Raw genomic sequence first — 57,671 nt, 5'->3', positions numbered from 1 at the left:
CAACAAAAAGCAAACGAAGACATTTATAATTTAATGCTAGGTCAACAAGATAAAGTCGATGAAGCAAGAGCTAAAGAGAAAATAAGAGTATCTAAAGAATTACATGATGGTGTTTTGGGTAGACTCTTTGGGACACGTCTCAGTTTAGATAGTATGAATTTTAAAGATGGCAAGGAAGCCATGATGACTAGAGCAAATTATATTGGTCAGCTTAAAACTATTGAAGAAGATATCCGTAAAATATCCCATGAGTTAAATACCGACTTTATTTCAGGTACTGGTTTTATGGATATTGTTTCGGAACTTGTTGAGAATCAAACCCAAGCATATGGTTTAAAAAATGATTTTGATTATACAGACGATATTAGCTGGGATTTAGTTTCTAATAAGACTAAGATAAATATTTATAGGATTATCCAAGAATCCATGCAAAACATCTATAAGCACGCCAATGCTAAAGCTATAAAGATTAGTATTTCATTAGAAAAAGGCGTAATTTGCTTAGACATCATTGATGATGGAGATGGTTTTGATACTTCTAAAAGTAAAAAAGGTATTGGTTTAAAAAATATGACTTCTCGTGTAGAGGATATTGACGGAAAAATCACTTTTACTTCTCAATCTGGTGATGGCACAAAAGTTAATGTTAAGATTCCCTATACAAACCAATCAACATGAAACATATTAACATACTAATGGTAGATGATCACCCAATTATTATTGAGGGCTACCAAAATGTATTAATGGCTACGAAAGCTGATGATCAAACCTTGCTAATTGATACGGCTAATAATTGTGACACAGCACAGTTAATGATTAATCGTGCTTCAAAAGGTACACATTATGATGTCTGCTTTTTTGATATCAGTCTACCTGCATCAGAAGATGGCAAGTATGCTTCTGGAGAAGATTTAGCTCTTTTAGCTAAACAAGTATTGCCAGATGCTAAAATTATTATTCTAACAATGTTTAATGAGTCTTTTAGGATTCATAATATTATAAAGGAAATAAATCCTGATGGATTTTTAATTAAAAGTGATCTCACTTCAATGGAATTGGCAGATGCCTTTCAACAAATTCTGAGATTTCCACCTTATTACAGTAGTACAGTAAGTAATTATGTAAAAAAGACCATTACAAGCGAAATTTACGTAGACGATATAAATCGAAAAATTTTGCACTTATTGTCTCAAGGGATAAAAACAAAAAGCTTAAATGAATATATTCCGCTTTCGACTAGTGCTATAGAAAAACGAAAAAAACAGCTCAAATTATTGTTTTCTGTAACCGACGGAAAGGACGAATCCTTACTCCAAGAGGCACGAGAAAAAGGATATTTGTAGAAAAACGCAAAATAATTACCTTTTTAAGCCTATTGAAAAATGCTTGTATCTACTGTTAATTCTAGTAACTACGGTTTTTCCGCATCAAGTTTGCGGTTTTTCCGCAGTAAAAGATGAATTGTGTAACCTACATTTACGGTAAGTCAACAAGAATTAATTAATCCCTCTTTAAGTAATTGTTGAGTTAATAGCAAGAAAAATAAAACCTAGTAACATCTAATGTTACTAGGTTTTTTTCCTTGCTTAAAACTGTAATAGGCATTAATACCAACTTGCATTATGTTCAGATAGTTTTACAATAAAGAAGCCTAAGAATACTACAGCAACTATAAATTTTAAAAAAGTTGAAGCTATAAATCCTAAGAACGATCCAAAGGCAGCTTTAAGAGCTTTTTCCATATCGTTTCTATGTATCATCTCACCAATAAGCGCTCCTATAAAAGGACCAATAATTATTCCGAATGGAATAGGTGAGAGCAATCCAATAATTAAACCGAGTGTTGTTCCTATCATTCCGGCTCTGCTTCCTCCAAAACGTTTTGTACCTAAAGCAGGAATGATATAGTCTAATATATATATAAAGACAGCCACTAAAAGTGTAGCTATTAAAAAGGTCTGACTCATTTCTACACCATCAGTAAAGTGTAAAACTAAAAGACCAGCCCAACCGGTAAGTGGTCCAGGTAAAACAGGTAAAAAGCTACCGATGATTCCTAATAGCATTAAAAGTAGTGCAACAAGCACCAAAAAAAATTCCATATAAATAATTTAAATTCATTTATATGACGCAATAAGCAGACCAAAGTTACATTTTGTAAACTAAGAAATTAGTTTAAACTAAATATTTAGTTATATTAGCATAATGATTTGAGAAAAATCATTATGCGTATCCTGAATTCATTTCAGGATTTCAAACTAGTTTTACTAATAAGAATCTTATTAATCATACATTAGGTATTAATGAGTTTCTGAATCAAGTTCAGAATAAAATGAAGCAATTAACAAAAGCAGAAGAAGAGATAATGCAAGCCTTATGGCAGCTAAAAAAAGCAAACGTTAAATCAGTGATAGAACTTTTGCCAGAGCCTAAACCTGCATACAATACTGTTTCAACAATTGTAAGGATTTTAGAATCTAAAGGTTTTGTAGATTACGAAAAACAAGGTAAAGGTCATATCTATTTTCCAATTGTAGAAAAAGCATCCTATAGCAATCAATCTATAAATAAATTAGTAGATAATTATTTTCAAGGCTCATTTAAAAGTATGGTCTCGTTTTTTGTTCAGAAAAATGATGTAGATGCCAAAGATATTGAAACTTTGTTAAACGAGATTAACAAAAAGAACTAATCATGCTGTATACCATCATTCAGATTATTGCGATTCAGGCTTTGTTTTTACTGGTTTACGATTTGTTTTTAAAACGTGAAACTTTCTTTAATTATAATAGAGCGTATTTACTCATAACCTCAGTATTGTCTTTGGTTTTACCATTTATTAAGTTTTCAGAGTTAAAAACAATCACTACTAAAGATTTAGTCATTCAATTACCAGAAGTGTTTATTGGAACTAAAGTTCCAACAGCGAATGAAATATTCATCGCAGAACAAGCTGGTATTATTATAGAACAACCACAAATGCCATTTTGGCAAAGTATTGCCTTAATTGGTATTACTGTGGCATTGTTTATTTTTTTATTGAAAATTACAAAACTGTATTGGTTAAAACATCAAAATCCAAAACGTTGGAAAGGAAATGTGCTAATTGTAGAACTTATAAAAAGTAGTGCCGCATTCTCATTTTTCAATACTATTTTTCTAGGTGAACAGATCTCAGAAGCTGAAAAGCCTGTTATTTATAAACATGAGTTAGTTCATATTAAAGAACTCCACACTTTAGATTTACTTTTTTTTGAAATCCTCAGAATCATTTTTTGGTTTAATCCATTAGTGTACATCTATCAGAATAGAATAAAAGAACTACATGAGTATATCGCAGATGCTAAAGCAGTTAAACAAAATGGAAAAGCGAGTTATTATGAGAGTTTACTCAATCAGGTATTTGATGTTAATAATGTCTCTTTTACCAATACGTTTTTCAAAAAATCATTAATCAAAAAGCGAATCGCTATGTTACAAAAATCAAAATCAAAACAACTTCATCTTATAAAATATGCACTTTTAATTCCTATGATTTTAGGGATGTTGATTTATACATCTACTGAAGTTAGAGCACAGCAAAAAGTGAAACAAGAAAGTGTTGTTGACCAAGAGTTAACAGATGAAGAATTAATTAAAAAATACTACGATGAGTTTGTATCTATGAAAAAAAATGGGGCTACATTTTTTGAAATTGCTGAAGCTTCAGGTATGAGCAAATTAGACAGCGAAAAGTACATTACACCTCGTAAAGAATATTTGAAATTTAAAGCCTATATGCAGTACATAGCAGATGGAATAATTGAAAGAAAATCAGAGAAAGGAACATTAACACAAGCTGATTTTGATACAGCCAAGCTAATGCGATTAGGAAGACATGATTCTTATAAAGACTATAAAGCATGGAAGTTTAGTGATGAAGGAAAAAAGCATTGGGAATCTATTACAAGAGACGGAATACTTAGACTATTTGTTAAAGAAATAGGGAATCATTCTGTGGAAGAAAAAATACGTTTAGATGGTTTATTAAAACAATTAGAATCAGACAATAATTTTGAAAAAATCATTTTAACAGATGGAAAATCTAGATTTATTATTGATTCTTATAAAAGCCCTAATTCAGATCAAAAAGTAATTGAATCTATCGAAGTCCCATTCTCAATAATTGATGAAGTCCCAACATTGGTTGAATGCAAAGACTTAACAACTAATAAAGAGCGTAAGAATTGCATGAATCAATTTGTAAACAGACATGTCAATAAAAACTTTAATACAAGTATTGCTGATAGTTTAAATCCAGGAAGAAAACGCATTTTTGTAGCGTTTAAAATTGATACAGAAGGTAAAATAAAAGATATAAAAGCTAGAGGTCCTAATGTAGAACTAGAAGAAGAAGCGATACGTGTTATTAAAACCTTACCTCAATTTATACCTGGCAGACAAAAAGGAGAATTGGTAACCGTGCCTTATTCTTTGCCAATTGTGTTTCAAGTAGCTGATGACAATAGAGACCAAGTAACCAAAACACATAAAGAATTAGTAGTTCAAAGAGATCGTATTCTGCAAAATTCTAATGAGAAAAATCCAGTAGTAATACAATTAAATAAGCAGATTGATGATTTAAAGAAAGAAAAATTTGTTAGAGATGAAGTAGAAAAATTAACCAAATATCTAAAGGATGAAATCGATAGAACAGAAAGTACTTGGAATGACAGTACAACTACAAGTCGTACTAAAAAGTATAAAGCCTTTTTAAAACAAATTCAAAAGGATTCAACTAATCTAAAGGAAATTCCGTTTAGTGTTGTTGAGGTATCACCTGTTTATGAAAATTGTAAAACTCTTATAGGAGATAAAGAACAAAGAAAATGTACTATCAATGCTATAAATAAGCATGTGAATAAAAACTTTAATACTAATTTGGCAAAGGAGCTTGGCATTACAGGAAAACAGCAAATATTTGTTGCTTTTACTATAAACAAGGAAGGTAACATCACTGATGTAAAAGCAAGAGCATCTCGTGAAGAGTTAAAAGCTGAAGCCATTAGAGTAATTAATGCATTACCGCAATTTATTCCAGGTAAACACGACGGAGAAACAATAGATGTACCTTTTAGTTTACCTATATATTTTCAAGTTGGTAATATCAAAAAAGACTAATTGCAATTGTTTATGAAAAATAACCTTTGGTTATTGTGTTTGGTTTTTACCCTTACTTTAAACGCTCAAATCTCAATAGATAAAGCCGATAATTTATATGCCAGTGGCAACTACTCTAAAGCGATTGAAATATATAAATCGTCAAAAAATCTAGATGAAGTTTATGATAAAATAGCGAAAGCCTATATTGCTATAGGTAACTATGGGGAAGGTTTAGTATATTATAAAAAAGCAATAGAATCAAACTTAGAAGATGTTCTTTTAAAGTATGAATACGCTAAATTATTAACCAAGACCAAAAATTACAAAGAAGCAAACCAGCTTTTTAAGAGTTTGATAGTTTTAGACAGTATAAATCCAAATTACCATTACGAGCTAGGTGTAGTTTTAGAAAAGCAAAAAGATAGTACAGCATTAAATGAATTTAAAAAAACGTTCGGTCTAGACGTAACACATCAAAAAGCAATTTTTAAAATTGCAAAGCGACATATCTATAAACGCAAATTTAAAAAAGCACATAATCTTATAGATAAAGGTTTAGAAAACTATGCCAATAATGTAGAATTAATAAGCCTAAAAGCTCAAGCCTATTATTACCAAGAGTATTACACACATTCGGTAGTTTGGTTTCAAAAACTGTTGGATTTAGGTGAGAAGTCTGAGTTTATTCATGAAAAACTAAGTTTAAGTTATGCTCAAAATTCAGATTATGAAGATGCGATTTACCATAGAAAACAGGCCTTAAGATTTAATTCAAATGATGCTAATGCGATGTTTGTCATTGGTACATATTACGAAAGGCTAGATGATTTTGAAAAAGCAGAAGAGTATATTTCTAAAGCCTTAAAAATTCAAGATAGATCGTTGTCAGATGAATATCAAAAACTTGGAACCATTTTAAATCGCCAAAAGAAATACGAAAAAGCTATTAAGGCATTTCAAAAGTCATTAAAAGAAGACCCATCAAACATCATGTCTGAGTTCTTTATTCTACGAACCAAAGACGAATTTTATGCAGATCTAGATACTAAAATTAAGATGTACGAAGACTTTATAAAAAAGAAAAGAAAAAGTCCTTTTGCAATATTTGCACAAAGACGACTCAAAGAACTAAAACAAGAAAAATTCTTAGAAGAAGATTAAAATCTAAAAATATTGTACTTTTCGCTACCAGAATTGTGCTAATGAAATCAATCGTTTTTCTTTTAATCTTATTACTAGCAACATCTTGCAGTTATTTTGAAAAGAAAAAAATCTATTCTGAAGATTTACTCGAAGAAGAGTTGCAAACTTTCGACTGGAATGAAGTTGATACGTATCCAACTTTCAGTAGCTGCGATTCTATTACTGTAAAAGCAGATAGCAAAGCTTGTTTTCAAAAGACGTTGGTATCTAATGTGAATCAATTTTTAGAAACTCAGAATATTGTCGTTTCAGAAGATGTAAACGATACGATTAGGCTTAAAATCACAATTGACAATAAAGGTTTTCTTGAAGTTAAATCTATAATTTTTAAACCAGAAACAGCTATACAAATTCCAGAAATAGACAGTTTACTTAGACAAAGCTTAAAAGGAATTCCTAAAATATTTCCAGCAATCAAAAGAGGTCAACAAGTGACTACGGCTTTTGAATTGCCTGTCATTGTAAAGATTGATTAATCGTAAATTCAAACACTTCAATTTGTTGTAAAAGCTAATTCAAGGTGAAAGACATAATGAATCTAAAAACGAATCGCAAACTTTTGCATCAGTCTTAACACTTCAAAATACAACCAAATTAGCGTTGCTAAAAGTCCCCAAGTAGCAATCCACTCTTTATATTTTGGAGCTCTATTCTTGTAACGTTCGATATAGTCAAAGTCTAATAGTAAGGCAAAAGAAGCAACAATTGCGGCTAAAACATTAAAAGCTATAGCAAACCAAGACGTTCCCCAAATATAGGTTTTGATGCCAAAGAAGCTTAAAATCCAAGAAATTAAATACACCACCATAATACTTACAGTGGCAGTAATGATGACACTTCTCAGTTTTTTTGTAACGACAATGATTTTCATTTGATATAACAAGAGCATTACAAAAAAGGTGACGATTGTTACACCAATAGCTTGGTATGGTAATTCAGGAAAGTTACGATGTGCATAAGCCGAAAAACCTCCTAAAAAGAACCCTTTTGCGATGACATAAAGTGGTACCAAAATATGCGCCCAATTTTGTCGTATAGAAATTAAAACGCTAATGACAACTGCTCCAAGCATACCTCCAAGTGTAAACCATTTCATTGGTGTACCATCTTCATTTAATTTCCATAAATAAGCCGTAATTGCTGCAATGATTAAGATACCGACGATAGATTTAAAAAAGATGCCTGCAACAGACATGGTTTTTGTAGATGATTTTGCATCATCCCAAAAGTAGCTCTTAAAGACAGGGTTTGACGTTTTAAAGTTTCGTAAACTCATTATAGATTAAATTTATAACCAATAGCAATATCAGTAGAAAAATTACCTTGATTATCTAATAAAAGTGCGAATAACTCGCCATAAATTATAGTAATAAAACTGCTGTCTCCAATTTTAATATCTGAGCCAATACCAAATATAAAAGGGACATCAAAGGACGTATCGCTTAGATCAACTTCCATTGCATTTTCATCAATAAAAGAGACGTTTGTAAAATTCACAGTTGCTAATTTTACTTGACCATATATAGAAAACGAAGATTGATTAATAATTCTGTAACGATAACCTAGCGAAAATTCAGTAGTCGCATAAGGAAAGTCATCATTATCAAAAGCATGGCGTGCTTGTAAAAAACCAGAATGTCTAGGTAGAATATTAGCTTCATAGATTTCTAATTCGGCACCAATAAGAGGCACTTTTACATTGTCTGAATTTCCAACAAAAGGATTATTAGTTATACCACCAGAAAAGCCAAGCCTAAATTCTACTTTGCTTTCAGTTGAAGTCGAAACATAAGCCGAATTAACAGAAGCGTTGTACTTGTCAATATAATTTCTGAGCCCATATAATGTCAATTTTAATTTATCTGTAGACATTCCATTGGTTAAGCCACTTAGGATTGTTTTGTATTCTTCTTGATAGTTTTTCTCAGAATCTTTTGTGTTTTTAAGCTCAGTTATTGACCCATTGTCTGTTCTAACAAAATAACGGTATTTACCATCGATGATATTCCAGAGTAAATCGAGTTGACCATCAATTTCAGTTTTTAATTGGAGTGTTTCTCCATTGACTGTATAGTTATCTTGACTATAATTAAATTGAAAAGAGAAACATATAAGAATTAATAAGAGGAGTTTTCTCATGTTTATACTATTTTATTTGCCAAATGCCCATTATGGGCAGTTAGGATTTGGTTTTAGTAAAGCTACCAAAAATATTTAATACAGCATCATTTTTTAAAAGTTCGACCTTTCCACTTGTAAGATTTAAATAGAGATAACAGAACTATGTAAACACTAAAGAATGGGTAAAGCAAACTCGAAAGCGGATAAGATAGAAGCAAGGTTTCTTGTTTAAAAAATCGTGATGTTTTAAATAGTAGCAAGAAGTCAATGCTGAATTTAATAACAAATAAAGCGATAGCTATTTTTAGCGAGACATAACCCAAAAAAACAGCAGGTATAAATTCTAAGCACACCAAGTTTGCGAGAAAAACTATAATGCCAACGACTTTTGTAAATCCAATAGTACTTCGACTTGTTTTTGAAGCCCAACGTAAACGTTGTTGAATAAGTTGAGATAAACCATTTGCTGGATTGGTGGTTACAATTGCCTTTTGAGATTTTAGATAATGTACTTTTTTAGCATCTTGTTTTATAAACTTTTCGAGTAAAAAAATATCATCTCCACTAGCAATATCTTCGTTGCCTTCAAAACCATCTAAAGTATAAAATACAGATTTACGATACCCAAAATTAGCGCCATTGCATAAAAATGGTTTACTCAACCCAAAACCACCAATAGTTACACCTTGTAGGCTGATAAAGTCTAAAATCTGAAAGCGATTAAAAAACGAGTTTGAACCATGATAAGTTACTGGAGCAACAATGCAATCTGTTTCTTTTGTTTGAATACACTCATCAAATACATCGAGCCAATATTTTGGTAGCTCGCAGTCTGCATCTGTTGTAATAATCCAATCAAATTTGGAAACTTTAATAGCTGAAGTTATTGCATCTTTCTTAGGTGAATTGGAAGTTCTTTTATTTTGAATTATTTGGATGTTGTCACTTTGAGTGAAATCCTTTTTGAAGGATTTTGTATCGAGAATCTTATTAATTATTGAAGGTGATTCATCCTCAGAATCATCATCAACAAATATAATTTCAAATAAAGATTTAGAGTAATTCAGCTTAGAAACTGAAGCTAACAATTTAGGAAGATTTTCTGCTTCATTCCGAAACGGAATCACAATAGAAAACTTTGTTTTTGCAGGCAAATCCTGAAGCTTAAAGTCTTCAACTTTATCAAAGCCATAAATCGATAGACCAATGACTAAAAGATAAACGATAATAATTGTTATAGCTATAGTAGACAAAATCATGTTTTGTTATGAGGTAGTTTAAAATTCAACACAAAATAGCTCCCGAATAAACTCGGAATCACAAAATTTAATAACCACATTAAGGTTGTAATAGATAAAATAGTGAGTTCGTTTACTTCAACATAACCAAATAAAAATACAGCAACACTTCCTTTAATAATTACATCGAAAATTGAAATTGATGGTACAATCGATGCTAAAAAGTACATACTTGTTATAACGACCATAGCTTTTGCGTATTCCACATCTACACCAAACATATTAAGTAAATAATAAAACTGAAATGAGAATATTAAATAACGAATTAAGGACAATGAAAGGGTTATGGTATGTGTTTTTAAACTTAGTTTTTTTATAAAAGCAATAATACGTTCAAAAGAAAAACCCTTGATTTTGTAGCGTTTTTGTTTTACTCCAAGAATAGTAAAAAAACTAACAATAAAAAGTATGAGACCAAATTTCACGATTCTATAATAGTTGATATCTATTTGATAACGATTCACAAAAATAATAAAGCCAATAACACCAAAAATTGTTGTGATGGTCATTTGAGCCATATTACCTAAAAGGTTTAGGAGTACAATTTTTGTCCTAAACTGTTTAGCATAGTAAACGACTTTTGCCCCATAATCTCCAATGCGATTTGGTGTGATTAGTGATGCTGTTAAACCGCCTAAGCTCTGCTCTAAAGCATCTCTAAAAGAGATTTTTTTGATAGTTTTCACTAAATTCTGCCATTTTAAAATTTCAAAAAACCAATTAAAAATGCTTAAAAGAACTAAAAAACCGATGTTTTTAGGTGAAAACGTATCGTTTTCTTTTAGAAATGTGATGAATTCATTGAATTGTAAATTTTCGTTTTCGGAGAGTTTAGAGTAAATAAAATAAAATGCACCAACTACAATGCTCAACTTAATAAGTACAAAGAAGAATTGTTTAGTTTTGTAAGGCACACTGTAATGCATGTTGCAAATTAAACTAAAAACTTATACATGAAGATTGATTTAAAACAATACCTTATTTTTTTTGGGATCATTTTTATGACCTTAAACTGTAATGCGCAGTTTAGAGATACTGCCAAATGGAAAGCTCTTTTTGCTCTTGGAGTAAATTCCCCTATGGCTAATGGTTTTATAGATGGAGCTAATGCTAAGTCTGTGAATTTCCCAACAGTGAATATAGGAATTCAACATATGTTGAAACGTCAATATGGAGTAAAGCTCGATTTTGGTTTTAACCGTATGAAAAATGATGATAAATCGCCAGAATTTAAAATAAATTATTCACGTATTAACGCACAATTCGTTTTTGATCCTTCAGAATACATTGGGTTTTTGCCAACGCGTATGCGAACTATTTTGCATGCAGGTCCTGGTTTATCTTTTGTAAAACCATTGAGTAATTTAGGAGATAATAAGCAAACCTATTTAAATCTTTTAGGAGGATTAGAAGTGCATTATGCTCTTAACGAAAAAGTATCAGTATTTACCGATGTTTCTTATATATACGGTTTATCGTCTTTAGATAATTATGATCCTGTATTAAGTGGATTAGGTGCTTTTAATGGCAATGTTTTTAACCTTACCTTTGGTATAGCTGTTTCTTTGAGCGGCTGTCAGTTTTGTGATTAATGAAAGAAGAAAAAATTATATTAGGTATAGATCCAGGAACTACTATTATGGGTTTTGGACTCATAAAAGTAGTCGGAAAAAAGATGGAATTTATGCAACTTAATGAGCTCATGCTCAAAAAATATGATGACCATTACCTAAAGCTGAAACTTATTTTTGAACGTACGGTAGAACTCATCGATACCTATCATCCAGATGAAATTGCTATTGAAGCTCCTTTCTTTGGTAAAAATGTGCAGAGTATGTTAAAACTTGGTAGAGCACAAGGAGTTGCTATGGCTGCTGGTTTATCTCGCGAAGTACCAATTACAGAATATGCACCTAAAAAAATTAAAATGGCGATCACAGGAAATGGAAATGCCAGCAAAGAGCAGGTCGCTAAGATGCTGCAAAGTATGTTAGGTCTTAAAACCATACCTAAAAACCTAGATTCCATGGATGGATTGGCAGCAGCTGTTTGTCATTTTTATAATGAAGGTAGAGTAGAGGTTGGCAAAAGTTATTCTGGTTGGTCTGCTTTTGTTAAGCAGAATGAGGGTCGAGTAAAAAAATAGTTTAAACGTTTTTGTTTAATAGTTGATTTGTCATTCCGCACTTGATGCGGAATCTATTTTATTATGAAATATATAATTGCATTTTTAGTTTTTAGTTTATCATTTTTATCTATCAGCCAAGGGCAAGTTGAGGTAAATGATATAGCACACGAAAACTATTATCAATCTCAAAAAATTAAGGATTCGTTGGTTACAGAATTAATAAAAATCAATAAAAATGATTCTACTTTTATAAAGACTTTTGAAGCTTCAGAAAAACTCTGGAATACTTTTGTTGAAGAACAATTCAAGCTGAAATTCCCAGCTTATGAATCTTGGGAAACAAGAAGAGAGATTTATGGAAGTCAGTTTGATATGCTTCATTTTCAATTTTTGAAATTGTATTGTGATATAAGAATAAGCACTTTACATAACTTGTTTGAAGAATAATATGGCAGGCATCTACATCCACATACCATTCTGCAAACAAGCTTGTCATTACTGCGATTTTCATTTTTCGACCTCATTAAAAAAGAAAGATGACCTAGTTAATGCGTTGACAAAAGAACTAGAACTTCGGAAAGACGAATTCAAAAATATAACAGTTGAAACCATATATTTTGGAGGAGGAACACCTAGTTTATTAACTAATGATGAGTTGCAATTTATTATAGATTCGGTTTATGAGAATTATAAGGTTTCTAATAACCCAGAAATCACTTTAGAAGCCAATCCAGATGACTTGTCTTCTCAACGAATAAATGACTTAACAAATACACCAATAAACAGATTAAGTATTGGTATTCAATCTTTTTTTGAAGCTGATTTAAAACTCATGAATCGTGCACATAATGTAGAAGAAGCCAAAGCTTGTTTAGAAGAAGCAACGAAGCACTTCGATAATATTACTCTCGATTTAATTTACGGAATTCCAGGAGCTACAAACGAGCAATGGATAGCAAATATTGAAACAGCTTTGAGTTATAATGTTCCTCATATTTCTAGTTACGCATTAACGGTTGAGCCAAAAACTGCTTTGGCATTTTTTATAAAAAAAGGAATTATTGATAATGTAGATGATGAGCAAGCACATGGGCAATTTTATATTTTAAAGGAAAAATTAGAAGCTTCAGGTTTTGTGCATTATGAGCTTTCTAACTTTGGTAAAGATGGTTATTTTAGTAAAAATAATTCAGCCTATTGGCAAGGGAAGTCGTATATAGGTATTGGCCCTTCAGCACATTCTTTTAATGGTAAACAACGTGGTTGGAATGTGAGTAATAATTCAAAATATATTGAAGCTATTCACCAAAATGAATTGCCAATTGAAATAGAAACTTTAACACTTACAGATCAGTATAATGAATATGTAATGACAGGTTTAAGAACTATTTGGGGAGTTTCGTTTGCAAAAGTTGAAAATGACTTTGGCATAATTTTTAAGGATTACTTAATTGAACAATCAGAAGTTTTTATAAATCAACATTTATTGTATATTGATGAAGAGCATTTACGTGTTACTAAAAAAGGACAATTTTTGAGTGATGGTATTGCTTCTGAATTATTTATGCTGAACTAGTTTCAGCATCTTTCAAATTGAAACTAAAGCTAAAAAGAACTAGTTTTAAGACTTTTCTAATAGAAAATAAATCATTCTTTTTTACTTAATATTTTTCATGCAAAAAGGATTCACGTATATGCTTTCAAACAAAAACAAAACAGTTTTGTATGTTGGTGGTTCTAAATTTTTGAAAAAACGTGTAACACTTCATAAGGAAGGGAAGGCAACCGAATTCACAAAGAAATATAATGTAAATGAATTATTGTGCTTTGAAGAATATTCAGGTTTTCATGATGCTTTTGTAAGAGAAAAAGAACTTAAAAATTGGAAAAAAGAATGGAAATGGAATTTAATAAAATCTATGAATCCAGACTTAAAAGACTTATATTTCGATTTGTAAGAGAGAAAAATTTAATGAGATACTGAAATAAATTCAGCATAAATGCTAGCAACAATACAATACAATTCCAGAAAACTAAAAATAGATTTATCCCAACCCTTAGATATTTCAATTCCATTAAAAGGTAATATCTCTAATGTCAACGCATGGTATCTTGATCCACCAAAAATCACTCCAGAAGTTATAGATGGTGAAATAGTTAGCGTAGCTAATGGAGCTGTGGTAAATTTTAATACAATTACATTTAATCCGCATTCTCATGGTACTCATACTGAAACAGTAGGTCATATTACTGAAAAAGTATATTCTATAAATAAGCAATTAAAACAGTTTTTCTTTTTGGCAGAAGTCGTTACTGTTGCACCAGAAAAATTGGGTGATGATTATGTGATTTCTAAAAAACAATTGCAGTTTGCTTTAGGTAATAAAAAGCGTGATGCTATTGTAATTAGAACCTTGCCAAATACTAAGGAAAAGAAATCGCGACAATACTCAAATACTAACCCAACGTATTTATTAGAAGATGCTGCGAATTATTTAAAGTCTAAAGGAATTAAGCATTTGTTAATTGATTTGCCAAGTGTAGATAAGGAACAAGATGGAGGTGAGCTTTTAGCACATAATGCATTTTGGAATACAAAAGGAAGTTTGAGGTTAGATGCTACAATAACAGAATTTATTTATGTCTCTAATAAGATTGATGATGGTTGTTATATGTTGAATCTTCAAATTGCACCTTTTGAGAATGATGCCTCACCAAGCAAGCCTATTTTATATAAAATAATAGAGTAATCATGTGTGACTCAAAGTATAGAATAGTGTCCTATATATAAAGACTTATGGAAACATTTTTTATAATCATAATAAGTATTTTAGTTACCTTAGGTTTGGTTACTATATATAAACAATGGAAAACTAAGCAAACTACAAATGCACAATCAATTCTGCTTTTAGATAAGATAAAACGCGTTTGTAAGTTTATTACAGTCGAAGGGGACTTTGCCGAAATCTACCATTATGAAGATGTAAAGGAGAAATTCTTAAAGTTAATTTCTAGTCGAAAAAAAGCATTGGTTGTTATAAATGCTAAAGCACATGTTGGATTTGATTTGAGTAAAGTACAAATGAATTCAAACTCTAAAACTAAAACTGTAGTGTTGTCTCATTTTCCACAACCAGAAGTGTTATCTATTGAAAGTGATATTAATTATTACGACAAGCAAGATGGCATGTTTAATAAATTTGAAGCTTCGGACTTAACAGAACTGCATACTAAAGCTAAAGCGCATATTATGGATAAAATTCCAGAAAGTGGACTTTACGATGTTGCAAAGCATGAAGCTTTAGAAGCGATTCAACTCATTGAGAATTTAGTTGAAACCATCGGTTGGGAGTTAGATTATTCAGCATTAAAGATTGAGACTTCAGAAGTTAAAAAATTAGAGAAGTGATAGAAATATCAACAGATAAAAACAAGCTTCAAATAGATGTAATTCATCCGTTTTTGATGCAAACTTATTGGGCAAAAGGAAGATCGCTAGAAGAAGTTAAAACCTCTATTGAACACTGTTTTTGTTTTGGAGTATATTTAGACGAAAAGCAAATTGGTTTTGCGAGAATTGTAACCGATTATGTGGTGTTTGCTTATGTAATGGATGTCTTTATTCTTCCTGAATATAGAGGTAAAGGCTATTCAAAACAATTGATGAAAACCATAAATGAAGAACCACAACTAAAAAAATGTAAAATCTGGATGTTAAAAACTTCAGATGCACATAATTTATATAATCAGTTTGGTTTTACAGAACTCAAGCATCCTGAAAAGGTAATGGAACGACTTTTAAAATGAATATAGAAGATTACAGAAACTATTGTATGGGTAAACAGGAAGTCACTGAACATTTTCCTTTCGATAATGACACACTCGTTTTTAAAGTTTGTAATAAAATGTTTGCTTTAGCCTCATTAAAGAAATGGGAAAATGGGGAGGCATTTATAAATCTAAAATGTGACCCAGAATATGCACAGGAGTTAAGAGCAGAATATGATAGCGTAAAACCAGGTTATCATATGCACAAACGACAATGGAATAGCGTTTATATTCACACTGGAGAGCTCAATCCAAAACTTATTACACAATTAATTAATCATTCATATGATATGGTTGTAAAAGGTTTGCCTAAAAAACTGAGAGATAGTTTAAAATAAACAGCAGGCAATTAATAACTTTACATTTTAAAATACACTTAAATAAAATGACGGAAAAAGAATTTAAACAACGAAGTAACTCACAATGTGAGTTATGTACAAATACAGAAAATTTATCAGTTTATACTGTACCTAATGCAAAAGAAATGGGATTGTATGCTTGTGGAACATGTATTGAACAAATGGAGGGTTCTGAAAAAATAGAACCTAATCATTGGCGTTGTTTAAATGATAGTATGTGGAGTGAGCACGATGCTGTAAAAATTATGGCTTGGAGAATGCTAAATAGAATTAATGAGAGCTGGCCAGAAGACCTGTTAGGTATGTTGTATATTGAAGATGATATTTTAGAAATTGCTAAAGCAGCTGGTGATGGAGAAGTTGATGAGAACCAGATTATACATAGAGACGTTAATGGTGTCGTTTTAGATAATGGTGATTCTGTTGTTTTAGTAAAAGATCTTAAAGTAAAAGGCTCTAGTATGGTTGCTAAGCAAGGTACTGCAGTTAGAAATATTAGATTAGATAGAGAAAACTCAGACTATATTGAAGGAAAAGTTGGTCCAACTCTAACTGTAATTATCACGAAGTATGTGAAAAAAATATAGTTTACGTCAGCTCGAGCGTTCCGATTTTTCATCGGAATGTATCGAGAATTCGTAACACTTGCGAACTTGTTTTTTTTAAATCACTCAAGCGACAATCAAATTAATATGTTAGACATAAGCAACGTGCGAAAATTGTAATAAATCTTTGCCTTACTATTCTAAAGAGGCAATGATTTGCACATTCGAGTGTCCCTATTGCTAAGATTGTGTAGACACATTACAATACGTTTGTCCTAACTGTGGAGGTGGTTTTTAAAAACGATCAATTAGACCGACACGCCTTTTAAAAAAGTATCCTGTTTTTACTATTGTGGTTCACAAACCTGTAGATATTAATGCTCATTTTCAAAAATTGAAATCCAAGTAGTTTTTCTTACATTTCATCTATTTGAAAGTGTGTTGTTTATCGAAAAAATAAACACACCTTTTCGAATAATCTAGTCAAAATTACCATTTATCGATTTTATAATGCATCACTCAAGGATATGTTAGATATTGTGGTCATCCCTCTAATTTAATAGTACCAAGTTTACTGATTAATAGCCCCGAATTAGTATGAACGCTTAAACATTATTTATTATGGATTTAGAAATTACAAACTACAACAATCATTTTCAGATTAAAGGATCATTAAACAAGTTAAACCTAAAAACTTTCAATGCTCGTTTCTCTAATATTTTTGATAAGTTAGACGATATTCACATTAATATTGAAAGTGTAGACAGTATAGATAGAGCAGGAGTAATGGCATTAGCTAGATTACATAATGAATCTATTACAAAATCAAAACGATTATCTATTATTGGATTTGGATGTAAAGAGCTTTATCAGCATTTTAAATCTGAAGAACAAACTATTGCTGTTCCAGCAAATGCAATTGTAGCGGCTTAAATAATCCCTCTTACATATATAATTTAGATAAAGTGTTTCCAATGCATCTATGGTGATAGATAGGTGTTTCGGATACACTTTATTTTTTGCACTTTATTTAACACGACATATCTGCAACGATTTTCCATTGTCCATCAATCTTTTTAAAGATAATGATGAATACTCCATCTGCATCACCAACGTCTCGTTTTAGGTGATACTCTCCCATAACCCAATAGTTATCTCCTTCGATTTTTGAAATATCATTGATAACAAAATTCAGAGTACCACTTTCGGCTTTTGTTGGATACCCTTTTTTATAGTTTGCTAATGTGTTTTCCCAGCCTAAAGTTAGACCGTTAGAGCCATAAAATTTAAGAGAATCACTTTTCCAATAGCCTTGCATAAAGCTTTCTAAGTTATGCTTATTCCAGGCTATTTCTTGTGCTTGCATTACAAGACGAATGCCAGCTTCAGCTAGTTCATCACCATCTCTTTTCTCAATAGAATCTGTAGTAACATCTGTTTTTATACTAATACAGCTTAGGCATAATAATGCAAATACAAAAGGGAATATATATTTCATAAGATTGAAGTTTTATTTTCAACCTAAAAGTAATAAATTGACAGCACTTTTATAAATTAATGTCACTTTGAGTGCTTTTAAAGTGCACCTTTCTGCTTTTTCAAAAAAGCATCAGCTTGATGTTGCATGAGTTCTCGTGCTTTCTTTCGTTTGTAGTTTATAACCTCTTCTTCATCTGCAATTTCAGTATACACTTTATTATTAATGTCATTGTCAGTTTTTAATAGTAACTGACGTTCAGTAACTTGTTGTGTGGTCCAAGTTTTAATAGTCGTTTCTTGGTCTTCTAAACGAAAATCAAATTCACCTTTTGGTGACAATAGCTTTGCAAAAATAGGAGATGTTTCAATAGCCAAGAATAGCAGAAAAATAAAGAATGAAGGTAACCATGGTAATTTCCCTAAAGCATTAACACGTGCCATTAAACCATCAAAATTATCAATAACTGGTTGTGATTGGGCAACATTTGCAGTGTAATCACCTTGAAGTGTTGAAATCTGAGTTTCAATAGCCGAAATTTTTGCTTTGTTATCGGTTTTAAGTTGTTGCAATTCTGCTAAACCAGCATCGTGTTTGTCTCGTTTTTCTTTATAAACTGGGCCTTTACCTAAGAGTTTTGTGCCAGCAGTACCTTCTGCTTCAGAAATGTAAGTGTCATATAATGCATTAACCTCCGTTTCTTTGGCATCAGTTTGTGATTGTAAGCTCAGGATTTGACTTTCTAATTCAGCAATTTTTGGATTGAACTGTGCTGCAATTTGGTTTTGATTCGCTAAGGTTAAATCATTCTTTTGTTCTAATAAAACTTGATTGATTTCTTTTTCAAAAATTTTGAGTTCTAAAGGTTTAGAAATGACCACTGCAATAATAACAGCTAAGAATAGTCTTGGAGTGGCTTGAAGAATTTCATCTAAAACATTATCTCTTTTTTTGATTGTTGAAACGATATAACGGTCTAAATTAAAGATGAGCAAACCCCAAATTAGTCCAAAAAATATCGAGGAATATAAACTATCAAAGACAGTGTAAAGTGCATAGCTAGCAGCTATTGTAGCCATAACAGCTGTAAAGAAAACGGTAGCGCCAATACCAGCATATTTGTTTTGTTCACCAATGGAACAGTCGTTTAAAATATCCGTATCGGCTCCAGAGCAGAGGATGAAGAATTGCTTTAACATGAGATTTGATTTTGATTGATTGTCTATTAGAACGCTAAAACTATGATTTTGTTACACTTTTTTAGAATAAAAAAGACTTCTCAAATTAGAATTACTTTGAGAAGTCTACTTCAATTGTTGATTTTTTAATAGTTTTATTCTGATGAGCAATAGACTCGCGTTGGGTATTCGCCACTTACAAACATGTCTGTATTTTCTTTAATAACAAATTCTGAAAGCCCAATATGACTAGTATTATTAGGACTCCAATCGTAAGTATATCCGAGTTGTGTCCATGGGTAACCATTATCATCAAAAATAGAATCGTTACAATCTACATATTGAGTTGCTCTTGTATCATTAAACCATTTTCTGTATTTAGGTGTTACCATATCTGGTAAATTCAGACCAGCTGTATTATTATCTACTTCATTATCTGGAGTAGGTCTAAATATATCTTCAGGCTTTACCCATATCTCTAAAAAGAAGGTTTCTACAGTTAAAGGCTGTAACCCAAGTAATTGACGTAATCGCATATTTGGATCTTTTAGAGTTTTGTAATATTTTTTACAACTATCTTGAATTATTGGTGCAACCGTTACCCAAATAACACGATCTTTATTATTATATGTTCCTTTTTTTGGATACCACTTTGAGTCTAATTTCCATGATACCATTTTAATATAGCGTTCACCATTGATTAAGGTATCAATGAGGCTTTTATCTGTTTTGATATTAATAAGGTTGTTACTTATTTCATGAGGCTCTGGATTTTGAGCATCAATCATTGCTGCTGCAAATAACTTTTTTAAATCCGAAATACTATCCGTTATTAAAGGTAGCATTGGAGACGTGTTTACATCTTCTTTGTCATTTGGTTTTGGTTCAATGTTAGCTTGATTCTTTTTACAGCTTACTGAGAAAAATAAAGTAGATAAAAAAAATAATGTAGCCAATACTGATAGCTTTCGTGAACTTTTTAAAGGTTTCATTTTAGTGTCTTTTTTTGGTTTAGTATTACTAAAAGTACAATAGATTTTAACCATTTTCATAGCAAACAAAAAGAACAGGTATAAATACCTGTATAGAGAATTTTATGTAAAAAAAGCCTCAATGATGAGGCTTTATCTAAAACAGGTTTTCGAGTTGTTTAATTTTTTGACTTTCCTTTTGTGCCAATATGTATAGGTTTATTAGACATATAAATTAAAGGTTCTCTAGTATCAGTCTTTTGAGCATTAATATGTGTTTTAGGTTTCTTTTTTAATATTTCAATAGCCTTATCTGATGAAATGGGTTTTAATTTATAAAAGAATTTAGCATTAGTTTTTGCCATATGTATCACAAAATCTAAAGTTGATTCTGGAGCTGGAGGTGGAGGGGGAATATTAGATGACTCTCCTTTTTTAACTTTCGGTGCTGGAGGCGGAGGTGGTGGTGTTTTAGGGAAAGCTATAGAGTTTTTTTTCTGCTCAGCAGTCATAATACTATAGATGTGTTTATATTTTTTTAAATCATTTTTTTTAATAATTTTATTATCACTTGTTTTTAATTGTTTAGCCCAAGCATTATAATCTGCAACTTGCTTAGCTGTTGCTTTTTCTTGAGTATTATTAAAATTGTCTTCAATAAATTCTGTATCTACTTTTATACTCCATTTACTATTGGTATTTTTATTAAGATTGTCAATTTTTTTCCTAAGATTGTCATTACTTCCTTCATGCATAATTTGTTTGCGTTGAGTCTTTGCTTCTTCAACAGATAGACCATCATTTAAACTAAAATGTTTAACTTTTAGTCCTGAGTTTTTCATGTTTTTAGCATAACCTGAATAATTTTGAAAAATATTTGCTTTTCTTAACTCAGCCATTATTTTCTTTGAAAAATCTATATAACTATTATCTGGTAATAATATTGAGGATTCAACGAAATTACGCTTATCGTCATCTGAAATAGAAGGGTTAACCTTATTAACTTCTGCTGCTAAATTTTTAAATTTCACCAATTTCCCATTTAATAAAATATTGTAGTCTTTATCTACATTAATGTTAATGGTTTTTATTGTTTGTTGATTTTGCATTTCAACTGCAAATGGTGTATTGCCTTTGGCTCTATTTATTTCTTGATTATCCGTAACAATACGATGAAACCCATATTCTAATAGTGAATTATAGATAAACCAAACTTCTTTATTAGAAATCTCCTTGGTGGAACTAACATGAATATTCATGATTTTATTTCGTGTCTCTGGAGTAATATCCTGATGTAATTGGTTAAATACATTAGTAAATGTTCGTTTCGTTGCTTTAATTCCATCCACTAAATAAGAATTGTCATTTAAAATTTTTAAATCAATACTTCTGGCGTAAATTTTGTTCTTTTCAGAGCTAGATAGTTTTACAACATATTTGCCATTAGCATCTTTTTGAGTTAACATTTCTGTGCTCTTGCCCTTATTATTTTTGGTAATAGACTTTGCTTCGTTTGAGGTGATTTTTTTACCATCTAAATAGAATGAAGCACCATCCTTTTCCATTTCTATGATATACTCTAAAAACGAAGGATTGTATGAATTTTGTAATTCATCAACATTTGGTCCTCCTTTAGTTTTTTTAGGAGGCGGTGGAGGTGGGATTTTTGACTCATCAAAAGAAGCTACCTTAAATTTATTGAGTTTCACCAATTCCTCTACTTTGAGAATGATGTCTTTTGAAGTTTTCTTGTCATATTTTATAGAAACAAGTTGACCAGCCTTTCCTTTCTTTGCTAGTTTTTTAAGCTCGTTTTCAATACTTTCTAATGTACCTATTTCATCATTAACTAAAAATTGATTTTTTCTGTTAATTAGTATCCACATTACTGGCTTTTGCACAATAGCATAATTTTTCTGGGCTGGTACTGGAGGAACGGGTAAAATATTATGTTTTTTTATTTGTTCTTTTGTAAATTGATTATAGAATTTATCTGCTTGCGCTTTTATTATTCTAAGTTCAGAACTATCTGTTTGCGAACCTTTTAAATAGGTGTTAATTGCATTAGAATACGTTTTGGTTAGTGTTCTATAACCACTTACATAAGCTTCTTTATAAAACTTATTAAAGCCATCTTTGGTATATAATCTAAATTGAAAAGGTTGAGGAAATTTTTTGCTTTTCGCATTAGTATTAACACTAGAACCTACATAATGTGCAATATCGTTTATATTATAGTTGTTTAATTCCGAATTTGGAGTATGTTTATTATCTAGCCAAATTGCAAACTCCTTTTCATTTTTCCAAGATTCAAATTGAGCAGCTTTAGGTATACTAGGTTCTACCGAATATAAAGCAGGAGTTATTATTTCTTGAAGAAAAGAATCAGTCTCAACCGAGTTACGTTGCTCTTGGCTCATTAGGTCATAAATAGCAACTAAACGTTCCCATGTACCTACAGGTATAAAAAGACTTGGGGAATCACTGTTTAATTTCTTAATCCAATCGTTATACTCTAGCATCATAGCTTCTGTAGCACCTTCGTTTGTTGTAACGTTTTCAATTTGTAAAACTTCAGAGGTTTCTCTGGTGTCTTTTTGAACATATTCCTTTTCAGCAAAACTGTAAAAAAGAATAGCAATTATTGGTAAGAGTAATAAACTGCTTAGCCAAATTCTGGTTTTTGATGTTTGTGTTTTCATAACTGTAAATCGTTTTTTGATGGATGAATAATTGATGGCACTCGAGAGCTGATACTCTTGAGTTTTTGATGAAAATTGTAATAAAATGTTTTGATAGGTTTTGGTATCGATACCTTTTTCTAAAACAGCTTGGTCTGCTAAGAACTCATGATTTAGTTTTATATGATGTTTTAGAATATAAACCAAAGGATGAAACCAAAATATTATTTGAAGTAACTCAATGGCCATTACATCTAAACTATGTAGTTGTTTGGCGTGTGTTTCTTCGTGTAGAATGACTTCTTTTGGAATAGCACCTACTTCATATTTCGATTTATTAAGAAAGATGTAGTTAAAGAAGGAATGCGGAATACGTAGTTCTTGTAATAGCACATATATAAATGAACGTTCAGATACTTTTGTGTGGCCAGAAATACGTTGATACATTTTAACCAGATTTATTATAAATCGTGATGAGAATATGAAGACTCCTATACCATAAACTAACCAGAGTATCTTTTCTAAATTCCAAAATGGTGGAATTTCTTCTGATACATATGTAAATTCAGGTTCTATGGGAATAAATAAAGGTGAAACTTCAAAATTTGTAACTACTGGTTCTACATAATACGTTATAGTTAATATTGGAATTATTAACGCCAAGACTACAGATCCTAATAAATAAAATCGCTTTAAATGATGCATTTTTTGACGCTCTAAGACTAAGATATATACAAGCCAAAATACAAGTAAGCATGCCGAGAATTTAAATAAGTACATTTCCATAGTTACTTATTTTTAATTTCTTTATCTATGATAGCTTTTAATGCTTCTAACTCATCTTTTGTTAAGTCTGTTTTACGAGTAAAAAAGGAAGCAAATTGCGATGCACTATCATTAAAAAAGGTTTTAATAAGTCCGTTAACATGCTTAGAGAAGTAGTCATCTTTCTTAACCAACGGAAAGTATTCTCTTGATTTACCATAAGTTTTATAATCTACAAAGCCTTTACCAATCATACGTTTAAGTAATGTAGCAACGGTTGTTGTTGCAGGTTTAGGTTCTGGATAAATATCTAACAAATCTTTCATAAAAGCTTTTTCGAGCTTCCAGAGGTGTTGCATTAGTTGTTCTTCGGTTTTTGAAAGTTGCATGCTCTACATATTTAGAATTATCTCTACAAATGTAGAGTATAAGATTGAATTATCCAAATCAATAAGGCTTAAAACTTGTAAATCCTTATATTTGTTGAGCTAGAAGAAGAAATAAAATTATGATCAATAAAGTTATCCTTTCATTTTTAGGTGTATTTGTGTTTGTAAATTTCACATATTCACAATCCATTCAAGACATTATAAACCAAGTTAGCAATGCTAATTTACAAGTAAGTGTAGTAGAATTATCTGGTGAGCAAGTTGCTATGATAAATGGATCGATGCAAATTATTACTAATCGTATTCAAAGTAATAATGATTTAGCAGCAGATTATATAGAAGAACGATTAGCTGCTTTTCCAAATCTTACTATTAATGTTCAAGAGTTTAATACAGTCGGTAAAAATATTATAGCAACACAATTAGGGCAAACCAATCCTAATGACATCTATATTGTTTGTGCACATTACGATTCTGTAACTACATATTGTGCTGATGACAATGCTACAGGTGTTTCTGCAGTAATAGAAATCGCTAAGATACTTTCTGCTCAATGTATAGACAATACTATAATATATGCACTTTGGGATGAAGAAGAAATAGGTCTACAGGGCGCAAATTTTTATGCACAACAAGCAGCTAATGAAACCAATGGAAATACTAGAGATAATATTTTGGGTGTTATAAATATGGATATGATTGGTTATGATGGTGATGCACCAGGGACATCAGGAGATAATGATTTTGATATCGATGTTCGTGATTTTGATAATTCTTTAGGTATTAAAGACGATTTGTTAAATATATTGAATACTTATACTTTCGATTTAAACCCAATAGTGGTAAATCCAGGTACAACGGCTAGTGACCATGCTCGATTCTGGAATCAAGATTACTCTGCTGTCTTAGTTGGTGAATCTTGGGAGACAGACGATCAGACTCCAGATTATCATTCTTCTAATGATAGAGCAGAGGATATCGATTTTCAGTATATGACAGAGCTCACCAAATTAGTTACAGCATACATGACTACTAAAGCTGGTTTAATTACTTTAGATAATACTGTAACACAGACAGCATCAACTCTAAGTTCTAATGATAATTCAGCATCTTATCAATGGTATAATTGCGATTCAAATGCCTCCATTTCAGGAGCCACTAATCAAACTTATTCGCCTATTTCTAGTGGAAATTACGCTGTTGAAGTTAGTAATGGTTCTTGCTTAGAGCTTAGCCCTTGTGTTAATTTTTCAGTTTTATCTAGCGAAGAATTTACTACCGAAGAGATTAAGATTTATCCAAACCCTGTGACTTCAGTTTTAAAGATTGATAATAATATTCAAACTGAACTTACCATCACCATAAATGATATTTCTGGCAAAATTATAAACACCTTTAAATCTCGAAAAGAATATTTTGAAATTGATTTTAAAAAGAATGTATCTGGTGTTTATTTTGTTAATGTTGCTACAAAAACAAAATCTTCGACCTTTAAAATTGTAAAAGAATAAACTAGCTTTTTAATTCTGTAAAATACTTATAAAACCAAGGAATAGTTTCAATGCCCTTTAGGTAATTCCAAATACCAAAATGTTCATTAGGTGAGTGAATAGCATCACTGTCTAAACCAAAGCCCATTAAAATGGTTTTACTCTTTAGTTCTTTTTCAAAAAGCGACACAATAGGAATACTACCTCCACTTCGTTGCGGAATAGGTGTTTTGCCAAAGGTTTGCTCGTAAGCTTTTGAAGCAGCTTTATAACCAATACTGTCAATAGGAGTAACGTAGCCTTGTCCTCCATGATGCGGAGTAACTTTTACAGTAACACCTTTAGGTGCAATGCTTTCAAAATGTGTTTTAAATAATTCTGTAATTTCTTCCCAGTCTTGGTTTGGTACTAAACGCATAGATATTTTTGCAAATGCTTGACTAGCAATAACTGTTTTTGCACCTTCTCCAATATAACCTCCCCAAATACCATTAACATCTAAAGTTGGACGGATAGAATTCCTCTCGTTTGTTGTATAACCTTCTTCACCATAAACAGCATCAATGTCTAAAGCTTTTTTATAGGCATCTATTGAGAAAGGCGCTTTTGCCATTTCTGAACGTTCAGCATCAGATAAGTTCTCAACCTTATCATAAAACCCTGGAATGGTAATATGGTTGTTTTCATCATGCAATGAAGCAATCATTTTGGTCAACACATTAATAGGATTTGCAACAGCTCCACCATATAATCCAGAATGTAAATCGCGATTTGGGCCAGTAACTTCAACTTCAACATAGCTTAGTCCTCTGAGGCCAGTTGTAATAGAAGGGACATCTCTGGCAATCATACCAGTATCAGAAATAAGAATAACATCATTTGTTAATTTTTCTCTGTTGGCAGCAACAAACTTGCCAAGATTTGCACTCCCAACTTCTTCTTCTCCTTCAATCATAAACTTTACGTTACATGGGAGTTCATTATTAGTAGTCATGTACTCCATCGCCTTAACATGCATATACATCTGACCTTTATCATCACAAGCACCTCTAGCGAATATTGCACCATCTGGATGTAATTCTGTAGATTGAATAATAGGCTCAAAAGGTGGGGAATTCCACAAATCTAATGGGTCTGGTGGTTGTATATCATAATGACCATAAACTAAAATTGTTGGTAATTTTTTATCGATAACTTTTTCACCATAAACGATAGGATAACCTTCGGTTTCACAAATTTCAACATGGTCGCAACCAGCTTTTTCTAAGCTTATCTTAATGACTTCAGCGGTTTTTAGAACATCATCCTTATAAGCTGAATCAGCACTGATTGAAGGAATTTTTAATAGTTCTATAAGCTCGTTAAGAAAACGATCTTTATTGTCTTTGATGTAAGATTGAATGGATTGCATAAGTGAATTTTGTTTGTAACAAAAATAAGAATTAAAAGAGGATTATTTTCTTAAATAAATCCTATTTGAATATTCAAACTATTGTTTATATTTGCATCCCGATATTTATCGGATCTTATTGCGGGAGTGGTGGAATTGGTAGACACGCTAGACTTAGGATCTAGTGCCGCGAGGTGTGAGAGTTCGAGTCTCTTCTCCCGCACAAAATAAGACTCAAGCTTCTTGGAAACAAGAGGCTTTTTTATTTTCAATTTTCCAATAAAAAAAAGAGCTTCTCATTGAGAAGCTCTTTTTTTTCTTAAACAACGCTTAATAATTAGAGCTTAACTAACTTGGTTGTCATAGTTTGCTTGTTGTCGTTTTCAACTTTAACGATATATATTCCTGTATTTAAAGCAGAAATATCGAACGTGTCGGTATCTGTAAAGCTACCTTTAAAAGACTTTACTATTTTTCCTGTAATATCATAAACATCTAGATTTGAAATTGCTAAGCTTACTCTAAATGAAGTTTGAGTTGGGTTCGGATACAACATAAAACCTGTAATCATTTCATCTTCTATGCTAAGTGCTTGGGCTGGTTGATTACCAAATATTCTAAACTGACCAGCTGGAATTGCGATTGGATTCGTAGTACTAGTAACATTAATAGATGTATTACCTGTTTCATCCATAAGGTCATACCAAATACCAGTATATGGAAAATCGGGATTGATATTATTCTGATCTGCAACAGAGAAATTTGCTAATACCACTACATTTTTCAATGTAGAAGAAGATAAATTATCATCCCAAATATATAGGCGCTGTACGATATTATTCGTAATTGGGCTAAAGCTATAATTACCTTCAAATACTGGTTCGTAAATTTTAAGCGCATTTAATCGTGCATAATCATTATAAACCTGTGCTCTATTAGCGTCCGCTAACCAGTTTTGTGTCCATTGTGGTTGAGGTTTTGTATCGAGTTTACAATCACCTTGCCCATCAATATCAAAATTCGGAAAATTTGTAGATCCATTAGCGCATGTATAAATAGAATTGTTCATTCCTAATGGGCCAAAATGCCAAATCATTTTAGGTCCTGGTACAGTTATTAATGTTGCAGCTACAGAAGAAGCTCTTAATAATGCAGATTCTAATAGCGTTGCATTTTGTACGGCTTGGTTTCCTTCATCTTGTGTTAAATACATTATACGTTCTTCATCGTGGCTTTCGGCATAGCCAACTAAACGTTTTCCATTAAAACTACGACTTTCATGGCCAACGCCTGAGAGATTCGCACTAGAACCACCAAATCCTTTAGATAATTGCGCATATGGACCTGTCATTTTTCCCCAAGTCATAATCCCTTTAGGAACTGCATCATTGAGTCTGTGGTCAGCCCATTGCTTTTCTTCAAAAGCTTCACCAAGATGCTCAAAAATCACATAATGAGTTTCGTCTAAAGACCAAGAGTAATCCGCATAAGCTTTTAAGATATCTACACGGTCTTGTTGATATGCATTTGTACAGCTATCATCGCCACCAGAACATTTTTGAGTAAAGCCTTTGGTTAAATCCCAACGTAAACCGTCAATATTAAAGTCTTCAATCCAGTGCTTAACTACACGTTCAACATAACGATTTGTTATTGGATTAGTTGTTGTAGTTTCTGGATTAGCGTTACTATAATCTTCTGTATGATTAAAATCTGAACCTACATTATAACTATGTTGTGCAGTTTCATTGAAATATGGGTTTTCACTACTTGGTTCTCCCCAACCATCTCCATCTGGATCGTTCATCCACATTCTATTCATTGGGTTTCTTCCAAAAGCATGATTTAAAGCGACATCTAAAATTACAGCAATTCCGTTTTGATGACATAAATCAATAAGTTCTTTAAACTTTTCTTCAGTACCATAGAATTTGTCAAGTGCCATATGAAATGATGTATTATAGCCCCAACTTTCGTTACCTTCAAATTCCATTACAGGCATTAGTTGTATAGCATTAACGTTAAGATTTTTAAAATAATCAATACGATCAATTAAATCTTGATAGTTTCTATCTCCGTCAAAGTCTCTGACTAATACTTCATAAATAATAAGGTCTTCTTTTTTAGGTTTTTGAAAATCAGTAACCATCCAAGGATAATCTGCTTGGTTGGTTTGTAAAACCGTTACCTCTCGTTCTTGGCCAGTTGGATATGTTGGAAGATTTGGATAACTGTCTGCAGGAATATATGGATCATCGAAAGGCGATAATACTAAAGTTGAGAATGGATCAGCAGTTTTTACTAATGCAGGACTGTTTGCTATTGGTGTTTCATCAACTACCCAATATTGATAGGTTTCAATCTGTCCTGACGTAAGATTAGTTAATTCTAACCAAAATTTTGTAGACGAAGGATCTTTTTTCATAGCATAACTAGACGAAGGTTGCCAATTATTAAAACTACCAGCAACGAATACATAGTCTTTAAATGGTGCATCTAAAACTAAGGTTGCTTTTGTTGGATCACTATCATTATAGTTAATACCTTCTACTAAATTAGCAGGAAGACTCTCAGTAACAGTGCCTGGGTTTACCACAGCGGTTACAGAAATAATTCTAGTATCAGGGCCTTGTGTTACTTCAAGCTGATAGGCCTTTGTAGTAGTGATATTTGTATCTGTAAATGAATACGAACTTATTGACGCTTGACTGTTAATAATAGATCCATTTGCTTTTAAAACATAATCAGCGTTACCACAAGTATTTGATGCGGCTATCTCTAAATTATTACCACTTGCAATGACTAAAGTACTAGATGAAGGTAATGTTCTTGTTGCTGTAAAAGAAGACTCACCTACTTCTACAACAATATCTTGAGATTTTTTATCTCCAGAACCATCCACGGCTTTTAACAAAAAACCTATGCTACCAATGTTTGGCCTATTATAAAAAGTAGTTGGTGTTAATGTAATACTGTATTCATCTGCACCAGAATTATAAGTAAGCATGTTTTGTACATCACTACTGGTCCATTGTCCGTTGGTGGGACAATCTTGAATATTACTGTCATTTTCATCAAAAGACCAAGCCCATAAAAAGAGTTGATTGTTTGTAATCTGCCATGCGCTTTCGTCTATTGTCGAACCGTCAAAAGTAATAGTTATAGATTCGTTATCTTGAAATGAACAAGGTGTAATTTCGAAAAGTACATTTTGTTGTTGCGCATTTAATATTCCAATAAATAAGGCAAAAAGAAGTAAGATTTTTTTCATAGCATTTTATTTTGATTTACAGGAAAAAAAAGGCTGGTCATATTTCTACGATCAGCCTTAGGTATTAAGAGTTTTTATTATTGTAATTCAAGTGAGTAACTGTATAATCTCGGATTGCTTAAATCTAAAGTGATTAAGTAAGTTCCTGCAGTCTCGACACCAATATTTTGACCACTAAATTCCATAGTACCATCACCATCATCATCACCTATGTTTAATCCCCAATCATCATTAGCACGGAATTTTAAACCATTATCTGGTGCTTCTTGTGGTATTAAATCTATAGTAATAGACCATGTTTTAGCATCTGCATCATAAACCATATCTGTATCTGAATCCCATCCTGTAGGAGTTGCATTTCCAATCACTCCCCAGTTAGTAGCTACTATGTTGTATGTACCAGGTTCAGAACCATCATTGTTAGGATCTGTATTTGCTTTAACATAATAATAACCAGCTGATGCTGATAAATCTGTTTCTCCATCACTGATTAAAGAGCCAGAGAATGATCCATCGTCACCCCAATCTTTATTGCCCCATTCAAAAACTCCAACATCATTTGACTCTACAAATTTAAAACCGCCATCTAAATAAACAAAACCTTCAAAGTCACTTTCACCAAATGCTGATGATGCTAAATAAGGTACATAATCTACTTCAAGCTCACTAGGATTCCACCCTTGATGATTTCCTGGAACAGCTAATCTTGGTAAAGCAGTTGTATAAGGCGTAATAGAAAGTGTTACGATGTTAGAATATGCAGCTTCTGCACCGTCACCTATAGTAGATTTTACTCTTAAATCTACGTTAGCTGCCGTAAAAGGTGTAAGCATTAAACTATTTACTGAAACATCATTCAATTGTTCATGAGTCCAAACATAAAAGTTATTTGTCGTTGCACCTGCATCAACTGGCGCTGCAAAATTAGTGCCTGATATTGCTAATTGAACTGTATAACTGACTGCAGTAGGTACACTGTAATCTGCTTCATCCCATACTACGGTAGTAGCAGTACCCATTTGATTGTTAATATCTAATACTATTGCAGCTCCATTATCTGGTAATGTAACTACTGCTGCATTAGAATCTTGAGTTGTAAAAACAACATCATCTTCGGTTTCGCAACTATTTAATGCTAGTAAACCAATAAATAAAAGGCTTAAAATTGATAATTTTTTCATCTTGTTTTCTTTTTTTAGTATCCTGTGTTTTGTTCTAAATTTGTGTTAATTCCTAAATCTGTTGCTGGTAAAGGCATTACATCTCTATATGCAGCTGTTGTAGTACCTTGTTGTACTCCACCTTTCCATTGCCATACACCATTATTTGTAAATTGATTGAATCTAATTAAATCTGTTCTTCTATGACACTCCCAGTATAATTCTCTAGAGCGTTCGTCTAAGATAAAATCTAAATCTAAATCCGCTTCAGCGATGTCTCCACTAGTATTTCCATATGCACGTCCTCTTAGTTCATTGATGTAACCAACAGAGGTACTCATAGAACCTCCGCCACCTCTTAATACAGCTTCTGAGTACATTAGGTAAGCGTCTGCCAATCTAAACATAGGGAAATCTATATCTGTGTGGTCTCCAGAGGCATCTGAGCCAGGATTACCATTAACATCAACGTTTCTGTATTTACTAACAGCATAGCCATCTTCAAAAGTACCAACTGTAGCAATATCTTTAGATTGACCATCGGTATATAGTAACGCACGTCCATCTGCAGAATTCTCTTCACCTGGAAATTGCTCTACAAAAGTTGGTGTTGTTCTAACACCAAACCAGCCACCATTAATACCAAAATCGGCAGGATCCATTGAGCCACCAACAGGAGCATGTGTTAAAAATGTCATTCCACCAAAGGCTTGAGTTCTTAAACCATCGAAAGGAATGGTAAAAATCACTTCTTCTTGTGCACCATTTGAGTCATTATCTGCCAAAAAAGAATGGAAATAAGGAGTGTTTGGTATAGAATATCCAGCGCTTATAATATTTCCTGTATAAGTAATAACATCTGCATATCTAGAAGTACCAGTATAAACTTCTGCATTTAAATACAACTTAGCTAAAACCATCCAAGCTGCTGCTCTATCTGCTCTGCCATATTCGTTCATGCGTGGTGCAGCCATATCGTCTAAAACTGCTAATAATTCTGATTCTACGTAATCAAATAAATCAGCCCTTTGTATTTGTTGAGGTAGAAATGCTCCACTTGGATCAGCTTCTGTTACAAAAGGGGGATTAGCAAATAAATCCATAGCATGCCAATAGGTTAATGCTCTCATAAATCTTACTTCTGCTCTATAAGTTTGAATTTCTGCTTGCAAGCTTGCATCAACACCTCTTTCATTTAATTTAGCATCAGTTGTTTGACGTAAATACTCATTAGTTAGAGTTACTTGGTATAATAACCTCGTATACATTGTTCTAATAAATTCATTACCAGAAGTCCAGGTTTGGCTATGTAAATCTTGTATAGTACCATCATTCCATCCGATTATAGCTTCATCAGTAGTTAACTCTTGCATTTTCCAATACAATCTAAGATAATTGGAAAACCCTTCGTCTAAACCAGCTAAATCAGGAGCACCTGCTGCACCTTGTTGCCCACTTAAAGAGATTCCAGCGTAAATTTTAGCCAAAAATTCTTTATAAGCCTCTGGGTTTTCAAATGCTGCGTCAGCTGTAAGACGTTCGTCTTCTGGCTGTAAGTCTAGTCGATCAGCACAAGACTGCATAAAGAATGCAAGTGTGAGCACAACTAGAACACTTTTAATTGTTCTTAACATCATAGCTTTGTTGTTTGTATAATTATTCATCATTTTTTTAAAAAGTAAAGTTTAATCCTAATACAACATCTCTGGTTCTAGGATAGAAATTATTCTCTATACCATTTCCAATTTCTGGATCAAGACCACTATATTCAGTTATTACAAATACATTGGTTGCCGTTAAAGAGGCCCTTAATGTCATTTTTGAGAAAGGAATTGTATAACCCAAAGAGATATTATCTAATCTCACAAAATCAGCACGTTCTATATAAGCATCAGAGAATAAGTTCTGATTTGCAAATCCAGTATTTAATACATCTGAATGTGCATTTGCTTGATAGCCAGGTTGACCGATAATAGAGTTTAAATTTCCGTTAGATGATGCAACATTATTATAAACATAGTTACCAAAACTTCCTCTAAATGTAAAGTTTAGGTCTAAATTCTTATATCTAAAATTGTTTGTAAAACCAATGAAAGCATCAGGTGTTCCTTTTTTGTATGCTTGTCTATCTGCTTCAGTAATTTGGTTATCACCATTAACATCTACATAAGCTCCTTCAATTGGGTTTCCAGAACTATCATAAATTTGTCTAAAAACAAAGAAAGTAGAAGGGTCATATCCAGGTTTCCAAAGTTGAATGTTGTTACCAACACCACCAGAAATACCACCAGTTTGAATAAAGAAATTAGGATCATCACTTAAACTCAACTTTGTGATTTCTTGTTCTTGGAATGTAATATTGAAATTAGTATCCCAACCAAAATCATCTTTCTGAGCAATGACACCATTTAAGCTTAATTCAATACCTTTACTAGTTATAGCACCAACATTTGTAGTAATTAAATCTGTTAAGTTAGAACCAGCAGGAACAGGAACTGTTGCTAATAAATCTTCGGTTTCTCTGTAGTAAGTATCAACAGAACCTGTTAATCTATTATTAAAGAACCCAAAATCTAATGCGATGTTATATTGCGTAGTTTCCTCCCATTTAAGCTCTTCGTCAAAACCTTCAGGTCTTAGTGTTTGTATAAAAATTGGTTCACCATTTACGGTAGTTCCAAATTGTATGTTTGCTTGGTTATTTCTAGAAGGTGTGTACAATCCTAAATAACCATAGTTTTGACCAATTTCTTGCTGTCCTGTTACACCCCAACCAGCTCTAAGTTTTAAGTTAGAAAAGAATGAATTCTCCATAAAACCTTCATTCATTAGTTTCCAACCCAAAGATACACCAGGAAAATAACCCACTCGATTGTCTTCACTAAACCTTGATGATCCATCACGTCTGAAACTTGCAGAAACTAAATACTTATCTGCAATGTCAAAGCTTGCTCTAGCAAAATAAGACTCTAATGCATTTCTATTTATATCTGTATCTACAGTAATTGAAGGTCCTGAAACATCGTTTATATTTGAACGTACATAGAATTCTTGAAAGGCATGACCAGCTGTAATGTCTAAAGTTGTATTAATTGACTCAACATTGGTCTTATAATTAAAGTAGAAATCTAAAGCCGTGTTTCTATTTAACCCTGAAGACTTACCGTTAAATGCAAATGCACTTGGATTATTAGGATTTGCAGCAGTGTTTCTAAAACCGTTATTTTCTGCATAGTCAATACCAGCATTTAAATTAAACGTTAAACCTTCTAGGAACCAAAGCTTATAATCAATATTAAAATTTGAAATAACACGTTTTATACGTTGCCTGTCATTTGTGTTTTCTAACGTAAATAATGGGTTCGCAGGTGCTAAATTCGCTCCTAACTGTGTGAAATTCCCATTACTGTCATAAACAGATTGTGTAGGGTCAAATCTAACAGCTTCTCCAATAGCTCCATTAGCTGCATAATGATATTCATCTTGTATTGTTCTTGCAACTAAAGTTAATTTTAAATCGTTATCTAAAAAGCGATGAACAAAAGAGGTGTTGAAACCATTTCTTTCATATAAATCACCTAATAAAGGACCTTCTTGTGATACATGATTGAAATTAACTCTAAAGTTAAAATTCTCATAACCTTTAGAGGCTGTTATATTATGAATCGCTCCAATCCCAGTTGTAAAAATTTCATCTTGCCAATCTGTATTAGCAGTACCAAAATTTGCAGGATTAACTCCATTTGCTTCAGCTAATGTTTTATATTCACTTGCATTTAGTACATCTACAGTATTAGTAATTCGTCTTGTAGAAGCTTGCAATCCGTATTCAACCTTAAGAGGTTGATTTGCAGAACCTTTCTTAGTGGTAATTAAAATTACACCATTTGAGGCTCTAGACCCATAAATTGCTGTAGCAGAAGCATCTTTTAAAACTACAAAATCAGCAATATCAGCTGGGTTAATAGCATTTAATGCATTACGACTACCTTGAGAACCACCACGCTGATCTATTGGTAAACCATCAATTACAATAAGCGGATTGTTAGATGCAGATAAAGATGCACCACCACGAATTCTAATTTCACCACCTTCACCAGCACCACCTCCACCAGATGTAATTCTAACACCTGCGGCTTTACCAGCTATAAGTTGTTGAGGCGCTACAATTGCACCACGATTAAATTCCTTATCATCTACCTTGTCAACAGCACCTGTAGCATCTTGTTTTGTGGTAGAGCCATAACCGATAAGTACAACTTCATCTAATTGAGCTGCATCTTCTTCTAGAGTTACATCAATTTTTGATTGTCCATTAAAGACAATTTCTTGAGTGGTGTAACCTAAATAAGAGATAACAACAATTTCTCCTTGATTGACTTCTAAAGAGTAATTTCCATCAAAATTTGTGGAAGCTCCTCTAGAAGTACCTTTAACAATGACGTTTACGCCAGGTAAAGGCATAGCGTTTGCTTTATCTGTAACTGTACCAGTGACGGTCGATTGCGCCATCAAGGTTGCTGGTACCATAATTAGACAGAATAGTAAAGCATTTAAGAATGTTTTCATACAATGTTTTTAAGTTAATTGCTTAGTTAATTGATTTATATTTTCACTTCTCGGGTTAAATCTATGTAAATTTAATATGCTTTGAGTGTTAAAAAATATGACAGATGTCACGAAAACGTTTTCGTGTTAAGAACTTTTTTAAAAAACTGAACTATTATTAGTAAAATAATGAAAAAAATATTTTTTTTCAACTATAAGCTGTTAAAATTAAGAATTCAAAAATGAGTAAACTTTTTTTTGACTTATATTCGCTCGTAATCTTTAGTTGAAATGAAACGAAAAATAACCCTTAAACAAATAGCTCGAGAATTAGACGTTTCTATTTCTACGGTGTCTAAAGCGCTAAGAAATAGCGCAGAAATTAGTGCTGATACTATACAGAAAGTTCAAGCCTTTGCCAAACTTTATAATTATCGTCCAAATAATATTGCCTTAAGTCTTAAGAATAGGAAAACAAATACTATAGGTATTATCATTCCAGAGATTGTGCATCACTTTTTTTCAAAAGTAATTAGAGGTGTAGAGTTAGTGGCTAATAAAAGAGGTTATAATGTTATTATTGGGTTGTCAAATGAGTCTTTTTCTAAAGAGGTTATAAACATGGAAATGCTTGCCAATGGTAGTATAGACGGTTTTATCCTTTCTATGTCTAAAGAAACACTACAACAACAAGATTATCATCATTTTAACGAAACTATGAGCCAAGGCATGCCTATTGTAATGTTTGATCGTGTTGTTTCTGAAATTCAATGTGATAAAGTTATTGTTGATGATTTTAAAGGGGCAAAAACAGCTGTTGAAAAATTAATTAACAATAAATGCAAACATATAGCATTAATTACTACAAAAGATTATGTTAGTGTTGGTAAGCTTAGGACTCAAGGGTATTTGGAAGCTTTGGAAGAGCATAAAATAACTCCAAAAGCTGATTTAATATTAAAAGTAGACGACACATTAGATTATGAAGTGCATTTAGATGCTCTTGAAGCGGAAATTGAACAACTTTTTAAATCAAATAAATCCATTGATGGTGTTTTTGCAGTAAATGAACTATACGCATTATCTGCGATGAAGGTAGCTAGAAAATTAGGTTTAAATATACCAAATGATGTACAGGTTATTGGTTTCACAGATGGTGTTTTATCAAAACATGCGACACCTAGTTTAACTACTGTGAGTCAGCATGCACAGCAGATGGGAGAGAAAGCAGCAGATCTTTTAATAGACAAATTAGAAAGTGATTATAATGATGAGGATGAAGTCTATCAAACCTTAGTAATTGCTACAGATTTAGTAGAGCGAGAATCTACCAAATAGAAATTTAACATTGCCGTTTTAAAATCTTTATATATCTTTACACCTTATTCAAAACTTATATTTTCACTTCTTCACATAAGTTTTGATAAGCTTTGCTTGTCAGAATAGTATCAATTTAAACATACTATTTAATGGAAAAGCGTAGATTAAGTTTCTGGCAAATTTGGAACATGAGTTTTGGATTTCTGGGAATACAGATGGGTTTTGCCCTTCAAAATGCCAATGCTAGTAGAATACTTCAGATTTTCGGAGCAGATGTCCATGAATTATCTTGGTTCTGGATAATTGCACCTTTAATGGGTTTAATCGTTCAACCAATTGTTGGTTATTATAGCGATAAAACTTGGGGGAAACTAGGCAGAAGAAAACCTTATTTTTTAGTAGGTGCAATCTTAGCATCTATAGGATTAGTGCTAATGCCACAGGCAGACATGTTTATTGCGTTTTTGCCAGCACTTTGGGTAGGAGCAGGTATGCTTATGATTATGGATGCATCCTTTAATATTGCTATGGAGCCTTTTAGAGCTTTAGTAGGTGATAATCTAAGAACAGACCAACGTACAGCAGGTTTTAGTATTCAAACCGCTTTAATTGGTTTTGGTGCAGTTATCGGATCATGGTTACCATATGCCTTAACTAATTGGTTTGGTATTTCAAATGAAACTTCTGAAGGAGTTGTTCCAACCAATTTAATTTTATCTTTTATTATTGGTGCAGTAGTTTTAATCATTTCAATTTTAGTTACGGTAATTACTACAAAGGAATATTCCCCAGAAGAATTAGAAAGTTTTGAAAAAGAGCATCTCGATACTTCGGATAAGCTCGATAATGAGAAAGAAGAAAAATCAAGTTTATTAGATATTATTGACGATTTTAAGAAAATGCCGTCAACAATGCGTCAATTAAGTTGGGTGCAATTCTTTTCTTGGTTTGGATTATTTGGTATGTGGGTTTTTGCAACACCAGCTATAGCACAGCATATTTATGGTTTACCGCATACAGATAGTAGTAGTTCTACATACCAAGATGCTGGTGATTGGATAGGTATTTTATTTGGAGTTTACAATCTAATATCAGCATTTTATGCTTTTGCTCTGCCTTACATTGCTAAAAAAGTAGGTAGAAAGCGTACACATGCGATATCATTACTTATTGGAGGTATTGGATTACTCTCTATTTATATAATGCCAGATAAAAATTGGCTTATCGTTTCCATGATTGGTGTTGGTATTGCTTGGGCAAGTATTTTAGCTATGCCTTATGCGATTTTAGCAGGCTCTATCTCACCTAAAAAAATGGGTGTTTATATGGGGATTTTCAATTTCTTTATTGTGATTCCTCAAATAATTAATGCTCTAATTGGTGGTCCACTTGTAAAATATGCATATGGTAATCAAGCCATTTTCGCATTAATGATGAGTGGAATTAGTTTTATAATAGCAGCAACATTAGTATCTAAAGTAAAAGATGTTGATGATGTTATTCAATCTTAAATAAATGAACAAAAAAGGATTCATATTCGATTTAGATGGTGTCATTGTAGACACTGCCAAATATCATTATTTGGCTTGGAAAAAATTAGCAAACGAATTAGGTTTTGAATTTACCGAAGAACAAAACGAAATGTTTAAAGGTGTAAGTAGAAAGCGATGTTTAGAAATTCTTCTCGATTTAGGAGGAATTAATGCGACTCAAGAGCAATTTGATACTTGGATGGTCGAAAAAAATGTTGACTATTTGCAATACATTGAAAAAATGGATGAATCAGAAATTCTTCCAAAAGTCAAAAAGGTCTTAAAATATTTAAAGAAGAAAGACCAACCAATTGCATTAGGTTCTGCAAGTAAAAATGCAAAACCAATATTAAAAAAAGTAGGCTTATTATCTTATTTCGAATCCATTGTAGATGGTAATAGTGTTACAAAAGCAAAACCAGATCCAGAAGTGTTTTTAATTGCTGCTAGCGATTTAAAAATGAAACCAGAAGATTGTATTGTTTTTGAAGATGCAGTTGCTGGTATTCAAGCAGCTAATATTGCCAATATGATTTCTATTGGTATTGGAGATGATAAGATACTTAATGAAGCAGACTATAATTTTAAGGATTTTACCAATATGGATAAGAAATTCTTAAAAAGACTTATAAATAATTAAGAAAATAGAATGTACTAATAATGCATTCAAATTAAAATATAAAATGAATCTAGATTATATCATACCAAATCCTTGGTCTATTTTAGAGGAAGGATTTGATCCAGATCAAGTTAAAGCATCAGAAAGCTTATTCAGTATAGGCAATGGTGCAATGGGACAACGTGCTAATTTTGAAGAAGCGTACTCTGGTCCTACATTTCAAGGAAGTTATATTGCGGGTGTTTATTATCCTGATAAGACACGAGTAGGTTGGTGGAAAAATGGCTACCCAGAATATTTTGCTAAAGTCCTTAATGCGCCAAATTGGATTGGTATTAATGTTTTTATTAATGATGAAGCTTTAGATCTTCACACTTGTAAAAAAGTTGAAAACTTTAAGAGAGAGCTTAACATGAAAGAAGGTTGGCTTTCTAGAAGTTTTGTTGCCACACTTCAGAATGATATTAAAGTTGAAATATATACTAAGCGTTTCTTAAGTTTAGATATAGATGAATTAGGAGCTATTGATTATTCAGTTAAACCATTAAATTCAGATGCGTCAATAACCTATAGACCTTTTATTGATAGCGGAATTACAAATGAAGACACTAATTGGGATGATAAGTTTTGGGATACTTTAAATGTAAGTCACGAAAATAATCAGGCGTTTATACAAGCCAAAACCATGAAGACAGATTTTTATACCTGCACCTTTATGGAGTCTCAAGTTTTTATCGATGGAAAATCAGTAATAATAGAGCCAATTATCAATGCAGATGCTAATTTTGCGTCATTTAGCTACAACTATAATGTGAAGCAAAATGAAACCTATACGATTCACAAGTTTGGTGGATATACAGTTGATAGAAACCATAGTAAGAGTGAATTGGTTAATGCATCAAAAGCTGTTTTAGAAAAGGCAACAAAATCAGGTTTTGCAGCTTTGTTAGACGCGCAAAAAGAAGCGTGGTCTCAAATTTGGGATATGGCAGATATCACTATTGATGATGATGTAAAAGCACAACAAGGGATTAGATTCAACATCTTTCATTTAAATCAGACTTACCTCGGGACAGATGCTCAGTTAAATATTGGACCTAAAGGATTTACTGGTGAAAAATATGGAGGAAGTACCTATTGGGATACTGAAGCATATTGTATTCCTTTCTATATGGCTACTAAAGACCAAAGCGTAGCAAGAAACCTTTTAACTTACAGATATAAGCATTTAGAAAAAGCAATAGAGAATGCAGAGAAATTAGGTTTTAAAAATGGTGCAGCCTTATATCCAATGGTAACTATGAATGGTGAAGAATGCCATAACGAATGGGAAATCACTTTCGAAGAAATCCACAGAAATGGAGCAATAGCTTTTGCTATTTTTAATTATTACCGTTATACAGATGATTTTAGTTATATACCAGAAATGGGACTTGAGGTTTTAATAGGAATTGCACGTTTTTGGCACCAAAGAGCAACATTCTCAACGGACAAAAACAAATATGTCATTCTTGGGGTAACTGGGCCAAATGAATACGAAAATAATGTCAATAACAATTGGTACACAAATTACATCGCGCAATGGTGTATGAAGTACACAGCAGAAAGTATAGACAAAGTTGAAGCAGAGTTCAGTACTGATTTTACACGAATAATGAATAAAGCGAAACTTTCAAAAGCTGAGGTTAATGAGTGGTTAGAGGTAGCTAATAACATGTACTTTCCATTTTCAGAAAAACAAAATGTCTATTTACAACAAGATGGTTTCTTAGACAAAGAACTCATTACAGTAGCAGACTTAGATAAAGAAGAACGACCAATAAATCAAAAGTGGTCTTGGGATAGAATATTGCGTTCTCCTTATATTAAACAAGCAGATGTTCTTCAAGGGATGTATTTTTTCGAAGACCAATTCTCAACTGAAGAGTTAGAGCGTCATTTCGATTTTTATGAGCCATTTACGGTTCATGAGAGTTCGTTATCACCTTGTGTGCACAGTATTCAGGCTGCGAAGTTAAATCGAATGGAGCAAGCATATATGTTCTATTTACAAACTTCGCGTTTAGATTTAGATGATTATAATCATGAAGTTCATGAAGGGTTACACATTACCTCAATGGCTGGTACATGGATGAGTATTGTAGAAGGTTTTGGTGGTATGAGGATTAAGAACGACACCCTAACTTTTGAACCAAAAATCCCTGAACAATGGAAAGGGTATTCATTTAAAGTTAACTTTAGAAATCAAATTTTAAAGGTAAGTGTGAATCAAAATGAAACCCAATTTGAATTAGAAGGTAACCATGATTTGCAAATTTTAGTTAATGATAATCTAGTTAAGATTTCACCAAACAATTTGGTTACGGTTTAAAACAATAGATAGCTCCGAATTAAGAATATTAAAAAATTATAAGTATGAAAAACATATTAAAAGCACTTTCAATATGCCTATTAATTTTTATGTCATCTTGTAAGGAGAAAACAAGTAATGAAGTAGAATCATTTGCTTCAACTGAGCTTATTGTAGAATCTAATGAAATAGATAAAGTAGAGCCTCCGCATTGGTGGATTGGTTTTAAAAACCAAAAACTACAACTTCTTGTTAAACATCCAAATATTGGGAGTGCAACACCAGAAATTTCGTATTCTGGAGTAAGCTTAGTTAAAATTAATAAAGCAGATAGCCCTAACTATTTATTCTTAGATTTAGATATTTCTAAAGTTACAAAAGCAGGTAAATTCAATATAGTTTTTAAACAAGAAGATGGTACAGAATTGGTTCAAACTTATGAGTTAAAAGAAAGGCAGAGGTCCTCCGACGACTATGTTGGTTTTAATAGTTCTGATGCTTTATATTTAATCACGCCAGATAGATTTGTTAATGGCATTGTAACTAACGATACTCCTTTAGGTATAGAAGGACAACCAGAAATGTTAGAGCAAACTACAAACCGAAGTGATGATTATGCGAGACATGGTGGAGATATAGCAGGTATGACTTCGCAGATAGATTATATTCACGATTTGGGTTTTACTGCAATTTGGCCACAACCTTTATTAACTAATAATATGCATAGAGGCTCTTACCATGGCTATGCAGTTACTGATTTATACGAAATTGATCCACGTTTTGGGACTTTAGAAGACTATAAAAATCTATCAGAAAATCTAAAGACAAAAGGTATGAAACTTGTAATGGATCAGGTAGCAAATCATTGTGGCTTACAGCATTGGTGGATGAAAGATCTGCCATTTAAAAACTGGGTAAACCTTCAGCAAAATTTTGAAGAAAACGAAGGGAATTGGAACAATTCATACACCATAAATTCAAACCATAGACGAACCACAAATCAAGATATTTATGCTTCAAAAGCCGATTATAAAGGTATGGCAGAAGGTTGGTTTGTTGCAGATATGCCAGATTTAAACCAACGAAATCCGTTTATGGCTAATTATATTATTCAAAATAGTATATGGTGGATAGAAACTGCTCAGTTAGGTGGCATTAGACAAGATACTTATCCGTATCCTGACAAAGACTTTATGAGTGATTGGGCTGGTGCAATTATGACTGAATACCCAAACTTTAGTATTGTTGGCGAGGAATGGAGCTACAATCCTTTACTTATTGGTTATTGGCAAGAAGGTGCGAATAATAGAGATGGTTACGATTCTAATTTAAGATCGTCAATGGATTTTGCAATGCAGCAAAAAGTAGTTGAAGGCATTAAAGAAAAGGAGTCTTGGGATAAAGGCCTTGTGAAAATTTATGAGGGTTTATCTAATGATTTTCATTATGCGAGTCCAAAGGATATTATGGTATTTCCAGATAACCATGATATGAGTCGAATTTTCACTCAAATGGATGGTGATATAACTAATACAAAAATGGCAATGGCGACTTATGCAACAATGCCAAGAATTATGCAGATGTATTATGGTACCGAAATTTTAATGAATGATTTTGAAAAACCAGGAGATCACGGATTAATTCGTACAGATTTCCCTGGAGGTTGGCAAGGTGATGCGGTTAATGCGTTTACAGGTGAAGGTCTAACAGAACCACAAAAAGATATGCAGTTGTTTATTAAAAAGCTGTTTAATTATAGAAAACACAGTAAAGCAATTCATGAAGGTAAAACTGTACATTTTGCACCATTTGTTGGGACATATTTTATGTACAGAACTTTAGGTGATGAAACTGTAGTTGTAATCTTAAATAAAAATGAAGAGATTATAACAATAGACCTCAATTATCAAGAAGAAATGGGTTTAAAAGGAAAGGAGCTTAAAAACATTATTACAGGTAAAACTATAAAATGGGGAGATGTAATGGAGTTAAAGTCAAAAGGTGTTACTATACTTACTACAAAACTTTAAGTATGAAAAACTTAGTGTACATATTCATTTTACTTATTGTGTTTTCTTGTAAAGAAGAAAAAGAGGTAAAGGATTCGGGTTTTGAATCTAATGTACCAAGTACAACGTACGTCTTTGAAAGCGTAGATGATGTCAAAATTTTCGCTGGTAGTTTAATACGAGTAGATAGTTTTCCTTCAAAGTTTATTACACCAAGATCAGTTGATATTTGGCTGCCAAAAGATTATTCTAGAGAAAAAAAGTATAGCGTGTTATATATGCACGATGGACAAATGTTGTTTGATAGTACTACGACTTGGAATAAGCAAGAATGGAAAGTAGATGAATGGGCAACTACGTTAGTCGATGATGAAAAAACAAATGATTTTATTGTAGTTGCAATTCATAATATTTCAAAGATTCGTTGGCAAGATTTGTTTCCAGAGAAAGCTTTTAGTTTTCTCCCACTAGAAGAAAGAGAAAGATTAATTATCGAAGCAAAGAAAAACTTTATTAATCTATTAGATTTAAATGGTGATGACTATCTAAAATTTATAGTAGAAGAACTGAAACCACAAATAGATTTCGCTTATTCTACAAAAACAGATAGAGCCAATACCTTTGTTATGGGTTCAAGTATGGGTGGTTTAATGTCCATGTATGCTATTTCAGAATACCCAAACATTTTTGGAGGTGCTGCTTGCATATCAACACATTGGATTGGTGCTGCACCTAGAGAAGATAATCCATTTCCTGAAGCCATTTTTAAATATATGGAAGCTAATCTGCCAAAAGCAGGTTCACACAAATTGTATTTCGATTATGGCAATAAAACCTTAGACCAGCATTATCCGCAATATGCTCCAAGAGTAGATAAACTTTTAAAGGCTAAAGGATATAATGTAACCAATTCTAAGAATTTATTTTTTGAAGGCACAGATCACTCAGAAAACTCTTGGAATAAACGATTAGATCAACCACTAACATTTTTGTTAGGTAATTAATAAAGCGACTGTTTTTTCATTCCACACTTGATGCGGAATCCATTAAGAAACATATATGAGGCATATAATATTATACATAGCATTTATACTTTCTGCAGTTTCAATTACTGCACAAAACCCTGAACGTATATATGAAACTTTTGCATGGGTAGATACTGGAGTACCTAGCATTAAAGTGAACGATGGGATGTATATTTTTCTTTCTTATTCACCAGAAATAATTGAAACAACCTTTTTACCAAATGAGGAGGAGTGGGAAGTGAATTCTCATGCGGTAATTAAGAAACCGAATTTTTCAAATTTTGAAGTAACGGAAAGAGTAAAAGATATATTAATAAAAACAAGTGGAATTGAAATAATCATAACCAAAAGCCCATTCCAAATCTCATATTACTACAAAGACAAATTTATAACTTCAGAAAAGGCAGGTTACGTAAAAAACGATAGTTTAGAAACTATTCAATTTAATCTCACAAAAGACGAAGTCTTATATGGTGGTGGAGCAAGGGCTTTAGGTATGAATCGAAGAGGAAACCGATTGCAACTTTACAACAGAGCACATTATGGTTACGAAACGAGAAGTGAGTTAATGAACTTTACATTGCCAATTGTAATGTCTTCTAATAAATACATGCTTCACTTTGATAATGCACCAATTGGCTTTTTAGATTTAGACAGTAAAGGAGACAATACACTGAAATACGAAACTATTTCTGGTCGAAAAACTTATCAAGTTATTGTTGGAGAGTCATGGTATGATATAACAAATAATTATACGGATTTAACAGGGAAACAATCGATGTTACCACGTTGGGCTTTAGGGAATTTTTCGAGTCGTTTTGGTTATCATTCTCAAGAAGAGGTTGAGATGACCATTGATAAATTTAAGAAAGAAGAAATACCAGTTGATGCCATAATTCTGGATTTATATTGGTTTGGAAAAGAACTAAAAGGAACGATGGGTAATCTTGAAGTGTTTAGAGATTCTTTTCCAGATTTTGAAGGCATGGTAAAACGCCTTAATGATAAAGGAGTTAAAACTATTACCATTACAGAGCCTTTTATTTTAACAACGTCAAAAAAATGGAATGAAGCAGTAGAAAAAGATATACTAGCTAAAGATTCCATCGGAAATCCTGCGAAATACGATTTCTATTTTGGTAATACAGGTATTGTAGATATATACAAACCAGAAGGCGAACAATGGTTTTGGAACATTTACAAAGATTTAGCTAATAAAGGAGTTTCAGGAATTTGGGGAGATTTAGGGGAACCAGAAGTGCATCCAAGTTGGGTGCAACATCATACAGGTAGTGCAGACGAAGTTCATAATATTTATGGTCACGATTGGGCAAGATTAATACATGAAGGTTATAAACGCGATTTTCCTAACACAAGACCATTTATTTTAATGCGAGCAGGTTATTCAGGCTCTCAACGTTATGGAATGATTCCATGGTCTGGAGATGTAAACAGAACATGGGGAGGATTACAAAGTCAACCAGAAATAGCATTGCAAATGGGTATGCAAGGTTTAGCATATATGCATTCTGATTTAGGCGGATTTGCAGGCGCAAATTTAGATGATGAGTTGTATGCAAGATGGTTGCAATACGGAGTGTTTAATCCAATTTTTAGACCACACGCGCAAGAAGATGTACCAAGTGAACCTATTTTTAGAAGCGAAAAAGCTAAAGCCTTAGCTAAAGAAGCGATTGAGCTACGCTATAAGTTATTGCCTTATAATTACAATTTAATGCACGAGAATCATACGCTTGGTAAACCTTTGATGCGACCATTGTTTTTTGAAGAACCAACAAATGAAGATTTATTTGACTACTCAAAAGCCTATTTATGGGGAAATGATATTTTGGTATCTCCAGTTTTAGAAGCTGGTAAAACAGAACAAGACGTTTATTTCCCAAAAGATAATGTTTGGTTTGATTTTTATTCAGATAAGAGAATTGAAGGAGGTCAAATAAAAACTGTAAAACTAAAAGAAAATTCAATTCCAACTTATGTGAGAGCTGGTGCTTTTATTTCGATGGCAAAATCAATGCAAACTACTGAAGAATATAGTTTCGATGATGTAGTACTTCATTATTATTTTGATAAATCGGCACCTGAAAACGAACAAGAGTTTTATAATGATGATGGATTAGATGCTAACACCATCAAAAACAAGACTTACGAGATTTTAGAGCTTGAATCTATATATAAAGGCACAAATCTTAGATTTGAATTCGAATTTGAGCATAGATTTAATGATAGAAGTAGACCAAAATCATTTGATAAATCAATTGAATTAATCGTTCACAATATTCAGAAAGAACCAAAATGTGTAAAGGTGAATGGTAAAAAAGTTGATGCTAAATGGAATTTTGAATTAAAACAATTAACGATTTCAACTGATATGAAATTATCAGAAGGATTAGAAATTAAAATCAAACTAAAACGATAACCAATGAACAAAAAAATTTGCATAATAAGTTTCATTGTGATAGCCTTGTTGTTAAGTTGCAAAAGTGAATCTAAGGAAATGGATATTGAGCGTAACGGAAACAAAGAAATAAAATCAGAAATGAAGAAGAAAGAAGTCGTATACCAAGTCTTTACGCGATTATTTGGAAATACAAATACCACCAATAAACCTTGGGGAACACTTGAAGAAAATGGAGTAGGGAAGTTTAATGATTTTACTGATAAGGCTTTACAAGAAATCAAAGATCTTGGTGTTACACATATTTGGTACACAGGTGTGCCACATCACGATGTGATTACAGATTACACAAAATATGGCATTTCTAATGACGATCCAGATATTGTAAAAGGTCGTGCAGGTTCACCATATGCTGTTAAGGATTACTATAATGTAAATCCGGATTTGGCAGTTAATGTTGAGAATCGTTTACAAGAATTTGAAGCTTTATTAAAACGTTCTCACAAAGCAGGACTTAAAGTGATTATAGATATCGTTCCTAATCATGTGGCACGTAATTACCAAAGTTTATCTAATCCAAAAGGAGCCTCTGATTTTGGAGCAGAAGATGATAAAACAAAGACCTACGAGGTCAATAATAACTTCTACTACAATCCAGGAGAATCATTCAAAGTTCCAGAATGGAAACATGATTACCAACCTTTAGGTGGGGAAAATAATCCATTAGCAGACAGTAGGTTTGATGAAGTGCCTGCAAAATGGACAGGAAATGGATCGCGAGCTTCTCAACCAGATATTAATGATTGGTACGAAACTGTAAAAGTGAATTACGGAATAAGTCCAGATGGTAAAAAGGACTTTGACGAGTTACCAGAAGGTTTCGACAATGAAAATTACAAAAAACACTTCGGTTTTTGGAAAGATAAAACCGTTCCAAGTTCTTGGGTAAAATTTAAAGACATTGCTTTGTATTGGACAGCAAAAGGTGTTGATGGTTTTCGTTACGATATGGCAGAAATGGTGCCTGTAGAATTCTGGAGTTATATGAATTCGCATATTAAAATGAAAAATCCGGATGCATTTTTACTTGCTGAGGTTTATAATCCGAGTTTATATAGAGATTATATTAGAAAAGGAAAAATGGATTATTTGTATGACAAAGTACAATTGTATGATACGTTAAAACATGTAATGCAAGGTCATGGAAAAACAGATAATATTCCGCCCATTCTCGATGATTTAAGAGATATAGAGCACAATATGCTTCATTTTTTAGAAAACCATGATGAGCAGCGTATTGCAAGTAATGATTTTGCTGGTAGTGCAGAAAAAGGAAAACCAGCAATGGTAGTTTCGGCAACATCGTCGACAGCGCCAACAATGATTTACTTCGGGCAAGAATTTGGAGAACTTGGAGCAGAAGATTTAGGCTTTGGAGATCCTACACGAACTTCGATTTTCGACTATGGATCAGTACCAAGTCAAGTACGTTGGGTTAATGATAAAAACTTTGATGGAGGACAATCCACTAAAGAAGAAAAAGAGTTAAGAGACTTTTACAAACGCTTGTTAAATTTCACGATTAATAGTTCAGCTTTAGCTGGTAACTATCAAGATATTCATACGTATAATCATCAAAATACAGAATGGTATAATGATAAAGTCTTATCATTTGTGCGTTGGAGTAACGATGAGCAATTAATTGTTATTTCAAACTTTAATGCAGAAAACATTTATGGTTTTGAGCTGCAATTACCAGAGGATTTGATTGAAAAATTAAAACTTCAGGATGGTGAATATGAAGTTAAAGATCAATTATATAATACATACGCATCAGCGCTAAAAGTTGAAAATGGGAAAGCCAGTGTTCGTATAGATATCAAACCATTAGAATCATTTATTCTTAAAATTAAGTAATAACATGAAAAAAATAATCCTATTAATCTGCGTCAGCTTTATGATATCAAATTGTGAGAATAAAAGAAATTCAGAGAAAGAGGTATCTAATTCAAAGGAGTCTTCAGTAATAAAAACACCATTTATATGGGAAGGCGCGAATCTTTATTTTTTATTGACAGATCGTTTTAATAATGGAGATACATCTAATGATGTTAATTTTGATAGAACTAGAACTCCAGGTAAACTTCGTGGATTTAAAGGCGGAGACATTAAGGGTGTAACCCAAAAAGTTAAGGAAGGTTATTTTACAGATTTAGGTATTAATGCGATTTGGATGACACCAATCGTTGAACAAATTCATGGAGGAACTGATGAAGGTACTGGAGTAACCTATGGGTTTCATGGGTATTGGGCTAAAGATTGGACTCGAATAGATCCTAATTATGGCACTAAAGAAGATTTACACCAATTGGTTAAAGAGGCGCATGCAAAAGGAATTCGTGTTGTATTAGATGCTGTAATTAATCATACAGGTCCTGTTACAGAAAAGGATACGGTTTGGCCAGATGATTGGGTAAGAACAGATAAGCAATGTTCTTACGATAATTATGAAAATACTGTGAGTTGTACATTGGTTGCAAACCTTCCTGATATTAAAACTGAAAGTAATGAAAATGTAAAATTGCCACCTCAATTGGTTGAAAAATGGAAAGCAGAAGGACGTTACGAGAAAGAAGTAAAAGAACTCGATAGTTTTTTTGAAAGAACAGGTCACCCAAGAGCTCCTCGATTTTATATTATAAAATGGTTAACGGATTATATTACTGAGTTTGGGATTGATGGTTATAGAGCAGATACTGTAAAACATACCGAAGAATTTGTTTGGGAAGAGTTTAAAACCGAATGTGATTTTGCATTTTCAGAATACAAAAAAAACAATCCCAAAAAAGTTTTAGATGATAATGATTTCTACTTAGTAGGTGAGGTATACAATTACGGAATTAGTGGAGGTAAATTCTTTGATTTTGGAGATAAAAAAGTGAATTATTATGATGATAAGTTCACTAGTCAAATAAATTTTGAATTTAAATGGAATTCAAAAGAATCTAACTATGAAGATCTGTTCAAAAGATATTCAGGTATTCTTAATGGTGAATTAAAAGAATTCGGGATATTAAATTATTTGAGTTCTCACGATGATGGAAGCCCTTTTGATCCAGAAAGAGAAAAACCATTAGAAACGGCAAACAAATTATTATTGTCGCCTGGTACATCGCAAGTCTATTATGGTGATGAATCTTCTCGTTCACTAATTATTGAGGATACACAAGGAGATGCAACATTGCGATCGTTTATGAACTGGGAGTCTATTGCTAAAGACAAGGAGACCAAAGAGGTTTTAAGTCACTGGCAAAAACTCGGACAATTTAGAGCAAAACATCCTGCTGTTGGAGCTGGTGTGCATCACATGATTACAGATCAACCTTATTATTTTTATAGAAGCTATCAAAAAGATGATTATAAAGATTTAGTAGTTATTGGGTTAGGTGTTAATAAGGGAGCTAAGTCTATTGATGTCTCTAAAATATTTAAAGATGGTGAAATGATTAGAGATGCTTATTCTAATCAAGTAGTTAGTGTTGATAATGGACGTGTAATTATTGATTCAGATTTTGATATAGTATTACTTGAGAAATTTCTTGTAACTGCGAAATTGGTGTTAGATTAAATTAAAACTTGAGAGACCATAAATTTATTATATGAAAACAAAATTATTAATAATAGGAATTGTATTAGCATTGTTTTCCTGTAATCCAAAAGATAAACAGGTCACAGAAATCACTTCGCCTAATAACAATATTGAGGTGAGTTTCAATATTAATGAAGAAGGAAAACCGTTTTACAAGGTTAAATTCAATAACAAAACCATTGTTGATACTTCGTATTTAGGTTTTGAGTTTAAAGATGCTCCAGCTTTTAAAGAGAACTTCATAATTAAGAATATGACTATCAAATCTTTTAATGAGACATGGCAAATGCCTTGGGGAGAACAACTAGATGTAGTTAATAATTACAATGAATTAAAAGTTGAACTTCAAGAAAAAACCTCTCCTGAGCGCTTTTTAAATATTGTGTTTAAAGTTTATGATGATGGTATAGGATTTAGATACGAGTTCCCTAAACAAACCAAGTTTAAAGGTGATGTTTTAATCAAAGAAGAGCATACGGAATTCAATCTTACCGAAGATTACAAGACGTTTTGGATTCCTGGTGATTGGGATATTTATGAGCATTTGTATAGTACAACTAAATTATCCGAAATAGACGCAATTGCATATGCAGAACATGTGAATTTGGCACAAACACATATACCTGAAAATGCTGTAAATACTCCTGTAACAATGGTTGGGGAAAACGGAATCCACTTAAGTTTCCATGAAGCAGCTTTAGTTGATTATTCTGGTATGACTTTAAAAGTAGATACAACAAATTTAAATCTAAAAAGCAACCTTGTTGGTTCAAAAAACACGGATTATAAAGTTAAGCGAAGTTTACCATTCAATACACCTTGGAGAACAATTCAAATTACGGATAATGCGCCAGATTTAATAGAGTCTAAACTTATTGTAAATCTAAACGAGCCGAATAAATTAGGAGATGTATCATGGTTTAAGCCAATGAAATATACAGGTGTTTGGTGGGAAATGCACTTAGGTAAATCGTCTTGGGATTACGGAATGGAAATGGTAGATGGCAGATGGACTGATACTGGTAAGGCACACGGAAAACATGGTGCTACTACTGAAAATGTAAAGAATTTTATAGATTTTTCTGCTAAGAATAATATTGGCGGAGTTTTAGTAGAAGGATGGAATACTGGTTGGGAACGTTGGATAGGCTTTGAAGATCGTGAAGGTGTGTTTGACTTTGTTACCACGTATCCAGATTATGATATTGATGAGGTGGTTAGATACGGAAAAGAAAAAGGTGTAGATATTATAATGCATCATGAAACTTCTGCAGCAACTGAAACTTACGAAAAGCAACAAGATGCTGCTTATGCATTAATGCAGAAATATGAAATGCATGCTGTTAAATCTGGCTATGTTGGTAAAATCTTACCAAAGGGAGAATACCACCATGGACAATACATGGTCAATCAATATAACAACGCTGCAATAAAAGCAGCCAAATATGAAGTTGCCGTTAATGCACACGAACCAATTAAGGCAACAGGATTGAGAAGAACCTATCCAAATATTATTTCGAGAGAAGGTTTGCGAGGACAAGAGTTTAATGCTTGGGCAGAAGATGGTGGTAATCCGCCAGAGCATTTGCCAATTGTTGCTTTTACAAGAATGTTAGCTGGCCCAATAGATTTTACACCTGGTATTTTCAATATAAAATTCGATGAGTATAAAAAGAATAATCAAGTTAATACCACTTTAGCGCAACAACTAGCATTATATGTTGTGATTTATAGCCCTATACAAATGGCAGCCGATTTAGTAGAACATTATGAAGCTAATCCAAAACCTTTGCAATTTATCAGAGATGTTGGTGTGGATTGGGAAAAATCTTTAGTTTTAAATGGTGAAATAGGTGATTATGTGACTATTGCTAGAAAAGAGCGTCAGACAGAAAATTGGTATATTGGTGGAATCACTGATGAAAACTCGGTAACTCATGTATTAGTTTTTGATTTTCTAGACGACAATCAAGTCTATGATGCCATTATATATAAAGATGGGAAAAATGCGCATTGGAATGATAACCCATTAGATATAGAAATTGAAAAAATGGAGCTCAATAAAAACTCAAGATTAATAGTAAACCTTGCTGAAGGAGGAGGATTTGCGATGAGTTTAAAAAAGAAATAGTAACTAATTTTTTATCCCTATGAAGAATATAGTCATAATAGTATGCATAGTTTTAGGTTTTAACCTTAATGCACAAGTTGATGGTGTAGGAATTAATACTACTGATCCTCAAAGTACTTTAGATATTAATGGAAACTTATCCATAAAAGTGGTAAGTCTAAATGGTGGACCTGGAGGGAGTGCAACTGTGGTTGATGATGGTACTTATATAAACTTAACACCTACAACTGGTAATGTAGAATTTATTCTTCCAGATGCTTCATTGTTTCCTGGTAGAATTTATATTTTGAGAAATGTCTCAGATTCGGAATCGGCAGTAATTTACTCATTTGGTTTTGTGGCTGGAGTTGGAAATGGTGTCGAATTCTATGCAGGAGATAGTAGAGCAAGTTCTAAATCAATAACCATGACACCAGACACTGCAGCAGATGGTGGTGATGTAACTAAAACCTTAATCTTTATAAGTGATGGTTCTAATTGGACCTATGGACAATTAGGGTTTTAGTAAACAATTTTTAATACACATATTGTAACAATATAGATGTAAGATAGTCTTATACTCAACGACTATATTTATATTATTAACTTTGTATAGATTAAAAAATTACAGTTTGGATATAAACGACAACATAGAATCGCCTCTTATTCTTAAGGTTAGCTTCAACAAATTATTAAATCAGTACGAAGATTTAGTTGATTCTAAGAATGAAGTACTTGCGGCTAATGCGCGACGTGTACTCAAAATAACTGATGAGAACCCAATCTTAAGAGAAGGGTTTACTGATTTAGATAATATTAAAAAATACAAGAAAGAAATTGAAGGCATTTTACAAGATTCATTTAGTCCAATTTTAACTAACAACGAAATAAAGACTGCTTCTGTTCCTTTCCATAACTTTATATTCAATTCTTCAGAACGATTTAATTCAATATTAGAAACAGCTGGTGATAATTTTGAGTTACAAATAAAAAATATGCCTACCGATCAAAGGTATATTATTGCTTGTACCATTATTTTAAATTTCTGCTATGGTTATAGTCTTAATTTTAAGCGACCATTTTTTTATGAAATTCCGGATGGTAATGGAATAATGCGTTATTATAAAATTTTATATAATGCTGATTTTACTGAAATTATTCCAAAGGACAACGCACCAAAAATTACAGATAAAGATTATGATGAGTTATTAGATAATTTTGAAAATATAGCATTATGGAAAGAGAAATTTCCTCCAAATAGCTATGACTTCAAAGGCTTTGTAATTTCAAATATTTTTGATGTTACTGACGATCAGTCTATTTCAAACATCAAGTCTACTTTAATTGGTGAAGATAAGCGCAAGGATGAAGGGTTCATGGAAGATTTTCATGAGATATTTCGTTCACTATTAGGTTTAAAAGATATTAAAGTTGGTTTTTCAATTTATAATAAAGAAGAAGATAGTTTTGAACGCGTATATGGAGCAGGTATGAATAGTTTTTTGCTTAATAAACAAGCTACTTTACAATGTTCAGATTCACTTTGCCAATGGTCCTATAATAGATTACTAAAAGAGAAAAAGTACTTTTCGGTTTCGGACGTTAGTCTTTCATTTAAACGTTCAGAGGGTAAAGCTCCACATATTAAAGTATTACACGAACAAGGTATTGAGAGTGCTATTTTCGCACCTATTGCAAGTGACGAAGGTTTAATGGGGATTTTAGAAATTGTATCAGAAAAACCAAAGGTTTTAAATAGTATCAATGCAAATAAATTGGTAGATGTGATGCCATTTATTGTATCTGCGGTTGAACGTTCTAAAAATGAGGAAGAAAATTTAATAGAGGCTATTATTCAGAAAGAGTGTACTTCAATTCATCCAAGTGTAAACTGGAGATTCGAAAAGGAAGCCAAAAATTTTATTAAAGATCAAATGAATGGCAAGGAGCCAAATTTTAATAAAATAGCATTTGAAAATATTTATCCTCTTTATGGACAAATAGATATTAAAGGCTCTTCTGAAGCCAGAAATTGGGCTACACAACAAGATTTAACATTGCAGTTAAATGCAGTTAAAACGGTTTTAAAAGCTGCTTCTAAAATTGAAAATCTTCCTATATATGAGCAATATATATATCAGATAAATGATTTTTTAAAAGACCTCGAATTACATTTTCAAGTTGATAGCGAGCAGCAAATCTCAGGTTTTATTAAAGATGAAATAGAACCAGTTTTAAAGCATCTTTATACCACAGATGAATTAAAAACAGAGATCAATGATTATTTTAATCGTATAGATGACACTGTAGATGTATTATACCATCATAGAAAGCATTATGATGATACGATTATGCACATAAATAAAGAAATGGCTTCGCTTTTAGATCAGAAACAAGTTGAAGCACAATTAATGTATCCACATTATTTTGAACGATTTAAGACAGATGGAGTGGAACATAATATGTATATCGGAGAATCTATTACAAAAGAAGATAGTTTTAATCCTATCTACCTTTATAATTTAAGACTATGGCAATTGCAAGTGATGGTAGAGATGGAAAACTCGTACTACCAGATGCAATCACAATTTCCTGTAGCTTTAGATGTGGCTTCTATGATTTTAGTTTTCAATCAGCCTTTATCTATAAGTTTTAGAATGGACGAAAAACAATTTGATGTTGATGGTACTTATAATGCGCGCTATGAAATTGTTAAGAAACGAGTAGATAAGGCATATATTAAAGGCACAACAGAGCGTGTAACACAAAAAGGTAAAATAAGTATTGTCTATTCTCAAAAAGAAGATGAAAGAGAATATTTGAGATACGTTAAATTTTTACAGTCTAAAAAGTACTTAGATGATGACCTCGAAATAGTAGATCTTCAAGATTTACAGGCTGTCACTGGATTAAAAGCTATTAGAGTGAGTGTGCTTTATCATAAGAATAAAGATGATAAAGCGTTCTTTACTTATGATGATTTAATGAAAGAAATTAAAGCCTAAATAGATTTTGTACCCATATCACAATAAAATTAAATCACGAATTGCGAATAATGAGCTTATTAAATACGAATATGCAGAAGTTTATAAAAAGATATCTCCATGTTTAGTTTTGTATTTTAATACAGAGCCATATGTAAGACCAATTCGAGAACATCGTTTTGAAGAATACGAAGCAATTTTTAAAACCTTTAAATAACTTAATTTAAGGTTTCTGTTTTATAAAAGTTCTGTCGCTTGAGTTTCTATACCAGAAAACTGAAATGCAATGGCAAAAGCAATAACACTTATTATAATTCCAACCGCAAATACTGTATAAGTAAGTCTTAGGATATTATACTTTCTGTTTAAAACCAGACCTAAGAAATACAAATCTTTAGTAAGCGATCCGTAAAGATATTCTTTGTCTTGCATCATTTCTTGCATTGCCCATTCAAACTCGTCGAGTTTCATTTTATGAAAATTTCCAAAGAATAAAAGATTCACTTTTTTATTTGCAACATCTTCTTTAGAGAATTTTCCACTTGTAACATTTGGTCGTGTAGCTAAAACAGATAAAACAATTGATGTTACAGTAAATAATGCAAAAATAACAGTTGGCCAAATTAAATAACCATTTGATGGATTATCTAGTTTTGAAACTAAATTAGATAACACCAAAGAGATGATAATTGCATTTACAGAAAGTAGAATGTTGGCTTTTGTATCTGCAATATCACTTAGAGTAATATGGTTTCTCAGCGCTACTCTAAACATGGTTTCAATACCACGATCTGGTAAATCTAATTTATCTTTTTTAAAGTTTAATTCAGCTTTTTTCTGTTGTAGTTTTTCCGTGTCATCTTTAATTTTATTCTGATTCTGTAATAGAATTGCTAAGTTTTTACCTTTTCGTTTCTCCCACTTTTTAGTTGCTAAATCAGTATTGAAAGTATGATTTGTTAAAAATTTAATATTTTCTTTTATCCAATCAGATTTCGATATTTTTTTACCAAGGGTGAGTTCCCATTCTTTTCTTAATAATGCAGCGTAATCAGCATAGTTTTTACTAGACAAGTGAGCGCAATCAGCATCTCTTATATAACCTTCAATTTTAGTTTTGGGTTTATAATTCATTTGAGTTGCTAGGATAAGATCAGAAATGGTTTTTATAGTTTCTTCTGAAACTTTTTGTGATGCCAAAAACTCTGAAGCAATTTTTATACTCTCTTTTTCATGGCCTTCAATAGTTTTTGTAAACCCAATATCATGAAACCAAGCTGCGATTAAGAGTTGTTGTTTTTCCATATCGCTTAAAGAACTTTCTTCTGTTAATTCTTTTATTTTGCTAATTACACGTTGTGTATGCGCAAGGTTATGATACACAAATGATGCGTCTAAATTATCATTCAAATATGATATAACGTATCTCTCTACTTCTATTATAATGTCCTCCATATATTAAAATGTGAGCCTAATTTAAGAATTATTTATAACCTTATTAAATTACTAAAGTAGTAACTTAGCTAAAGTTGATTGTTGTTGCAAAGTAATCAATACTTTTACGACTATTAGATAGACGAAATTTATTTGAAATAATTACTGTCATATTCAAATATTCAAATATTCAAATATTCAAATATTCAAATATTCAAATATTCAAATATTCAAATATTGAAATATGGAAGAAATAAACATAAAATTTAGTAAAAG

General features: G+C 32.2%; 47 protein-coding genes and 1 tRNA gene (1 of these 48 running past the window's edge). 32 read left to right on the top strand and 16 right to left on the bottom strand.

Annotated features, from left to right (window positions below; translation table 11 throughout):
* Nucleotides 1-678: the end of a tetratricopeptide repeat-containing sensor histidine kinase gene (locus QZZ53_RS01355; RefSeq protein ID WP_296380639.1), read on the top strand. It extends 1,353 nt beyond the left edge of the window; 678 of the gene's 2,031 nt are visible here — the last part of the coding sequence; its start codon lies beyond the left edge, outside the window; the stop codon is at nucleotides 676-678.
* Nucleotides 675-1,343 carry a response regulator gene (locus QZZ53_RS01350; protein WP_296380637.1) on the top strand — a complete coding sequence of 223 codons (669 nt, stop codon included), beginning with the start codon at nucleotides 675-677 and terminating at the stop codon, nucleotides 1,341-1,343. Before QZZ53_RS01355 ends, QZZ53_RS01350 begins: the two co-directional genes overlap by 4 nt.
* A 261-nt stretch (nucleotides 1,344-1,604) precedes the next feature.
* On the opposite strand, the gene QZZ53_RS01345 is transcribed toward QZZ53_RS01350, so the two are convergent.
* The gene (locus QZZ53_RS01345; RefSeq protein ID WP_296380635.1) at nucleotides 1,605-2,102 is read right to left on the bottom strand and encodes a DUF456 domain-containing protein; all 498 of its coding nucleotides are present in this window, start codon (nucleotides 2,100-2,102) and stop codon (nucleotides 1,605-1,607) included.
* 230 nt (nucleotides 2,103-2,332) lie between these two features.
* On the opposite strand from QZZ53_RS01345, the gene QZZ53_RS01340 reads away from it, so the two are divergent.
* From QZZ53_RS01340 to QZZ53_RS01325, 4 genes are read left to right on the top strand one after another with little or no spacing between them, the layout of a single operon-like run.
* Complete coding sequence (locus QZZ53_RS01340) at nucleotides 2,333-2,692, top strand: BlaI/MecI/CopY family transcriptional regulator (RefSeq protein WP_296380633.1); 360 nt, start codon at nucleotides 2,333-2,335, stop codon at nucleotides 2,690-2,692.
* Between the two features lie 2 nt (nucleotides 2,693-2,694).
* On the top strand, nucleotides 2,695-5,160 hold the full coding sequence (locus tag QZZ53_RS01335; protein ID WP_296380631.1) for a M56 family metallopeptidase: 2,466 nt from the start codon (nucleotides 2,695-2,697) through the stop codon (nucleotides 5,158-5,160).
* A gap of 12 nt (nucleotides 5,161-5,172) precedes the next feature.
* Nucleotides 5,173-6,303 (top strand): tetratricopeptide repeat protein, encoded by a 1,131-nt coding sequence (locus tag QZZ53_RS01330; protein WP_296380629.1) that lies wholly within the window; start codon nucleotides 5,173-5,175, stop codon nucleotides 6,301-6,303.
* A gap of 41 nt (nucleotides 6,304-6,344) precedes the next feature.
* Complete coding sequence (locus QZZ53_RS01325) at nucleotides 6,345-6,821, top strand: hypothetical protein (RefSeq protein WP_296380627.1); 477 nt, start codon at nucleotides 6,345-6,347, stop codon at nucleotides 6,819-6,821.
* A gap of 62 nt (nucleotides 6,822-6,883) precedes the next feature.
* Here the strand turns inward: QZZ53_RS01325 and QZZ53_RS01320 are convergent, their stop codons facing one another.
* The 4 genes from QZZ53_RS01320 to QZZ53_RS01305 all read right to left on the bottom strand — a co-directional run bounded on the left by QZZ53_RS01320 (nucleotide 6,884) and on the right by QZZ53_RS01305 (nucleotide 10,690).
* A complete protein-coding gene (locus tag QZZ53_RS01320; protein ID WP_296380626.1) occupies nucleotides 6,884-7,621 on the bottom strand; it encodes a Bax inhibitor-1/YccA family protein in 738 nt (245 codons plus the stop codon).
* On the bottom strand, nucleotides 7,621-8,484 hold the full coding sequence (locus QZZ53_RS01315) for a hypothetical protein (RefSeq protein ID WP_296380624.1): 864 nt from the start codon (nucleotides 8,482-8,484) through the stop codon (nucleotides 7,621-7,623). Before QZZ53_RS01315 ends, QZZ53_RS01320 begins: the two co-directional genes overlap by 1 nt.
* 86 nt (nucleotides 8,485-8,570) lie before the next feature.
* On the bottom strand, nucleotides 8,571-9,725 hold the full coding sequence (locus QZZ53_RS01310; RefSeq protein ID WP_296380622.1) for a glycosyltransferase: 1,155 nt from the start codon (nucleotides 9,723-9,725) through the stop codon (nucleotides 8,571-8,573).
* Complete coding sequence (locus tag QZZ53_RS01305; RefSeq protein WP_296380620.1) at nucleotides 9,722-10,690, bottom strand: lysylphosphatidylglycerol synthase domain-containing protein; 969 nt, start codon at nucleotides 10,688-10,690, stop codon at nucleotides 9,722-9,724. The genes QZZ53_RS01310 and QZZ53_RS01305 overlap by 4 nt, the downstream gene beginning before the upstream one ends.
* A gap of 27 nt (nucleotides 10,691-10,717) precedes the next feature.
* Here QZZ53_RS01305 and QZZ53_RS01300 point away from each other — a divergent pair, with 27 nt between their 5' ends.
* From QZZ53_RS01300 to QZZ53_RS01245, 12 genes are all read left to right on the top strand, one after another.
* The gene (locus tag QZZ53_RS01300; RefSeq protein ID WP_296380618.1) at nucleotides 10,718-11,356 is read left to right on the top strand and encodes a cell envelope biogenesis protein OmpA; all 639 of its coding nucleotides are present in this window, start codon (nucleotides 10,718-10,720) and stop codon (nucleotides 11,354-11,356) included.
* Complete coding sequence (ruvC, locus tag QZZ53_RS01295; RefSeq protein ID WP_296380616.1) at nucleotides 11,356-11,910, top strand: crossover junction endodeoxyribonuclease RuvC; 555 nt, start codon at nucleotides 11,356-11,358, stop codon at nucleotides 11,908-11,910. Before QZZ53_RS01300 ends, ruvC begins: the two co-directional genes overlap by 1 nt.
* A gap of 63 nt (nucleotides 11,911-11,973) precedes the next feature.
* Complete coding sequence (locus tag QZZ53_RS01290; RefSeq protein WP_296380614.1) at nucleotides 11,974-12,339, top strand: hypothetical protein; 366 nt, start codon at nucleotides 11,974-11,976, stop codon at nucleotides 12,337-12,339.
* A 1-nt stretch (nucleotide 12,340) separates the two neighbouring features.
* Nucleotides 12,341-13,468: a radical SAM family heme chaperone HemW gene (hemW, locus tag QZZ53_RS01285; RefSeq protein ID WP_296380612.1), complete on the top strand. Its 1,128-nt coding sequence runs from the start codon at nucleotides 12,341-12,343 to the stop codon at nucleotides 13,466-13,468.
* A 97-nt stretch (nucleotides 13,469-13,565) separates the two neighbouring features.
* Complete coding sequence (locus tag QZZ53_RS01280; protein ID WP_296380610.1) at nucleotides 13,566-13,850, top strand: GIY-YIG nuclease family protein; 285 nt, start codon at nucleotides 13,566-13,568, stop codon at nucleotides 13,848-13,850.
* Nucleotides 13,851-13,892: 42 nt separating this feature from the next.
* Nucleotides 13,893-14,642, top strand: a complete 750-nt coding sequence (locus QZZ53_RS01275) for a cyclase family protein (protein WP_296380608.1) — start codon at nucleotides 13,893-13,895, stop codon at nucleotides 14,640-14,642.
* 47 nt (nucleotides 14,643-14,689) lie between these two features.
* Nucleotides 14,690-15,301, top strand: a complete 612-nt coding sequence (locus QZZ53_RS01270; RefSeq protein ID WP_296380606.1) for a DUF4230 domain-containing protein — start codon at nucleotides 14,690-14,692, stop codon at nucleotides 15,299-15,301.
* Nucleotides 15,298-15,699 carry a GNAT family N-acetyltransferase gene (locus QZZ53_RS01265; protein ID WP_296380603.1) on the top strand — a complete coding sequence of 134 codons (402 nt, stop codon included), beginning with the start codon at nucleotides 15,298-15,300 and terminating at the stop codon, nucleotides 15,697-15,699. The genes QZZ53_RS01270 and QZZ53_RS01265 overlap by 4 nt, the downstream gene beginning before the upstream one ends.
* Nucleotides 15,696-16,058, top strand: coding sequence for an MmcQ/YjbR family DNA-binding protein (locus tag QZZ53_RS01260; RefSeq protein ID WP_296380600.1), 363 nt, complete (start codon nucleotides 15,696-15,698; stop codon nucleotides 16,056-16,058). Before QZZ53_RS01265 ends, QZZ53_RS01260 begins: the two co-directional genes overlap by 4 nt.
* A 47-nt stretch (nucleotides 16,059-16,105) precedes the next feature.
* Entirely contained in the window at nucleotides 16,106-16,666 is a 561-nt protein-coding gene (locus QZZ53_RS01255) for an alkylphosphonate utilization protein (protein WP_296380598.1), read from the top strand.
* A 145-nt stretch (nucleotides 16,667-16,811) separates the two neighbouring features.
* Complete coding sequence (locus tag QZZ53_RS01250; RefSeq protein WP_296380715.1) at nucleotides 16,812-16,868, top strand: hypothetical protein; 57 nt, start codon at nucleotides 16,812-16,814, stop codon at nucleotides 16,866-16,868.
* Nucleotides 16,869-17,245: 377 nt separating this feature from the next.
* Complete coding sequence (locus QZZ53_RS01245) at nucleotides 17,246-17,557, top strand: hypothetical protein (RefSeq protein ID WP_296380596.1); 312 nt, start codon at nucleotides 17,246-17,248, stop codon at nucleotides 17,555-17,557.
* Nucleotides 17,558-17,654: 97 nt separating this feature from the next.
* Here QZZ53_RS01245 and QZZ53_RS01240 read toward each other — a convergent pair whose 3' ends face one another.
* The 5 genes from QZZ53_RS01240 to QZZ53_RS01220 all read right to left on the bottom strand — a co-directional run bounded on the left by QZZ53_RS01240 (nucleotide 17,655) and on the right by QZZ53_RS01220 (nucleotide 24,085).
* A complete protein-coding gene (locus tag QZZ53_RS01240) occupies nucleotides 17,655-18,122 on the bottom strand; it encodes a nuclear transport factor 2 family protein (RefSeq protein WP_296380594.1) in 468 nt (155 codons plus the stop codon).
* A 77-nt stretch (nucleotides 18,123-18,199) separates the two neighbouring features.
* Entirely contained in the window at nucleotides 18,200-19,300 is a 1,101-nt protein-coding gene (locus QZZ53_RS01235) for a DUF4407 domain-containing protein (RefSeq protein ID WP_296380592.1), read from the bottom strand.
* A gap of 134 nt (nucleotides 19,301-19,434) precedes the next feature.
* The gene (locus QZZ53_RS01230; protein ID WP_296380590.1) at nucleotides 19,435-20,271 is read right to left on the bottom strand and encodes a hypothetical protein; all 837 of its coding nucleotides are present in this window, start codon (nucleotides 20,269-20,271) and stop codon (nucleotides 19,435-19,437) included.
* 158 nt (nucleotides 20,272-20,429) lie between these two features.
* Complete coding sequence (locus QZZ53_RS01225) at nucleotides 20,430-23,717, bottom strand: M56 family metallopeptidase (protein WP_296380588.1); 3,288 nt, start codon at nucleotides 23,715-23,717, stop codon at nucleotides 20,430-20,432.
* 2 nt (nucleotides 23,718-23,719) lie between these two features.
* Entirely contained in the window at nucleotides 23,720-24,085 is a 366-nt protein-coding gene (locus QZZ53_RS01220; protein WP_296380586.1) for a BlaI/MecI/CopY family transcriptional regulator, read from the bottom strand.
* A gap of 119 nt (nucleotides 24,086-24,204) precedes the next feature.
* On the opposite strand from QZZ53_RS01220, the gene QZZ53_RS01215 reads away from it, so the two are divergent.
* Nucleotides 24,205-25,596, top strand: coding sequence for a M28 family peptidase (locus QZZ53_RS01215; RefSeq protein WP_296380584.1), 1,392 nt, complete (start codon nucleotides 24,205-24,207; stop codon nucleotides 25,594-25,596).
* 1 nt (nucleotide 25,597) lies between these two features.
* Here QZZ53_RS01215 and QZZ53_RS01210 read toward each other — a convergent pair whose 3' ends face one another.
* Nucleotides 25,598-26,986: a dipeptidase gene (locus QZZ53_RS01210; protein ID WP_296380582.1), complete on the bottom strand. Its 1,389-nt coding sequence runs from the start codon at nucleotides 26,984-26,986 to the stop codon at nucleotides 25,598-25,600.
* A gap of 120 nt (nucleotides 26,987-27,106) precedes the next feature.
* Between QZZ53_RS01210 and QZZ53_RS01205 the strand changes: the two genes are divergently transcribed.
* Nucleotides 27,107-27,188 (top strand) — tRNA-Leu (locus tag QZZ53_RS01205).
* Between the two features lie 114 nt (nucleotides 27,189-27,302).
* Here the strand turns inward: QZZ53_RS01205 and QZZ53_RS01200 are convergent.
* The 4 genes from QZZ53_RS01200 to QZZ53_RS01185 all read right to left on the bottom strand — a co-directional run bounded on the left by QZZ53_RS01200 (nucleotide 27,303) and on the right by QZZ53_RS01185 (nucleotide 35,965).
* On the bottom strand, nucleotides 27,303-30,236 hold the full coding sequence (locus QZZ53_RS01200; protein WP_296380580.1) for an alpha-amylase family glycosyl hydrolase: 2,934 nt from the start codon (nucleotides 30,234-30,236) through the stop codon (nucleotides 27,303-27,305).
* A gap of 77 nt (nucleotides 30,237-30,313) precedes the next feature.
* Nucleotides 30,314-31,417: a SusE domain-containing protein gene (locus QZZ53_RS01195; RefSeq protein ID WP_296380579.1), complete on the bottom strand. Its 1,104-nt coding sequence runs from the start codon at nucleotides 31,415-31,417 to the stop codon at nucleotides 30,314-30,316.
* Nucleotides 31,418-31,431: 14 nt separating this feature from the next.
* Nucleotides 31,432-33,033 carry a RagB/SusD family nutrient uptake outer membrane protein gene (locus QZZ53_RS01190; RefSeq protein WP_365940177.1) on the bottom strand — a complete coding sequence of 534 codons (1,602 nt, stop codon included), beginning with the start codon at nucleotides 33,031-33,033 and terminating at the stop codon, nucleotides 31,432-31,434.
* 34 nt (nucleotides 33,034-33,067) lie between these two features.
* Complete coding sequence (locus QZZ53_RS01185) at nucleotides 33,068-35,965, bottom strand: SusC/RagA family TonB-linked outer membrane protein (protein WP_296380576.1); 2,898 nt, start codon at nucleotides 35,963-35,965, stop codon at nucleotides 33,068-33,070.
* Between the two features lie 270 nt (nucleotides 35,966-36,235).
* Here QZZ53_RS01185 and QZZ53_RS01180 point away from each other — a divergent pair, with 270 nt between their 5' ends.
* From QZZ53_RS01180 to QZZ53_RS01125, 12 genes are all read left to right on the top strand, one after another.
* Entirely contained in the window at nucleotides 36,236-37,282 is a 1,047-nt protein-coding gene (locus QZZ53_RS01180; protein WP_296380574.1) for a LacI family DNA-binding transcriptional regulator, read from the top strand.
* A gap of 131 nt (nucleotides 37,283-37,413) precedes the next feature.
* On the top strand, nucleotides 37,414-38,775 hold the full coding sequence (locus tag QZZ53_RS01175) for an MFS transporter (RefSeq protein WP_296380572.1): 1,362 nt from the start codon (nucleotides 37,414-37,416) through the stop codon (nucleotides 38,773-38,775).
* 4 nt (nucleotides 38,776-38,779) lie between these two features.
* Complete coding sequence (gene pgmB / locus QZZ53_RS01170; protein WP_296380570.1) at nucleotides 38,780-39,436, top strand: beta-phosphoglucomutase; 657 nt, start codon at nucleotides 38,780-38,782, stop codon at nucleotides 39,434-39,436.
* A 43-nt stretch (nucleotides 39,437-39,479) separates the two neighbouring features.
* A complete protein-coding gene (locus QZZ53_RS01165) occupies nucleotides 39,480-41,786 on the top strand; it encodes a glycoside hydrolase family 65 protein (RefSeq protein WP_296380568.1) in 2,307 nt (768 codons plus the stop codon).
* 44 nt (nucleotides 41,787-41,830) lie between these two features.
* The gene (locus QZZ53_RS01160) at nucleotides 41,831-43,795 is read left to right on the top strand and encodes a glycoside hydrolase family 13 protein (protein WP_296380566.1); all 1,965 of its coding nucleotides are present in this window, start codon (nucleotides 41,831-41,833) and stop codon (nucleotides 43,793-43,795) included.
* Nucleotides 43,796-43,797: 2 nt separating this feature from the next.
* The gene (locus QZZ53_RS01155) at nucleotides 43,798-44,778 is read left to right on the top strand and encodes an alpha/beta hydrolase-fold protein (protein WP_296380565.1); all 981 of its coding nucleotides are present in this window, start codon (nucleotides 43,798-43,800) and stop codon (nucleotides 44,776-44,778) included.
* A 55-nt stretch (nucleotides 44,779-44,833) separates the two neighbouring features.
* Nucleotides 44,834-47,239, top strand: a complete 2,406-nt coding sequence (locus tag QZZ53_RS01150) for a TIM-barrel domain-containing protein (protein WP_296380564.1) — start codon at nucleotides 44,834-44,836, stop codon at nucleotides 47,237-47,239.
* Nucleotides 47,240-47,242: 3 nt separating this feature from the next.
* Nucleotides 47,243-49,135: an alpha-amylase family glycosyl hydrolase gene (locus QZZ53_RS01145; protein ID WP_296380562.1), complete on the top strand. Its 1,893-nt coding sequence runs from the start codon at nucleotides 47,243-47,245 to the stop codon at nucleotides 49,133-49,135.
* A 4-nt stretch (nucleotides 49,136-49,139) separates the two neighbouring features.
* Nucleotides 49,140-50,846, top strand: coding sequence for an alpha-amylase family glycosyl hydrolase (locus tag QZZ53_RS01140; protein ID WP_296380561.1), 1,707 nt, complete (start codon nucleotides 49,140-49,142; stop codon nucleotides 50,844-50,846).
* A gap of 31 nt (nucleotides 50,847-50,877) precedes the next feature.
* Nucleotides 50,878-52,998: a glycoside hydrolase family 97 protein gene (locus QZZ53_RS01135; RefSeq protein ID WP_296380559.1), complete on the top strand. Its 2,121-nt coding sequence runs from the start codon at nucleotides 50,878-50,880 to the stop codon at nucleotides 52,996-52,998.
* A gap of 19 nt (nucleotides 52,999-53,017) precedes the next feature.
* Nucleotides 53,018-53,503 carry a hypothetical protein gene (locus QZZ53_RS01130; RefSeq protein WP_296380556.1) on the top strand — a complete coding sequence of 162 codons (486 nt, stop codon included), beginning with the start codon at nucleotides 53,018-53,020 and terminating at the stop codon, nucleotides 53,501-53,503.
* A gap of 106 nt (nucleotides 53,504-53,609) precedes the next feature.
* Nucleotides 53,610-55,982 carry a GAF domain-containing protein gene (locus QZZ53_RS01125; protein WP_296380554.1) on the top strand — a complete coding sequence of 791 codons (2,373 nt, stop codon included), beginning with the start codon at nucleotides 53,610-53,612 and terminating at the stop codon, nucleotides 55,980-55,982.
* Nucleotides 55,983-56,198: 216 nt separating this feature from the next.
* Here QZZ53_RS01125 and QZZ53_RS01120 read toward each other — a convergent pair whose 3' ends face one another.
* On the bottom strand, nucleotides 56,199-57,416 hold the full coding sequence (locus tag QZZ53_RS01120) for a Pycsar system effector family protein (RefSeq protein ID WP_296380552.1): 1,218 nt from the start codon (nucleotides 57,414-57,416) through the stop codon (nucleotides 56,199-56,201).
* Between the last annotated feature and the right edge of the window lie 255 nt (nucleotides 57,417-57,671).

Origin of the sequence: Winogradskyella sp. (assembly GCF_016744625.1) — a bacterium.
In the GTDB taxonomy this organism is placed as follows: Bacteria; Bacteroidota; Bacteroidia; order Flavobacteriales; family Flavobacteriaceae; genus Winogradskyella.
The sequence above is the reverse complement of the archived record's forward strand: the minus strand, read 5'-3'. Positions and strand labels throughout refer to the sequence as shown.

What these genes read in the sequence shown, in the direction of transcription:
- QZZ53_RS01220 (WP_296380586.1), bottom strand. Translation starts at nt 24,085, where the DNA reads ATGCAACTTTCAAAAACCGAAGAACAACTAATGCAACACCTCTGGAAG.
- QZZ53_RS01310 (WP_296380622.1), bottom strand. Translation starts at nt 9,725, where the DNA reads ATGATTTTGTCTACTATAGCTATAACAATTATTATCGTTTATCTTTTA.
- QZZ53_RS01275 (WP_296380608.1), top strand. Translation starts at nt 13,893, where the DNA reads ATGCTAGCAACAATACAATACAATTCCAGAAAACTAAAAATAGATTTA.
- QZZ53_RS01160 (WP_296380566.1), top strand. Translation starts at nt 41,831, where the DNA reads ATGAAAAACATATTAAAAGCACTTTCAATATGCCTATTAATTTTTATG.
- QZZ53_RS01225 (WP_296380588.1), bottom strand. Translation starts at nt 23,717, where the DNA reads ATGGAAATGTACTTATTTAAATTCTCGGCATGCTTACTTGTATTTTGG.
- QZZ53_RS01145 (WP_296380562.1), top strand. Translation starts at nt 47,243, where the DNA reads ATGAACAAAAAAATTTGCATAATAAGTTTCATTGTGATAGCCTTGTTG.
- QZZ53_RS01155 (WP_296380565.1), top strand. Translation starts at nt 43,798, where the DNA reads ATGAAAAACTTAGTGTACATATTCATTTTACTTATTGTGTTTTCTTGT.
- QZZ53_RS01135 (WP_296380559.1), top strand. Translation starts at nt 50,878, where the DNA reads ATGAAAACAAAATTATTAATAATAGGAATTGTATTAGCATTGTTTTCC.
- QZZ53_RS01320 (WP_296380626.1), bottom strand. Translation starts at nt 7,621, where the DNA reads ATGAGTTTACGAAACTTTAAAACGTCAAACCCTGTCTTTAAGAGCTAC.
- QZZ53_RS01280 (WP_296380610.1), top strand. Translation starts at nt 13,566, where the DNA reads ATGCAAAAAGGATTCACGTATATGCTTTCAAACAAAAACAAAACAGTT.
- QZZ53_RS01270 (WP_296380606.1), top strand. Translation starts at nt 14,690, where the DNA reads ATGGAAACATTTTTTATAATCATAATAAGTATTTTAGTTACCTTAGGT.
- QZZ53_RS01190 (WP_365940177.1), bottom strand. Translation starts at nt 33,033, where the DNA reads ATGATGTTAAGAACAATTAAAAGTGTTCTAGTTGTGCTCACACTTGCA.
- QZZ53_RS01185 (WP_296380576.1), bottom strand. Translation starts at nt 35,965, where the DNA reads ATGAAAACATTCTTAAATGCTTTACTATTCTGTCTAATTATGGTACCA.
- QZZ53_RS01140 (WP_296380561.1), top strand. Translation starts at nt 49,140, where the DNA reads ATGAAAAAAATAATCCTATTAATCTGCGTCAGCTTTATGATATCAAAT.
- QZZ53_RS01215 (WP_296380584.1), top strand. Translation starts at nt 24,205, where the DNA reads ATGATCAATAAAGTTATCCTTTCATTTTTAGGTGTATTTGTGTTTGTA.
- QZZ53_RS01165 (WP_296380568.1), top strand. Translation starts at nt 39,480, where the DNA reads ATGAATCTAGATTATATCATACCAAATCCTTGGTCTATTTTAGAGGAA.
- QZZ53_RS01245 (WP_296380596.1), top strand. Translation starts at nt 17,246, where the DNA reads ATGGATTTAGAAATTACAAACTACAACAATCATTTTCAGATTAAAGGA.
- QZZ53_RS01325 (WP_296380627.1), top strand. Translation starts at nt 6,345, where the DNA reads ATGAAATCAATCGTTTTTCTTTTAATCTTATTACTAGCAACATCTTGC.
- QZZ53_RS01260 (WP_296380600.1), top strand. Translation starts at nt 15,696, where the DNA reads ATGAATATAGAAGATTACAGAAACTATTGTATGGGTAAACAGGAAGTC.
- QZZ53_RS01120 (WP_296380552.1), bottom strand. Translation starts at nt 57,416, where the DNA reads ATGGAGGACATTATAATAGAAGTAGAGAGATACGTTATATCATATTTG.
- QZZ53_RS01305 (WP_296380620.1), bottom strand. Translation starts at nt 10,690, where the DNA reads ATGCATTACAGTGTGCCTTACAAAACTAAACAATTCTTCTTTGTACTT.
- QZZ53_RS01350 (WP_296380637.1), top strand. Translation starts at nt 675, where the DNA reads ATGAAACATATTAACATACTAATGGTAGATGATCACCCAATTATTATT.
- pgmB (WP_296380570.1), top strand. Translation starts at nt 38,780, where the DNA reads ATGAACAAAAAAGGATTCATATTCGATTTAGATGGTGTCATTGTAGAC.
- QZZ53_RS01240 (WP_296380594.1), bottom strand. Translation starts at nt 18,122, where the DNA reads ATGAAATATATATTCCCTTTTGTATTTGCATTATTATGCCTAAGCTGT.
- ruvC (WP_296380616.1), top strand. Translation starts at nt 11,356, where the DNA reads ATGAAAGAAGAAAAAATTATATTAGGTATAGATCCAGGAACTACTATT.
- QZZ53_RS01130 (WP_296380556.1), top strand. Translation starts at nt 53,018, where the DNA reads ATGAAGAATATAGTCATAATAGTATGCATAGTTTTAGGTTTTAACCTT.
- QZZ53_RS01345 (WP_296380635.1), bottom strand. Translation starts at nt 2,102, where the DNA reads ATGGAATTTTTTTTGGTGCTTGTTGCACTACTTTTAATGCTATTAGGA.
- QZZ53_RS01340 (WP_296380633.1), top strand. Translation starts at nt 2,333, where the DNA reads ATGAAGCAATTAACAAAAGCAGAAGAAGAGATAATGCAAGCCTTATGG.
- QZZ53_RS01335 (WP_296380631.1), top strand. Translation starts at nt 2,695, where the DNA reads ATGCTGTATACCATCATTCAGATTATTGCGATTCAGGCTTTGTTTTTA.
- hemW (WP_296380612.1), top strand. Translation starts at nt 12,341, where the DNA reads ATGGCAGGCATCTACATCCACATACCATTCTGCAAACAAGCTTGTCAT.
- QZZ53_RS01180 (WP_296380574.1), top strand. Translation starts at nt 36,236, where the DNA reads ATGAAACGAAAAATAACCCTTAAACAAATAGCTCGAGAATTAGACGTT.
- QZZ53_RS01210 (WP_296380582.1), bottom strand. Translation starts at nt 26,986, where the DNA reads ATGCAATCCATTCAATCTTACATCAAAGACAATAAAGATCGTTTTCTT.
- QZZ53_RS01255 (WP_296380598.1), top strand. Translation starts at nt 16,106, where the DNA reads ATGACGGAAAAAGAATTTAAACAACGAAGTAACTCACAATGTGAGTTA.
- QZZ53_RS01150 (WP_296380564.1), top strand. Translation starts at nt 44,834, where the DNA reads ATGAGGCATATAATATTATACATAGCATTTATACTTTCTGCAGTTTCA.
- QZZ53_RS01235 (WP_296380592.1), bottom strand. Translation starts at nt 19,300, where the DNA reads ATGTTAAAGCAATTCTTCATCCTCTGCTCTGGAGCCGATACGGATATT.
- QZZ53_RS01230 (WP_296380590.1), bottom strand. Translation starts at nt 20,271, where the DNA reads ATGAAACCTTTAAAAAGTTCACGAAAGCTATCAGTATTGGCTACATTA.
- QZZ53_RS01330 (WP_296380629.1), top strand. Translation starts at nt 5,173, where the DNA reads ATGAAAAATAACCTTTGGTTATTGTGTTTGGTTTTTACCCTTACTTTA.
- QZZ53_RS01175 (WP_296380572.1), top strand. Translation starts at nt 37,414, where the DNA reads ATGGAAAAGCGTAGATTAAGTTTCTGGCAAATTTGGAACATGAGTTTT.
- QZZ53_RS01300 (WP_296380618.1), top strand. Translation starts at nt 10,718, where the DNA reads ATGAAGATTGATTTAAAACAATACCTTATTTTTTTTGGGATCATTTTT.
- QZZ53_RS01195 (WP_296380579.1), bottom strand. Translation starts at nt 31,417, where the DNA reads ATGAAAAAATTATCAATTTTAAGCCTTTTATTTATTGGTTTACTAGCA.
- QZZ53_RS01315 (WP_296380624.1), bottom strand. Translation starts at nt 8,484, where the DNA reads ATGAGAAAACTCCTCTTATTAATTCTTATATGTTTCTCTTTTCAATTT.
- QZZ53_RS01200 (WP_296380580.1), bottom strand. Translation starts at nt 30,236, where the DNA reads ATGAAAAAAATCTTACTTCTTTTTGCCTTATTTATTGGAATATTAAAT.
- QZZ53_RS01290 (WP_296380614.1), top strand. Translation starts at nt 11,974, where the DNA reads ATGAAATATATAATTGCATTTTTAGTTTTTAGTTTATCATTTTTATCT.